Annotated in this window: 53 protein-coding genes and 1 pseudogene (1 of these 54 only partly in view); 19 read left to right on the top strand and 35 right to left on the bottom strand. The window is 61.8% G+C overall.

Translation table 11 applies throughout. The features are described 5' to 3' along the window. Window positions 1-29 carry the 3' end of a DUF6388 family protein gene (locus H097_RS17410; RefSeq protein ID WP_032861313.1) on the top strand. 310 nt of this gene lie to the left of the window's left edge, so only the last 29 of its 339 coding nucleotides appear in the window; the start codon falls outside the window, past its left edge; its stop codon occupies window positions 27-29. A gap of 100 nt (window positions 30-129) precedes the next feature. Here the strand turns inward: H097_RS17410 and H097_RS17415 are convergent, their stop codons facing one another. Further along, window positions 130-1,155, bottom strand: a complete 1,026-nt coding sequence (locus H097_RS17415) for an AraC family transcriptional regulator (RefSeq protein WP_032861314.1) — start codon at window positions 1,153-1,155, stop codon at window positions 130-132. 217 nt (window positions 1,156-1,372) lie between these two features. Between H097_RS17415 and H097_RS17420 the strand changes: the two genes are divergently transcribed. Beyond that, window positions 1,373-2,311: a transporter gene (locus H097_RS17420; protein ID WP_032861316.1), complete on the top strand. Its 939-nt coding sequence runs from the start codon at window positions 1,373-1,375 to the stop codon at window positions 2,309-2,311. A 112-nt stretch (window positions 2,312-2,423) separates the two neighbouring features. Here the strand turns inward: H097_RS17420 and H097_RS17425 are convergent, their stop codons facing one another. The 4 genes from H097_RS17425 to H097_RS17440 all read right to left on the bottom strand — a co-directional run bounded on the left by H097_RS17425 (window position 2,424) and on the right by H097_RS17440 (window position 6,457). Continuing rightward, window positions 2,424-3,635 (bottom strand): DSD1 family PLP-dependent enzyme, encoded by a 1,212-nt coding sequence (locus H097_RS17425; RefSeq protein WP_162237650.1) that lies wholly within the window; start codon window positions 3,633-3,635, stop codon window positions 2,424-2,426. 68 nt (window positions 3,636-3,703) lie between these two features. Beyond that, entirely contained in the window at window positions 3,704-5,032 is a 1,329-nt protein-coding gene (locus H097_RS17430; protein WP_162237651.1) for a D-arabinono-1,4-lactone oxidase, read from the bottom strand. Window positions 5,033-5,109: 77 nt separating this feature from the next. Next, window positions 5,110-5,478 carry a c-type cytochrome gene (locus H097_RS17435; RefSeq protein WP_032861319.1) on the bottom strand — a complete coding sequence of 123 codons (369 nt, stop codon included), beginning with the start codon at window positions 5,476-5,478 and terminating at the stop codon, window positions 5,110-5,112. Window positions 5,479-5,623: 145 nt separating this feature from the next. Then, window positions 5,624-6,457: an arylamine N-acetyltransferase gene (locus H097_RS17440; protein ID WP_032861320.1), complete on the bottom strand. Its 834-nt coding sequence runs from the start codon at window positions 6,455-6,457 to the stop codon at window positions 5,624-5,626. A gap of 161 nt (window positions 6,458-6,618) precedes the next feature. Between H097_RS17440 and H097_RS17445 the strand changes: the two genes are divergently transcribed. Continuing rightward, entirely contained in the window at window positions 6,619-6,861 is a 243-nt protein-coding gene (locus H097_RS17445) for a DUF6555 family protein (protein ID WP_032861322.1), read from the top strand. A 187-nt stretch (window positions 6,862-7,048) separates the two neighbouring features. Beyond that, on the top strand, window positions 7,049-7,570 hold the full coding sequence (locus tag H097_RS17450) for a DUF3087 family protein (protein ID WP_032861323.1): 522 nt from the start codon (window positions 7,049-7,051) through the stop codon (window positions 7,568-7,570). Window positions 7,571-7,608: 38 nt separating this feature from the next. On the opposite strand, the gene H097_RS17455 is transcribed toward H097_RS17450, so the two are convergent. Next, entirely contained in the window at window positions 7,609-8,475 is an 867-nt protein-coding gene (locus H097_RS17455; RefSeq protein WP_032861324.1) for a Dyp-type peroxidase, read from the bottom strand. 140 nt (window positions 8,476-8,615) lie between these two features. Between H097_RS17455 and H097_RS17460 the strand changes: the two genes are divergently transcribed. Continuing rightward, entirely contained in the window at window positions 8,616-10,241 is a 1,626-nt protein-coding gene (locus tag H097_RS17460) for an NADP-dependent glyceraldehyde-3-phosphate dehydrogenase (protein ID WP_032861325.1), read from the top strand. A 103-nt stretch (window positions 10,242-10,344) separates the two neighbouring features. Then, on the top strand, window positions 10,345-11,409 hold the full coding sequence (locus tag H097_RS17465; protein ID WP_032861326.1) for an FUSC family protein: 1,065 nt from the start codon (window positions 10,345-10,347) through the stop codon (window positions 11,407-11,409). Window positions 11,410-11,611: 202 nt separating this feature from the next. Here H097_RS17465 and H097_RS17470 read toward each other — a convergent pair whose 3' ends face one another. Beyond that, window positions 11,612-12,367 carry a TetR/AcrR family transcriptional regulator gene (locus H097_RS17470; protein ID WP_032861327.1) on the bottom strand — a complete coding sequence of 252 codons (756 nt, stop codon included), beginning with the start codon at window positions 12,365-12,367 and terminating at the stop codon, window positions 11,612-11,614. A 353-nt stretch (window positions 12,368-12,720) separates the two neighbouring features. Here H097_RS17470 and H097_RS17475 point away from each other — a divergent pair, with 353 nt between their 5' ends. From H097_RS17475 to H097_RS17490, 4 genes are read left to right on the top strand one after another with little or no spacing between them, the layout of a single operon-like run. Continuing rightward, window positions 12,721-13,428 carry an ABC transporter ATP-binding protein gene (locus H097_RS17475; RefSeq protein WP_032861329.1) on the top strand — a complete coding sequence of 236 codons (708 nt, stop codon included), beginning with the start codon at window positions 12,721-12,723 and terminating at the stop codon, window positions 13,426-13,428. Continuing rightward, window positions 13,425-14,624: an ABC transporter permease gene (locus H097_RS17480; protein WP_032861332.1), complete on the top strand. Its 1,200-nt coding sequence runs from the start codon at window positions 13,425-13,427 to the stop codon at window positions 14,622-14,624. The genes H097_RS17475 and H097_RS17480 overlap by 4 nt, the downstream gene beginning before the upstream one ends. Continuing rightward, the gene (locus H097_RS17485) at window positions 14,617-16,098 is read left to right on the top strand and encodes a TolC family protein (protein ID WP_032861334.1); all 1,482 of its coding nucleotides are present in this window, start codon (window positions 14,617-14,619) and stop codon (window positions 16,096-16,098) included. The genes H097_RS17480 and H097_RS17485 overlap by 8 nt, the downstream gene beginning before the upstream one ends. Beyond that, on the top strand, window positions 16,088-17,356 hold the full coding sequence (locus H097_RS17490; protein ID WP_032861335.1) for an HlyD family efflux transporter periplasmic adaptor subunit: 1,269 nt from the start codon (window positions 16,088-16,090) through the stop codon (window positions 17,354-17,356). The genes H097_RS17485 and H097_RS17490 overlap by 11 nt, the downstream gene beginning before the upstream one ends. On the opposite strand, the gene H097_RS17495 is transcribed toward H097_RS17490, so the two are convergent. Then, window positions 17,353-18,792, bottom strand: a complete 1,440-nt coding sequence (locus H097_RS17495) for an FAD/NAD(P)-binding protein (RefSeq protein WP_032861336.1) — start codon at window positions 18,790-18,792, stop codon at window positions 17,353-17,355. The genes H097_RS17490 and H097_RS17495 overlap by 4 nt on opposite strands. Before the next feature lie 413 nt (window positions 18,793-19,205). Here H097_RS17495 and H097_RS17500 point away from each other — a divergent pair, with 413 nt between their 5' ends. The 5 genes from H097_RS17500 to H097_RS17520 all read left to right on the top strand — a co-directional run bounded on the left by H097_RS17500 (window position 19,206) and on the right by H097_RS17520 (window position 23,427). Continuing rightward, window positions 19,206-20,378, top strand: coding sequence for an L-dopachrome tautomerase-related protein (locus H097_RS17500; RefSeq protein WP_032861339.1), 1,173 nt, complete (start codon window positions 19,206-19,208; stop codon window positions 20,376-20,378). A 35-nt stretch (window positions 20,379-20,413) separates the two neighbouring features. Continuing rightward, window positions 20,414-21,295, top strand: a complete 882-nt coding sequence (locus H097_RS17505; protein WP_032861340.1) for a LysR family transcriptional regulator — start codon at window positions 20,414-20,416, stop codon at window positions 21,293-21,295. Window positions 21,296-21,329: 34 nt separating this feature from the next. Continuing rightward, window positions 21,330-22,223 carry a glycine betaine ABC transporter substrate-binding protein gene (locus tag H097_RS17510; protein WP_082445624.1) on the top strand — a complete coding sequence of 298 codons (894 nt, stop codon included), beginning with the start codon at window positions 21,330-21,332 and terminating at the stop codon, window positions 22,221-22,223. Window positions 22,224-22,350: 127 nt separating this feature from the next. Further along, on the top strand, window positions 22,351-22,662 hold the full coding sequence (locus H097_RS17515) for an antibiotic biosynthesis monooxygenase (RefSeq protein ID WP_032861341.1): 312 nt from the start codon (window positions 22,351-22,353) through the stop codon (window positions 22,660-22,662). A 111-nt stretch (window positions 22,663-22,773) separates the two neighbouring features. Further along, the gene (locus H097_RS17520) at window positions 22,774-23,427 is read left to right on the top strand and encodes an oxygen-insensitive NAD(P)H-dependent nitroreductase NfsB (RefSeq protein WP_032861450.1); all 654 of its coding nucleotides are present in this window, start codon (window positions 22,774-22,776) and stop codon (window positions 23,425-23,427) included. Between the two features lie 43 nt (window positions 23,428-23,470). Here the strand turns inward: H097_RS17520 and H097_RS17525 are convergent, their stop codons facing one another. Next, window positions 23,471-23,896 carry an ester cyclase gene (locus H097_RS17525; protein ID WP_032861343.1) on the bottom strand — a complete coding sequence of 142 codons (426 nt, stop codon included), beginning with the start codon at window positions 23,894-23,896 and terminating at the stop codon, window positions 23,471-23,473. Window positions 23,897-24,027: 131 nt separating this feature from the next. Here H097_RS17525 and H097_RS17530 point away from each other — a divergent pair, with 131 nt between their 5' ends. After that, window positions 24,028-24,921 (top strand): LysR family transcriptional regulator, encoded by an 894-nt coding sequence (locus H097_RS17530; protein WP_032861451.1) that lies wholly within the window; start codon window positions 24,028-24,030, stop codon window positions 24,919-24,921. A 10-nt stretch (window positions 24,922-24,931) separates the two neighbouring features. Here the strand turns inward: H097_RS17530 and H097_RS17535 are convergent, their stop codons facing one another. From H097_RS17535 to H097_RS17545, 3 genes are all read right to left on the bottom strand, one after another. After that, window positions 24,932-25,876, bottom strand: coding sequence for a p-hydroxyphenylacetate 3-hydroxylase reductase component (locus H097_RS17535; RefSeq protein WP_032861345.1), 945 nt, complete (start codon window positions 25,874-25,876; stop codon window positions 24,932-24,934). A gap of 63 nt (window positions 25,877-25,939) precedes the next feature. Next, window positions 25,940-27,109, bottom strand: a complete 1,170-nt coding sequence (locus H097_RS17540; protein ID WP_032861348.1) for a p-hydroxyphenylacetate 3-hydroxylase oxygenase component — start codon at window positions 27,107-27,109, stop codon at window positions 25,940-25,942. A gap of 305 nt (window positions 27,110-27,414) precedes the next feature. Continuing rightward, window positions 27,415-28,506, bottom strand: coding sequence for an NADH:flavin oxidoreductase/NADH oxidase (locus H097_RS17545; RefSeq protein WP_032861349.1), 1,092 nt, complete (start codon window positions 28,504-28,506; stop codon window positions 27,415-27,417). A gap of 58 nt (window positions 28,507-28,564) precedes the next feature. On the opposite strand from H097_RS17545, the gene H097_RS17550 reads away from it, so the two are divergent. Then, window positions 28,565-28,900, top strand: a complete 336-nt coding sequence (locus H097_RS17550; RefSeq protein WP_029291131.1) for a helix-turn-helix domain-containing protein — start codon at window positions 28,565-28,567, stop codon at window positions 28,898-28,900. A gap of 234 nt (window positions 28,901-29,134) precedes the next feature. On the opposite strand, the gene H097_RS17555 is transcribed toward H097_RS17550, so the two are convergent. The 11 genes and pseudogenes from H097_RS17555 to H097_RS17600 all read right to left on the bottom strand — a co-directional run bounded on the left by H097_RS17555 (window position 29,135) and on the right by H097_RS17600 (window position 45,143). Then, window positions 29,135-29,989 (bottom strand): transporter, encoded by an 855-nt coding sequence (locus H097_RS17555; protein ID WP_032861352.1) that lies wholly within the window; start codon window positions 29,987-29,989, stop codon window positions 29,135-29,137. 92 nt (window positions 29,990-30,081) lie between these two features. After that, on the bottom strand, window positions 30,082-32,172 hold the full coding sequence (locus tag H097_RS17560; RefSeq protein ID WP_032861354.1) for a PQQ-dependent dehydrogenase, methanol/ethanol family: 2,091 nt from the start codon (window positions 32,170-32,172) through the stop codon (window positions 30,082-30,084). Between the two features lie 129 nt (window positions 32,173-32,301). After that, window positions 32,302-33,243, bottom strand: coding sequence for a transcriptional regulator FeaR (gene feaR / locus H097_RS17565; RefSeq protein WP_032861355.1), 942 nt, complete (start codon window positions 33,241-33,243; stop codon window positions 32,302-32,304). Window positions 33,244-33,311: 68 nt separating this feature from the next. Beyond that, a complete protein-coding gene (locus tag H097_RS17570) occupies window positions 33,312-35,873 on the bottom strand; it encodes an EAL domain-containing protein (RefSeq protein WP_032861356.1) in 2,562 nt (853 codons plus the stop codon). A 157-nt stretch (window positions 35,874-36,030) separates the two neighbouring features. Further along, window positions 36,031-37,926 (bottom strand): acyl-CoA synthetase, encoded by a 1,896-nt coding sequence (locus H097_RS17575; protein WP_032861358.1) that lies wholly within the window; start codon window positions 37,924-37,926, stop codon window positions 36,031-36,033. 44 nt (window positions 37,927-37,970) lie between these two features. Further along, complete coding sequence (locus H097_RS17580; protein ID WP_032861360.1) at window positions 37,971-39,371, bottom strand: amidase; 1,401 nt, start codon at window positions 39,369-39,371, stop codon at window positions 37,971-37,973. Between the two features lie 29 nt (window positions 39,372-39,400). Next, window positions 39,401-39,511, bottom strand: a pseudogene (locus H097_RS29120) (outer membrane lipoprotein carrier protein LolA); the annotation flags it as partial. Window position 39,512: 1 nt separating this feature from the next. Continuing rightward, a complete protein-coding gene (locus H097_RS17585) occupies window positions 39,513-40,691 on the bottom strand; it encodes an amidohydrolase (protein ID WP_050593392.1) in 1,179 nt (392 codons plus the stop codon). A gap of 36 nt (window positions 40,692-40,727) precedes the next feature. After that, window positions 40,728-42,032, bottom strand: a complete 1,305-nt coding sequence (locus tag H097_RS17590) for an MFS transporter (protein WP_032861362.1) — start codon at window positions 42,030-42,032, stop codon at window positions 40,728-40,730. Between the two features lie 3 nt (window positions 42,033-42,035). Beyond that, the gene (locus H097_RS17595) at window positions 42,036-43,397 is read right to left on the bottom strand and encodes a DUF1329 domain-containing protein (protein WP_032861364.1); all 1,362 of its coding nucleotides are present in this window, start codon (window positions 43,395-43,397) and stop codon (window positions 42,036-42,038) included. Between the two features lie 36 nt (window positions 43,398-43,433). Beyond that, window positions 43,434-45,143, bottom strand: a complete 1,710-nt coding sequence (locus H097_RS17600; RefSeq protein WP_229752272.1) for a DUF1302 domain-containing protein — start codon at window positions 45,141-45,143, stop codon at window positions 43,434-43,436. Here H097_RS17600 and H097_RS28325 point away from each other — a divergent pair. Both H097_RS28325 and H097_RS17605 read left to right on the top strand, forming a co-directional pair. Then, window positions 45,143-45,307: a hypothetical protein gene (locus tag H097_RS28325; RefSeq protein ID WP_162237646.1), complete on the top strand. Its 165-nt coding sequence runs from the start codon at window positions 45,143-45,145 to the stop codon at window positions 45,305-45,307. The genes H097_RS17600 and H097_RS28325 overlap by 1 nt on opposite strands. A 4-nt stretch (window positions 45,308-45,311) precedes the next feature. Then, window positions 45,312-46,298: a LysR family transcriptional regulator gene (locus H097_RS17605; protein WP_050593394.1), complete on the top strand. Its 987-nt coding sequence runs from the start codon at window positions 45,312-45,314 to the stop codon at window positions 46,296-46,298. On the opposite strand, the gene gspN is transcribed toward H097_RS17605, so the two are convergent. From gspN to H097_RS17665, 12 genes are read right to left on the bottom strand one after another with little or no spacing between them, the layout of a single operon-like run. Further along, complete coding sequence (gspN, locus tag H097_RS17610) at window positions 46,251-46,913, bottom strand: type II secretion system protein N (protein ID WP_032861367.1); 663 nt, start codon at window positions 46,911-46,913, stop codon at window positions 46,251-46,253. The genes H097_RS17605 and gspN overlap by 48 nt on opposite strands. Then, window positions 46,910-47,341: a type II secretion system protein GspM gene (gene gspM, locus H097_RS17615; protein ID WP_082445625.1), complete on the bottom strand. Its 432-nt coding sequence runs from the start codon at window positions 47,339-47,341 to the stop codon at window positions 46,910-46,912. The genes gspN and gspM overlap by 4 nt, the downstream gene beginning before the upstream one ends. Continuing rightward, on the bottom strand, window positions 47,338-48,447 hold the full coding sequence (locus H097_RS17620; protein ID WP_032861368.1) for a hypothetical protein: 1,110 nt from the start codon (window positions 48,445-48,447) through the stop codon (window positions 47,338-47,340). Before H097_RS17620 ends, gspM begins: the two co-directional genes overlap by 4 nt. 14 nt (window positions 48,448-48,461) lie before the next feature. Next, window positions 48,462-49,052 carry a prepilin-type N-terminal cleavage/methylation domain-containing protein gene (locus tag H097_RS17625; protein WP_032861369.1) on the bottom strand — a complete coding sequence of 197 codons (591 nt, stop codon included), beginning with the start codon at window positions 49,050-49,052 and terminating at the stop codon, window positions 48,462-48,464. Further along, window positions 49,049-49,414: a type II secretion system protein gene (locus H097_RS17630; protein WP_032861370.1), complete on the bottom strand. Its 366-nt coding sequence runs from the start codon at window positions 49,412-49,414 to the stop codon at window positions 49,049-49,051. Before H097_RS17630 ends, H097_RS17625 begins: the two co-directional genes overlap by 4 nt. Further along, window positions 49,411-49,854, bottom strand: a complete 444-nt coding sequence (gene gspH / locus H097_RS17635; protein WP_032861371.1) for a type II secretion system minor pseudopilin GspH — start codon at window positions 49,852-49,854, stop codon at window positions 49,411-49,413. Before gspH ends, H097_RS17630 begins: the two co-directional genes overlap by 4 nt. Window positions 49,855-49,856: 2 nt before the next feature. After that, window positions 49,857-50,300, bottom strand: coding sequence for a type II secretion system major pseudopilin GspG (gene gspG / locus H097_RS17640; RefSeq protein ID WP_032861457.1), 444 nt, complete (start codon window positions 50,298-50,300; stop codon window positions 49,857-49,859). Between the two features lie 44 nt (window positions 50,301-50,344). After that, window positions 50,345-51,547 (bottom strand): type II secretion system inner membrane protein GspF, encoded by a 1,203-nt coding sequence (gspF, locus tag H097_RS17645; RefSeq protein ID WP_032861373.1) that lies wholly within the window; start codon window positions 51,545-51,547, stop codon window positions 50,345-50,347. Further along, the gene (locus H097_RS17650; RefSeq protein ID WP_082445632.1) at window positions 51,547-52,995 is read right to left on the bottom strand and encodes an ATPase, T2SS/T4P/T4SS family; all 1,449 of its coding nucleotides are present in this window, start codon (window positions 52,993-52,995) and stop codon (window positions 51,547-51,549) included. The genes gspF and H097_RS17650 overlap by 1 nt, the downstream gene beginning before the upstream one ends. Before the next feature lie 5 nt (window positions 52,996-53,000). After that, window positions 53,001-54,950 (bottom strand): type II secretion system secretin GspD, encoded by a 1,950-nt coding sequence (gene gspD, locus H097_RS17655; RefSeq protein ID WP_229752271.1) that lies wholly within the window; start codon window positions 54,948-54,950, stop codon window positions 53,001-53,003. Between the two features lie 6 nt (window positions 54,951-54,956). After that, window positions 54,957-55,409 carry a hypothetical protein gene (locus tag H097_RS17660; protein ID WP_050593396.1) on the bottom strand — a complete coding sequence of 151 codons (453 nt, stop codon included), beginning with the start codon at window positions 55,407-55,409 and terminating at the stop codon, window positions 54,957-54,959. Further along, window positions 55,382-57,034: a lipoprotein UxpA gene (locus H097_RS17665; RefSeq protein WP_156356814.1), complete on the bottom strand. Its 1,653-nt coding sequence runs from the start codon at window positions 57,032-57,034 to the stop codon at window positions 55,382-55,384. Before H097_RS17665 ends, H097_RS17660 begins: the two co-directional genes overlap by 28 nt. Window positions 57,035-57,063 lie beyond the last annotated feature (29 nt).

Raw genomic sequence — 57,063 nt, forward strand, 5'->3', positions numbered from 1 at the left:
TCCATGGCCTGGCTGACGGTTCTCCTTAACCGCCGCGGTCAGTGAACCGGTGTCCCACCACAGAGTGTTCACACTGAATTGCCGCTTGCAACGGGTCAGTAGTGATGGTCCAGGGTTTGACACTGGGCCTCACCCCACACTGCGAAACGCACTGGGACTGAGCCCTGTCCACCGCTTGAACGCCCGGCGAAAGCTGCGTACGTCACTGTAGCCCACCTCTTGGGTAATACGCTCGATGGACAGGCCAGGGTTACTCAACAACCCCATGGTCCGGGCGCGACGAGCCTGTTCCAGCAACGCCTCGAATGTCAGCCCGTGGTCGGTCAGGCGCCGGCGCAGTGTGCGCCCGCTCATGTTCAGGTCACTGGCGACCTTTTCCAATTGACTGCCCTGCAAGTCGCGGGAAATAGCACGCTCTACCGCCTGGATCAGGTCCATTTTCCGGTGTAGCTGGGCACTTTCCAACTCCAGCAGGCCAAGGGCCTGACGCAATGCCAGGGCATGGTGATTCGGCAGGGACACGTCCAGCCAGCGTGCCTCCAGGACCATACGGTTGTGCAGGCAGCCAAAGCGCACATCGTCACCGAACAAACGTTGATACTCGGCGGCATACAACGGCGGCGCGTGCATGAACTCCATGCGCAATGGCTTGAATTCGCTGCCCACCAGTGTGCGGCCGTAGACCATGAGGCTGGCAAAGAACTCCTCGGCGGCAAACACCTGAACCTCGGCATAAGGCAACAGACATTCAACCTCGACCATGACCTCCTGGGTGCTTTCATGGGTCCGTGAGGTGGCGATACCGCCGGAGGTGTGTTGGTGCCGCTCGCCCACGGCAAACGCATCGCGCAGGGTCTTGCACAACGAGATGACATGCCCCAGCAGGCCCAGGGTGCCCAGCACATTCTGATTGCCGACACACAGGCCCAACCCCTGGTCAGGCAGGACCTTGAGTGCGCGCTGGATCATCGCCACGGCCTGGCGATAGGAAATTCGCAGTGCCGGATCGTCCAGGTCCGCCAGGGTAAACCCCAGGCCACGGCACAGATGCTCGGCACTGGCGCCCTTTTGTGCGACGACTTGCCCCAGGGTTTGCAGGAGAAACGGTGACACCAGCGCCAATTCGTAGTGTGGATCAACGGTTTTGCTGTGCATGGATCTGCGATTCCCGACTCTATGCCCGGTTATTGTTTTAGAAACATCCTGATAATCATAGGTGCTTGCAAGCTTCGCCGCACTCTGAATGAACAGTGTCCGGCAAAGCCCCCCTATGTGGCCGCCAATACCCTGCCCTCTGGGGCGCCAAGGGCTTATTTCTATGGGCACGGCTCCAATGAGGGCCGGCCCTCTAACAATAATAATGAGCCCAGACATGAACCCGACCCGCGCGCTTGCCCCCTTCCCCCTTGCCCTGGCCCTTATCAGCCTGTCGACCCTGGCCACAGAAGGCGGCGTGGACAATATCGGTACAGGTACCGACGGCTTCTACATCCTGCCACTGGATGTCGATCACCTGCCGGACCACATGTTCGCCTTCAACCTCTACTACAACCACTATGAAGCCACGAAGCTGGATATCAGCTCGCTCGGGGGCAAGGTGCCACAGGTGAAGATCCGCTCGGACGCGATCATTCCGCGCCTGGACTACCTGAGCCCGTTGCGGGTGTTGGGCGGGCGGCTGGGCGGCTACATCGCCCAGCCGTACCTCAAGCAACAAGTGGCGCTGTTTGGCATGTCTGACCAACGTGAAAGCATGGGTGACACAACTATCGCGCCGATTATCCTGTGGGACATGGGCAAAAACCTGACCTTGGCCGCCGCCGTGGAGATCACGGTGCCTACTGGGGAATACGATGCTTCACGCCTGGCCAACACCAGCAACAACTTCTACACCTACAAGCCGCTGGTTTCGGCAACGTGGCTGCCAAACGAGCGCACGGAACTGTCGATCAAGACCACCTACAGTTTCAACAAGGAAAACCACGCTACGGACTACCGCTCCGGGCAGATTTTCCACTTTGATTATTCGGCCAGCTACAAAGTGACCGACAACGTGAGCCTGGGCATCAATGGCTACTACCTCAAGCAGACGACAGACGATAAGCAGTACGGACGCACCGTCACCACTATCTACGGCGAAGCGGTCGACGACGGGGTACGCGGCCAGGTATTTGCGATTGGACCTGCGGTGTACTTCACCTTTCTCAAGTACGCCAGCGGGGAGATCCGTTGGGCCAAGGAGTTTGATGTCGAGAACCGCCCGGAAGGCGACATGTTGTGGGCCAAGCTGACGATTCCGTTTGCATTGTAGGAGCGGGCTTGCCCGCGATGGCCGTTAACGATGACGTTGGGTACCTGACACCCTGCGGTGTTCTAACGGCTGTCATCGCCAGCAAGCCGGCTCCTGCCTGGGATGCGTGACGTTATCCGGTGTATACCGGCCAGCTTTCGACAATTTTGCCGTCACGCACCGCCAGCAGGTCGCCAAACTGCAGGAGCACCGACTCAGTCTGGGTCGGGCGCAAAAACACCTGGTCGTCGACGTTCAAGCCCACCTGCGGCGAGCCATTGACCATCTCCTGGTTGGAGCTGCGGCCGTACAACCCATTGCTTTGCAGCCCCGAGGGTGACTCGAACTCGGCCATCCAGTTACCGCCATAGATAAAGAACGTGGCGCGCTGGTTGCGATCCCACCAGGACAACAGCCGGGACTTGTCGTCCAGTGCAGGAATATTGACCGCCCCCGTGCTTTTGAGGACCGGCGTAGCGATATAGGCCGCTGGCACATGCTCGCCCAGGGATGGCAAATCGTAATGCGTGGGCTTGAGCATGGCTGTGCCCACCGAGACTTCGCTGCTTAATTGCTCCTGCTCATGCATCCGATAGCTGGGGCTGCCTGCCGTATTGAGTGTCAGGCCGTCATGCCACAGGCCTGCAAACTGCTGGCGGGTGAAGTCGACAAAGGCGTTGTAACGCAGCATGACCTTATCGAACAACGCCTGGGGCGAGCCAAGGATGCCCGGCACGCCCATGCCGACAAACGGGTCATAGCCCATGAAGCCGGCAAACTCCAGGTGCTGCGGGTGCGCCTGGATCAGCCCGAGCATCTGCCCCAGCACCGCGTTATCGCTGATACCGCCGCGATGCAGGCCCACATCCAGCTCGATATTGATCCGCAGCCGTGTCCCCAGCCCCTGGGCCAGCGCCAGGTATTGTTGCAGGCGCTGCGGCGTGTCCAGCAGCCACTGCAATTGCCGGGCAGGATCGAATGGCCCCTGGTGGCGTTGATAGAACAGCTCGGCAGAACGCACCGGCAACGGCTTGCCCAGCAGAATATCGGCGCCTTGAAACACCTGCGCGTCGTGGTTGAGAAAGGGTTGGTGAAAAGACATCAGACGTTGGGTACCCGCACGCTTGGCGATATAGGCCAGCAAGCCCGGTGCGGGCAGGGATTTTTCAACCAGGCGCAGGTGCTTGCCGCCCCGCCGGACCGATTGCATCACGATGTCGATGTTGTGGTCCAGGCGATCCAGGTCGACCAACAGCACCGGGCGCATCGGCCCATGGGCTTTGAGCTGCTGGTTCAACTGGCGAAAATACTCACTGTAGGGCGACCCCCGGTCAGTCGGGCGCAGCAACGCCGCGCCCGCCACCAGCAAGGCACCGGCGCCCAGGGTGCCGGCCATGAAGTTTCTGCGATTCATCAGGCAACTCCCAGGATAGATGACAGGTGTGCATTGAGGAATTTGCCATCGGGATCCAGGGCCTGGCGCACCCGAGTGAACTCATTCCAGCGCGGATACAGGGTCTGCAACGTGCGGGCGTTGAGGGTATGCAATTTGCCCCAGTGTGGCCGCCCGGCGTATTTCCAGAAGATCGGCTCGACGGCGGCAAAAAAATTGTGATGATCCATGGTGTAGTGCTGGTGCACCGAGATAGAGCAACTGTCGCGACCTTCAAACATGCTCAGGGGAATATCGTCAGCCTTGACGTAGCGGTACTCGATGGGAAACCAGGTCCGCAGGTCCTTGTCGCGGATCAGCTTGAGGATTTCCCGCAGGCAGGCCGGGCCGTGCTCAGCAGGCACCGAATACTCCATCTCGTTGAAACGCACATTGCGCACGTTGGCGTAGATTTCGAACGACTCCGCCACACGCTCCTGGAAACTGGCGAAATAACGCAGGCTGTTGAGCAACGTACGGCGCGTTTCGGGAAAGTCGCTGACATATTTGTCGAGGTTTTCAATAATCGATACAAACTCATTGCCACCCTCCTCTGCCGAGTCGATCGGCGGGGTTGGAGCGTCGCTGGTCTCGTTGAGGGCGATGGACAAGGCGTAGTCGGAATGCGTCACCACCAGCATTTCCCAGTGCTGGTTCTCCCGCGTGTTTTTCGCCACATCCTCCAGCAGCTCTTCAGTCTTGGCGATCCATTGGCGCTCCCGCAGGCGGTAAGGCTCGCGGTTTTGCAAACGCACCCGGGTGGTCACCCCGAGCGCGCCCAGTGACACCCGAGCCGCATTGAACAGCTCGCGCTCACGCTCGGCGTCGCAGTCCAGCACCTCGCCCTGGGCCGTGACCAGTTGCAGGCCAGTGACACCGGCGGAATACGAGGTAAACCCAACCCCGGTGCCATGGGTCGAGGTGGCGATGGCACCCGCCAGGGTCTGGTAGTCAATGTCCGCCATGTTTGGCAGCGCCTGGCCGATTGCCTTGAGTGCCGGGCCCATGCGCGACATGGGCGTGCCAGCGGCGAAGGTGGCTTGCAGGGTGCTGGCATCATGGTCGAGCAATCCATTGAAAAAACTCAGCGACAGTAACGTGCCATCTGTCGGCACCAAGGCACTGAACGAATGCCCCGAGCCCACCGGGCGAATCTTGCCCGGAGCCTGGCGAATGACCTGCACCAACTCTCCCAGGTCCTTGGGTGCCAGCCGCTCAAGGGGCAGGCAACTCTGTGCCCCCGACCAGTTGCGCCAGGGTATCAACCGCGGCGCCCGGGCCAACTGGGCCAGTGCTGGGTTACTGCTCATTGCCATGAACGCACCGGCCACGGCCGAGCGCTGTAACAGTTGCCTGCGTGAAAGCACCATCACCTACCCCATTATTCTTATTGGATGTGAACACCAGCCATGAAACTGATCAGCCCCAGGAACTGCTCCTGCGAGCACTGCATGCACAGGCCCATCGGCGGCATACCGTTGTAGCCGTTGAGGGTATGGTCCAGCAGCGTGTCCGCGCCCTGTGCGACACGCGGGCTCCAGGCATGGCTATCACCCGTCAGCGGCGCACCGGAGGCCGGGTTGGCATGACAGAGCTTGCAACTGCTGTCGTAGAGCTGGGCCAGGGCCGGATCGGAAGGCATCGCGTTGCTCACTACCGCACGCTGTGGGGGATGTTGCGATTTGTCGTCACAGGCTGCTAGCAGGCCGAGCAAGGCCAGCAACAGACCAATGCGGCGGGGGGTCGTAGACCACATAGCCACCCTCTCTGTTTTGTGTGTGAAGAGCTGGGTTCACACTAAGTCAGCAGCGGCATGGCGTTGAGGGTATTGGGGGACACAAAGGGGGCTTGGGCGGACAGGATGGGCCCGCCCTTTCATCGACGGTTCTGGAGCCGCTCCATCAGGTATCGGCCAATAATTGCGCCAGTCGCGGGCGTAGTTGTGGGTGTTCGGGCACGCGCAAGCCAAACGATTCTTGCAGCAGTGCCAACAGTTCCTCGACATCCGTGATCGTGCGCTTGTCGCTGTCACGGCCCAAATGATGAACTGCGTAGTTGCCATTGTTTAACGTGCGCCGTAGGCCAGGCCCGATCAGCGCCACTTTCAACTGTTGGATGAACGGTGAGTCGGGATGAGTCGAGACATACCAATTGCCGATTTCATAGTCGAAATGCGACTGCGACTGCAGGTCGAACACGTACAGCCCGCGCCACTCTTGCGCAACCTGGGCCCACAGGGTGTAGCTACCCTCGCTCAAGGTCAGGCGGTAGGGTTCGTGGGTCGTGGCCTGGGGCGCCTGATTGTCCAGTTGCAAGGGGCTGGTCGGCACCATGCCACCAAATGCGACATCGGTGATGTAGCGCACACCTTCAAGGGTCACCAGGCTCAGGCGATGGGTGCGCGCGGTGTGTGCATCAGGCGGCCCGCCTATCACCACCCGGCCGGTGATTCCCCGCGCATCGAAGCCCAGCTCTTGCAACAACGCGAGGAACATCTGGTTCAGTTCATAGCAATAACCGCCCCGCCCCTCGAACAGGACTTTTTCCTCGATCCTGGCCAAATCAAGGGACACCGGCAGCCGCGACAGAACCGAGAGGTTTTCGAAAGCGAAGGTCGTGACATGGCGCAATTGCAACTGCGCCAAGGTCTCCAGCGTGGCCGCTGGCGGGGTGTCATACCCCAGGCGTTGCAGGTACAGGCGGCTGTGGGTCAGGCGAGGAGACTCCTGGGACATGGCGCGATCCTTGGACGCGAGGCGAAGGGGTTCACTAATACCCTTAACCGTGGTCGCTGCCAATACAGATCTGGAGCAACCGAGCGTAGGAATGCGGCACAAACTTTCTGAACCTTTGTGAGCCTGATTGCATCAACTCCATATCAAAACAGGGAGGCGATATGAGCACGGCAACGATCTACACCATCCAATACAGGCTGCATGGCGAACCCAAATCCTTTGTGGTGCGGGCGGAGGTGATGAATAACGCCGAAGCATGGCACTGGGCCAGCTGTGACGCCGGGGTGGCCCACGTCGGGCGTATTGGCCGGCCTGGCCATGAGCGCACCAAGAAAACCACCCGGCCATGGGCGGAAAAGTACGGCATCACCGAGGTTACCTGGATCGCACCCAAGCACCTGTAGGAACCGGCTTGCTGGCGATGACGATCTCGGCGGATACGCCGGGCTCAAGAGCCCCATCGCTGGCAAACCAGCGCCTACGCTGGATGCACGACCACTATCGTTCAACTTTCCCACGCCCAACCACAAACCATGAGAAGATGCCGCCCCGCGCAATACCCCTACTTGGCTCATGGAGACTGCCCCCCGCATGTTTGAGATCAAACCTGTCGATCCGCAAACCTATCGTCAGCAGACCCGCCGCAGCACATTGATCGTCGCAGTCATCTTCATTGCCCTGGCCATGCTGCTGTCGAGCCTGGCCGTGATGCTGTTTGGCGAGCCCGGCGGCGACAACTTTCGCTTTAATGTCGGTGGTGTGGTGGCTGGCGTCGTGCTGACCATTGCCCTGGTGCGTGGCCCGCTCTGGTCAAAGGCCTGGCTGGCGCCGGCGATCTATGGCTGGCAGCTCAAGCGCAACCTGATGCGGGTGACGAACATCATGCACAAGGTGACCGAGCGGGCACAGGCCAACGATCCGACAGCGATGAAGTTGCTGCGGTTCTATCACTTGGGACTGACGCAGATGCACGACCTGGATGCCAATTCCAGCGCACAGGTGCAACTGGTCAGCGAGATCGAACAACATAAGGCGCAGATGAAGGCGCTGGGGATCAAGGCAGAGCAAACGCGCTTGGACCCGGCGTGGCTGGAGGCCATGAAGGACAGTTGATCTTGTAGGAGCCCGCTTGCGGGCTCCTACAGGAGGGATCAGACGGCGGCGATCGCGCTCAGGTCCAGATGCCCATCCTTGAGCGGCGGGCACCAGTAGTAGCCACCGGTCAACGGCGTACTGATGCGGTACAGGCCATCGACAATCCCGTCTTCCAGGCCGCTCATGCGGCGCAATTGGGCCTCAAAGGCGTCGAAAGAGTGACCGAACGCGAGGAACATCAACCCCGCCTGGCCATTTTCCGCCCAAGGCATGGAGCGGCGCACCACAAAGGCTTCGGGGCTGAAGCTCTCCTGGGCGGTGCGCTTGACGTGGGCGGACTCGGGGGCGTCGTCCAGTTCTTCGTTATCGCCATGGCGACGACCGATGATGTGGTCGCGCTCCTGGGCCGGCAAGGCGGCGAAACCGTCCAGGTCGTGCTGCCATTGCTGGATCGCGGCAAAACTGGCGCCGCTGCCTGCGACTGCAGCTTCGACTGCCGCATCGTCGTGGGGGTTTTCGGTGCCATCTTCGTAGTCGGTCAGGTCGAAGCCGGTCTTGTAGCGGAAACCTTCCGTCATCTGCACCAGGCGAAATGCCGGCGCCAGGGCTTTTTCAAAGGCCCGGCTGCGCAGCAGCAACTCACCCCGGTCTTCGCCATGCAGCCAGCACCATAAGGCCTGTTGGGTCGACGGGTTGTTGGCGCCCGGCCCCGAGGTATGCGGGAAGCTGCGCAGCCCTTCGATGTGCACGCCGAGTGCCTTGACCAGCGGCTCACCCAAACCCACCACCACTGCCGAGTCGACCAACTGCACCAATGCGTCGAGCGCTGCCGGCACAGCGTCGATGGACTCGACGGTAAAAAACAGATGGCGTGCCTGCAACGGCACCGGTGCGGCAAGAATGCCCGGCTGGTACTGACTCATATGAACTCCTTCAAGAAAGCCGCGTAGTTTACCCGGCACAGCCCCACTGTGCGTAGGGAAATACGTGTAAGCCTTGCAACAGAGCCCTCGGATGGAGGAATCTCTGACCCAAGCTGTGCAACCACTCCAGGGGTAGCGACATGACCACCAATCACCTGCTTGCCAATCTGTTTCCCACCGCCGATGACATTCCCGAACAATTTCGCCTCGCCGCCCCCATCGAGCAACGCGACTACCTGGTCGACGGCCAATTGCATATCTGGGATGGCCCCTTGGCCCAGGTCCGCAGCCCAGTCCAACTGGCGGGCGCTGACGGCGACACGGCGGTCATTATCGGCAGCACGCCGCTGCTGGATGCCGAGACCGCCCTGCTCGCCCTCGACGCCGCAGTGCGCGCCTATGACCGTGGCCAGGGCCAATGGCCAACCCTGCGCGTGGTCGAGCGTATCCAGCACGTCGAGGCGTTTTTGCGGCGCATGCGCGAACAGCGCGATGCCGTGGTGAAACTGCTGATGTGGGAAATCGGCAAGAACCTCAAGGACTCCCAGAAAGAATTCGACCGCACCTGCGACTACATCACCGACACCATCAATGCCCTCAAGGAACTGGACCGTCGCTCCAGCCGCTTTGAACTGGAGCAGGACACCCTGGGGCAAATCCGCCGCGTGCCCATGGGCGTGGCGCTGTGCATGGGCCCCTACAACTACCCGCTCAATGAAACCTTCACCACGCTGATCCCGGCCCTGATCATGGGCAACACCGTGGTGTTCAAGCCCGCCAAGCTTGGTGTGCTGCTGATCCGTCCATTACTGGAGGCCTTCCGCGACAGCTTCCCAGCCGGTGTCATCAACGTCATCTATGGCAGCGGCCGTGAGACGGTCAGTGCGCTGATGGCCAGCGGCAAGGTGGATATCTTTGCGTTTATCGGCACCAACAAGGCCGCCAGTGATTTGAAAAAACTGCACCCGCGCCCACACCGCCTGCGTGCAGCACTGGGACTGGATGCGAAAAACCCCGGCATTGTACTGCCGGAGGTCGATCTGGATAACGCGGTCAACGAAGCCGTCACCGGCTCGCTGTCCTTCAACGGCCAGCGCTGCACCGCGCTGAAAATCCTGTTTGTGCATGAAGCCGTGGTCGAGCGTTTCATCGAGAAGTTCAACCACAAACTCGCCACCCTCAAACCGGGCATGCCCTGGGAGGACGGTGTATCGCTGACACCGTTGCCGGAGGTGGGCAAGGTCGACTACCTCAACGGCTTGGTGGCCGATGCCGCGCAACACGGGGCCAGGGTGGTGAACACCAATGGCGGTGCCAGCCGTGGCTCGTTCTTCTACCCGGCGGTGCTGTACCCGGTGAACCCACAGATGCGTGTGTATCACGAGGAGCAGTTCGGCCCGGTGGTGCCCATCGTGCCCTACCGCAACCTGGACACGGTGATCGACTACGTCCTGGAGTCGGATTTCGGCCAACAACTGAGTATCTTCGGCACCGACCCGGCACAGGTCGGGCGCCTGGTGGACACCTTCGCCAACCAGGTGGGACGGATCAATATCAACGCCCAATGCCAGCGCGGCCCCGATACGTTCCCGTTCAATGGCCGCAAGAACTCGGCCGAGGGCACACTGTCGGTGCATGACGCCTTGCGGGTGTTTTCAATCCGCACCCTGGTGGCAACCAAGTTCCAGGACAGCAATAAGGCGCTGATCAGCGATATCATTCGTGACCGGGCGTCGAGCTTCCTGACCACCGACTATATTTTCTAACCCCCTGTGGGAGCGGGCTTGCTCGCGATGCAGGCACATCAGTGCAGGTGATGTTATCGCAGGCAGCCAGCTCCCACATCCAGATGAGGCCCTCTTAATCCCGATGAATCTGCCGCCCTTCGCCCGCCGCCTGTTGCGGCCACTGCTCGATCCCTATCGTCGTTATCGTCACGCCAAGCTGATCCACGCCATACGGGTTTCCATCGGCCTGCTCGCAACCATTCTGCTGACCACCGGTATCAACCTGCCCCACGGTGAATGGGCGTCGGTGACCATGCTGGTAGTGATTGGCGGCTTGCAGCATCACGGCAATATCGGCAAGAAAGCCGTGGAGCGGGCCTATGGCACGCTGATCGGTGCCAGCGTTGGCCTGCTGCTGGTGGCGCAGCAGGCTTACCTCGGCCAACCATTGTTGACCTACCTGTTGATGTCAGTGGTATGCGGCTTCTTTTCCTATCACGCCATCGGCAAGGGTGGGTACACCGCGCTGCTGTCAGGGATCACCGTGTTTATCGTCGCCGGCCACGGGGACAACCCACTGTCCGACGGCCTGTGGCGCACCGTCGACATCTTGATCGGCATCGCCCTGGCCCTGGCGTTTTCCTTCGCCCTGCCGCTGTATGCGGTGTATTCCTGGCGCTATAACCTGGCCAGCGCCCTGCGTGATTGCGCCACGCTCTACAGCCGGATCATCAGCGGCCAGTCGGTTACCGATGATGAGCATCTCAAGCTGCTCAATCGCCTGAATGCGGCGATGCTGCAATTGCGTTCGCTGATGCCATCGGTGTCCAAGGAAGTGCGGATCTCCATGACCGAGCTGGACGCGATCCAACGGCATCTGCGCCTGTGCATCAGCACGCTGGAAATTCTTGGCAATACCCGCCCTGATCCACGGGATGAGCAGGCCATGGCGCGCGTGCAGTTGGCGCTCAAGACACAACATCGGCAGATTCGCGTGCAGCTGATCGGGATGGCGCGGGCCCTGCAATCAGGCGCCACACAGCGGTTGGAGCGCCCCGGCCAGGCGGTGCCGGTTACGCAAGCCGCCCTGGAAGCTCCCGTGCACAGCGCGTTGGATGGCTATCGGTTATTGACCGCGCAGTTGGCGGCCAATGTCGACGCGATGCACGCACGATTGGCGAAAAGCGCCAAGGCGTGGAAGATCTGAAGCCTTTTACACAAAAACGTATTCCTACATTTTCTCTTACATTTTTTTCACGATTTATTCACATCCGCAGACGTAGTGTGAAGCCTCATCCGTTACAAACGTTGCACATCAAGCCCGCCGCCCCAGCGGGCTTTTTTTTGCGCGCGATTTGATAAGCCGCACGGGAGCTGTCCTGCTCCCGTACTTGCTTGTGTTGAATGGATCAGCGCGCGGCTTTACTGCTGGCCGGCATGGTGGACTGTTCGCGAATTGCGCGCTGGGTATCGAGTACCCGCGCCAGCGCGGTTTCGGCTTCAGGGCTTTGCTGCGGCACACGAATGGCCGCCGAGACCAGTGTGATCAGCTTGGCCATGACTTCCGCGTCCGTGGCCGGGCGCCCCAGGCTCATGGAGTTCATCAGCAGGCGCAGTTCGGTGCCCGCCATCACCCCGGAAATCGCCTTCAGGGCAAATTGCAGACGCACCCCCAGCTCATTGCGCGGCAGGTCGGGCAACGCCAGGGCGAAGGCTTCGAAGAAGCGCTGGAACACCGGCTGGTAGTGGACCTTGAGGTATTCCTGGATGAACGGCGAAGTATCGCTGTAGACCCGGCCGAGGAAGCGGATGAAGGAGCGCCCTTCACCGCTGGCCGGATCACTGCGCTCCAGGCCCATGGCCGGGGCGAACAGAACACCGAGCAAAGTATCGCAATCGAGCGGGCCGTCAGACTCGGCCTCGCAGCGGGCAAGCAACTCCAGGCGCTGCTCGTTGAGCGGCTCCAGGCGTTGCATCAGTAATGTTTTCATCAGGGAGTCCTTGTCCCCGAAATGATAATTTACCGCGGCGAGGTTGACCTGAGCCTTCTCGGTGATTTGCCGCAACAACACGGCGTCGTAGCCGTACTTGATGAAAAGAGCCTCTGTCGCATCCAGCAGTCGAGTCTTGGTTACATTTGGAGCGCTGAGTTTCTTCGCGACCATATAAGTTCCACGGGGGAAATATGTTTTAAAACAAAATTTGATTTTTTATACCGGGGCGGGTGCGCGAAAGCAAGCAGTGACACTGCACCCTACTATCCAAACGCATTGCTGGTCGCCCTTTAAACGGTTTCCAAAGAGTAGGCCCAGGCGTTTTCCAGCGGTTGGCATCGGCTCTGCCACGGGAAAAACCGCTCTATGTCTGTAGCTGGCGAAGCCGCTGGATCACAGTTACTATTCAAACAATGTTTTTAAAAAAAGAATAAAAACCAGCTGTTGGCAGCCACACCGCAGGCCCTGAAGATGTTACAAATATTTTCAGGATGCGCCGGATTGCCAAAGCGCAAGGCGTAGTCATGATGACAGATACCCCAACGCTCCCAGGCTTTATTTCTCTGCAAGGCATCGGTAAAAGCTATCAATTGGCCGGACAGCACCTGGCCATTCTCAATGATGTCAACCTGTCCATCGCCCGCGGAGAAAGCTGCGGCATCCTCGGCGCCTCCGGTTCCGGCAAAAGTACCCTGCTCAATATCCTCGGCCTGCTGGACCTGCCCGACTGCGGTGCCTATCGCTTCGCCGGCCATGACATTTTCAACGCCACGCCGGATCAACTGGCCGCCATCCGCAACCAGCAGATCGGCTTTGTCTTCCAGAGTTTCAACCTGCTGCCACGCCTCAGCGCCCTGGACAATGTCGCCCTGCCCCTGAGTTATCGCGGCGTATCGCGCCAGGAGTCGGTGGCGCGCGCCCTGCATATGCTGGAGCAGGTAGGCCTGGCCGAACGGGCCCATCATCGCCCCGCCGACCTGTCCGGCGGCCAGCGCCAGCGGGTGGCGATTGCCCGGGCCCTGGTGGGCGCGCCGGCGGTGATCCTGGCTGACGAGCCCACCGGCAACCTCGACAGCCACACCGCCCAGGACATCATGGATCTGCTGCTGGCCCTGAACCACGAGCAAGGCGTCACGTTGATCATCGTCACCCACGACCCGCATATCGCCGAACGCCTGAATCGCCAGATCCTGGTACGCAATGGCGTGGTCCATGAGGCGCAGTGCGTATGAGCCTGAGGGTCGAACAGAGCCTGAGCCAGTTGCTGCACGAAGCGTTTGTCAGCCTGCGAACCCTGGGCAAGCGCTCCATCCTGGCCTTGCTGGGGATCGTCATCGGCAGTTCATCGGTGGTCGCGCTGATCAATATCGGGCATAACGCCGCCGAAGATGCAGCCATGATTTTCAAGGACATGGGCACCGATACCCTGGTGGCGCAGTTCCCGCCCAAGGGCAACAGCACCGTGCCGATGCCAACCAGCCTGGACCTGCAGGCCGTACGCCAGGCTGTGCCAGGCATCGCCCACATCGGTGCGATTTCCTCGTTTAGCGGGCCGGTCGTCTTTCATGGTCGCACCACCAACGCCGGCTTGATTGGCAGCACCCCCGGCCTCAAGGACGCCATGCGCCTGGCGCTGCGCGAAGGTCGCTTCCTGTCCGAGTTCGACAGCGGCGAAACCTACGCGGTGGTCGGCGATCAGATCGCCCAAGCGTTGAGCATGCCCGGTGACCCGTTACGCCTGGGCGATCGGGTACGGGTCAACGACTATCTGTTCCTCATCATCGGTATCCTGCAGAACCAACCGCGCTCGATGCTGATTCCAGTGCAAACCAACGAGTCACTGTTCATCCCCGCAGCGGGAATGCGCCGTATCTATTCCTCGCCGCAGGTCGGCAGTGTGGTCCTGCGCGCGACGCCAGGCCAGGACATGGAGCGCATCGCATCCGATGCCACCAAAGCCTTGAGCGCTCAACTCATGGACCACACCGTCGAGATCCAGATCCCCCAGCAAATGATCGACGGCATGACCCGGCAAAGCCGCACATTCGCCTATCTATTGCTGGCCCTGGGGGCCATCTCCCTGGTGGGCGGCGGGGTCGGCGTGATGAATGTGATGCTGATGAACGTCTCGGAACGCCGCCGGGAAATCGGTATCCGCATGGCCCTGGGTGCTCGCCAGCGGGATATCCGCAACCTGTTCCTGCTCGAAGCCGTCACCCTCACCGCCGTCGGCGCGCTGTGTGGCGCGGTAATGGGCATGGGGGCGGCCTATCTCTACGCCTGGCTATCGGGCTGGCAGTTTTCCCTGGCCGTCTCGGCCCTGCCCCTGGGCGTGGGCAGTACGTTGTTGGTGGGATTGTTTTTCGGTATCTACCCGGCCATTTCGGCGTCACGCTTGCAGCCAGTGGAGGCCCTGCGTGATGAATAAACCCCTGCTGCTGCTGATCGCCCTGGCAAGCCTGCCCTGTGTGGCCGCCGACATCGTGATCCGCCCTTCGGCGCCGACCACCACCCGCAGCGGCTATGAGCGCAGTGCCTCACTCAATGCCCAACTCACCACCCTGACACTGGGCGATGCGGTGTACCTGGGCCTGCGCAACAACCCGGCGATTCGCAGCGCGTACCTGCAACGGGTGGCACAGAAGTTCGACCTGCGGGTGGCCGAAGACGCCTTCAACCCCAAGCTGGTACTCAACAGTGCCTACCGCACCACCCAGGGCAGCGACGACCGCGCCCGGAATGCCAACCTGGCACCCACCACCAGCTTGCTTGGCGAATACGGCACCCGGCTGAGCATGGGCTGGACCCAACAATTGAACAATGCCAACCGCGCCGGGCGCTACCGCAGCGACGGCCTGGACCTGGCCGTCATCCAGCCGCTGATGCGCGGTGCCGGCTGGGACGCCACCACTGCACCGCTACGTTTGTCGCGTCTTTCCGAACAGGCCAACCGCTTGAACCTCAAGGCCAACGTCGCACAGACCATCAGCCAGATCATCGCCACCTACCGTGAATTGCTGCGGGCCCAGGAGCAACTGAGCATCGCCCAGGAAGCGCTCAAGCGTTCCAATACCCTGCTGGAGGTAAACAAGGCGTTGATCAATGCAGGGCGCATGGCCGAGTTCGAAATCGTCCAGACCGAAGCCGACATCGCCTCGCAGCAATTGAGTGTCGAGGAAGCCCAGAACCAGTTGGATATGAGTCGTCTGTCGTTGCTGCGCCTGCTGGCTCTGGACCTGGCGACACCGATCCGTGCCACCGAAGCCCTGGAAGCCTCGCGCATGGACATCGACAAACGCGAAGCCTTCAACCTGGCGCAGAACCAGCAACCTGAATACCTCGCGGCCCTGCTGGGCAGCCAGCAGGCTGATCTCAACCTGGTGATCGCCAAGGATTCCGGGCGCTGGCAGGTCGATCTGGTGGGTGGGGCCAATCAGATCCGCGCCAACACGGATAACGACGCGGGCAGCACCAGCAATCGGCGTTGGGACAGTTATGCCGGTGTCCAGGTGCGTATTCCCATCGGCGATATCAGTACCCGACAGGCTGAAGTCCGCGCACGGGTCGATGTGGAGAACCAGGCCATCCTGATCACCGACGCGCGCCAGGAACTGGAGCGCAGCGTCAATAACGTGGTGCGCGACCTTGGCACCCGCTGGCGCCAGTATGAAATTGCCCAGCGGGCCGTGGAACTGTCCCGGCGCAAGATCGAGATCGAGCGGGAAAAACTTGGCGCCGGGCGCTCCACCAACTTCCAGGTGCTGAGTTTCGAAGCTGACTTGCGCAGTGCCGAAAACTCCCGCCTCAATGCGCTGATTGCTTATTTGAATGCCCAGACCCAGCTCGACCTGACGCTGGGCATGACCTTGGAAAGTTGGGAAATCGCCCTCAATGACTACTAGAAAAGCCCTGCTGGGCGCTGGACTGCTGATACTGCTGGGCGCTGCCGGATTCGCGCTGCTCAGTCGACCAACGCCTGCCGCCGATCAGGCTGGCACAGCCGAGCAATGGCTGGAGGTGAAAAGTGACTCCCTGGTGCACCAGATCGGTCTGGTAGGCAAGATCGAACCGGATACCACCATGACCCTCACGGCCCCCTTCGATGGCAACGTGCAAGCCAACCTGGTGGAACAGGGCCAACGGGTCGAAGCTGGCCAGGTCCTGTTGCGCATGGACCCTGCCACCCTTGAAGTGCAACTGCGCGAAGCCCTCTCCACACAACTCAAAGCCCGGCGTACCGTGCAGGAAATGCAGGACTGGGACGCCGGCCCAACCGTCAGCCGCGCCCGGCGCAGCCTGCGCACCTCGCAAATGAGTGCTGACAACACCCAGCGCAAACTGCTTGAAAGCGAAAACCTGTTCAAGCGCGGCATCATCCCGCGCAATGAATTGGACGACCTCAAGCAACAGGCCCAGCAGCAACAACTGGACCTCAGCGCTGCCCGCAGCGAACTGCAGCAGGCCCTGGACCAGGGCAAGGGCGAGTACCGGCAGATTGCAGACATGGAATTGACCAATGCCACGGTCAAGTACGAGGCCCTGCGCAAACTGCTCGAAGGCCAGGAGGTCAAGGCACCGTTTTCCGGGATCGTCGTGCCCGCGCCAGGCAGCAACAGCCCCCAGGGCGGCGGTAACAGCAACCCACCGGTACAGGCCGGGAGCAAGGTCGGCCAGGGCCAGGTGCTGTTCGGGCTGGCCAATATCGAACGCCTGAAGATCGTCGCCAAAGTCTCGGAACTGGATATCAACCAATTGCATCAGGGCCAGCCGGTGGAGGTCATGGGCGACGGTTTTGATGGCGAGCACCTGAGTGGTTCAGTCAGTGTGGTCAGCGGCCTGGCGATCGCCAATGATAACCAGGGCAGCGCGCAATTCCAGGTGACCCTGTCCATTCCCAAATTGACCGAGAAACAGCTGCAAAGGGTCCGCCTGGGCATGAGCGCCCGCCTGACCATCGTGACCTATAACAATGAGCAGGCGATCATCGTGCCGGCCCAGGCGATCAGCCAGGATGCCGGGACCATGAGCGTGGAGTACCGGGCGGCGATGGACAAGCCGGTGGAACGGGTGACGGTCACCACCGGCCAGTCCACCGCGCAGGGCGTGGAAGTGTTCGGGCTCAAGCCCGGTTTCGTAAAAATGGATGCGCCCCCAAATTAAACGCAGATCCATTTTTGTAGGAGCGTTAACGTTGATGCCAACGCTTTAGCTTGAAGCGCCACATCCGTCACCGCCGTACTCTCCCACCACATGCCGCGCAGCGGTGGGCCCATGGCAAACAACCGCTCACTGACCACGCCCTGCTCGTCCAGCACCGCCCCCGATGCATCCGCCGCAATCCCCAAGGCCAATGGCCCAGGCTTGATCAAGCCGCGTGCCAGCAGTTGCCGGGGCAACGGCCGGGCCACGCGGCGCCAGTCATATTCGATCCCGCTGGAGTTGATCAACGCCGCGCCACTGACGTGGGTGGTGTGTTGTTCGCCACGACGGCGCAGGCGCAGGGTCACTTCGCCGTTTACCGTGGGTTCAAGGCCCTGGAACGATGCCGCCTGGATCCGCAGGCGCCCTTCCTCATGCAGCCGCGCTACCAACTCGGCGCTCAGGGGTGGCGAGCGATGGTGATGGCTCTCCCACCAGGGCCGTACATGGCGTACGAACTGGCGCTTCTGGCGTTCGCTGGCCTGGCTCCATAAACGGCCGATATGGGCACGTACGGTATCCAGTGGCGCTTGCCAGTCGATGCCCTGGGCCAGGGCGCTCTGGCATTGGCGGCGCACTTCGCGCAGTAATTGCAGCGGGCTGCGCAGGCTGTGATCTTCAGCGAGAAAGTCCACCCAGGCCGGTGGTTGCCGGCGCACATGGGGCAGCAGGCCATGGCGCGAAAAAATTTCGATCGGCCCGCGATGGCCAGCCTGCTCCAGTGACACCACGGCATCGACCATAGTCAGGCCGGAGCCGATGATCAGCACAGTCGACTGGGGGTCCAGTTGCGTCATGGCGTGCACATCCCACGGGTCCACTGCCGCCGCATTCAAGCCGCTGGATTGGGTTTGTGGCGTGCGCGCCGCCGGGAACATGCCGGTGGCCAGCACGGCTTGGGCACCGTGCAGTTGTTGGCCGTCATCCAGGGTCAGGCGCACACCGGCCGGCTCCACCTGCACGTCGACGACCTCGGCGCGAATATGCTCCACCGTTGACGCCGATCCCTCCCGGGCCTGGGCCAGACGCTGTTGCGCGTACAGGCCAAAGATCCCCCGGGGTGGGAACAGCTCGCTGACAGGCACATGTTGCCGGTCCGATTCCGGCCAGCCGCCAGCGGCGATGTACTCGGTCAACCAGTGGGTCAAGTCATCGGCATTGTCCGGGTCCACACTCATGCGCGCGGCATTGCCATTGAGGGTGTGCCCCAACTCTACCGCGCTATAGGCCTCGCCGCGCCCAAGTTCTGCGCGCGGCTCGATCAGCAGAATCTGCCGGGCGCCCGGCAAACGCAGCAACTGCACGGCCAGCATCGTGCCGCTCAGGCCACCACCGATGATCAGCACATCGGCCTTGCGAATGGCCCCAGTCGCCTGTCCGCGTTCGGTTTCACTCATGAAAATACGCCCTTACCGTTTACCCGGATAAATAGCATGCCAGTTGCCCCGCGCCCAGTATCTGACACCTGCGGTGGTTCCGCTGGCTGAAAAATTTGCATCGACACTGAGCGATTGGGGGCCGGTTTCTTTCGTTAAATAGCCAGGCCTGGTCCATTGCAGGAGTTACGCCAAGGTTGAAAAGCCCAATAACGCCTCAGCTTCAGATAGCCGCGTGAACACTCCACACATCCATAAACCAGCAAACTGTTGATTGAGTGTTGGCTGGCCAACAGTTGCAAATCAAGGCACAAACGCCCTGCATTTTATCGTTTTCAATGAAACTGTTAGCGGCATTAGTGGCTTTTTTCGCCTACCGGGAACGCACACCATGGATTGCATCACGCATTCATACCTGATGCCCGGAGCCTGCCATGCACCTCAAACACCCTTTCAGTTGGTCTGCCCTTGCCTTGACGATTGCCATCGGCAGCCAGGCCGCCCAGGCCGCCACCCCGACGAACTTGCCCAGCGAGCAGAACCTGGGCGTCATCGAGCAGGTGTTCGCCTTCCACGACGCCATGCCCACCGGCGTCAGCGTTGCCGAAAACGGGCGCATTTTTGTCAACTTTCCACGTTGGGGCGACGCAGTCCCGTTCACCGTCGGTGAACTGCGCGATGGCAAGGTCGTGCCCTACCCTGACCTGGCAATGAACCAGGCCGACCCAAAGGACCCGGCCAAGGGTTTTATCAGTGTGCAAAGTGTGGTGGCTGATGGGCGCGGGCGCATCTGGATCCTGGACACCGCCGCCCCCGGCTTCTCGACGCCGACACCTGGCGGCGCCAAGCTGGTCGCCGTCGACCTGGCCACCAATCAAGTGGTCAAGACCCTGGTCTTCCCGAAAAACGTCATGCTGCCCAGCACCTACGTCAACGACATGCGCTTTGATTTTCGGGTGGGCGACGAGGGGGTGATCTACATCACCGACTCGTCCCTCTCCGGCCCCGGGGCGATCATTGTCATGGATATCGCCAGCGGTACGGCCATACGCCGGCTCAGTGGTGCCGTCTCGACGTCGGTCGACCCACACTTCGTGCCCAAGGTCGAAGGCCAGGTCCTCAAGGTGAGCGGTGCCGACGGCAGCACCCGACCTTTCTCGGTGGCATCCGATGGCATCGCACTGTCGGCTGACGGCCAGACCTTATATTTCTGCCCACTGTCGAGCCGCCACCTGTATGCCGTGCCGACCGCGCTGCTGCGTGATCCCTCGGTCAGCGAAACGCGGCTCGACATGGCGGTCCAGGACCTTGGGGAAAAAGGCGCCTCCGATGGACTTGAGGCCGATGCGGCCGGTGCCCTCTATGCCGGCGACTACGAACACAACAGCGTGCGCAAACGCCTGGCGGATGGGCAGTGGCAGACCATCGTCCACGACCCGCGTGTGCTCTGGCCCGACACCTTGTCGATCGGACCCGACGGTTATCTGTATTTCATGGCCAACCAGTTGCATCGCCAGGGCATCTTTCACGCCGGCAAGGATTTGCGCCAGAAACCCTACAGCCTGTTGCGGGTGAAGATCGATGCCGCACCCGCGCCCACGCGCTAGACATCGTTTCAGTCACCCCCTGACGAGGCTGCACGATGAACATCGAAGCGCTGAAACTGTTCATGCGTTCAACGGAGCTGGGCAACATCACCGCCGCCGGCAGGGAGCTGGGGCTGGCACCCTCGGTGGCCAGCCATAAACTGGCCAAGCTTGAAGAAAACCTGGGCATGCGCCTGCTGCACCGCACCACCCGGCAGGTCAGCCTGACCGAAGACGGCGCGGTGTTCCTGCCCCATGCGATCCGGGTGCTGGCAGCCGTGGACGAAGCCTATTTCGTGGCGGTCAAGGGCGAGGATGTGCCCAAGCGGATACTGCGCGTCTCGGCCCCCGGCTCCTTCACACGCATGTGCCTGATGCCGGCGATTACTCGGTTCCTGCACGCCAATCCAAAACTGAAGATCGACCTGATCCTCTCCGATGAACTACAGGACCTGACCGAGATTGGCATTGATGTGGCGATCCGCATCGCGGCCCTCAAGGACTCATCCCAGGTGGCCCGCAGGATCGGCTGCGACCAGCGTGTGTTATGTGCAGCGCCGGCTTACCTCAAGGCCCATGGCGAGCCCGTGGTGCCCGCCGACCTGATCAATCACGCCTGCATCCTGCTGGGCGATGAGGATCACTGGCGCTTCATCGGCGCGCCGTCCACCGATGCCCCGGCGATCAGCGGCTCGCTGCGGGTCAATTGCGGCGAAAGCGCACGACTTGCCGCTGTCGATGGCCTGGGCATCGCCTCCATTTCCCTGTGGAACGCCAGGGCTGCGCTGGACAGCGGCGCACTGGTGCACATCATGCCGTCCCACACCCTGGAACAGACGCGCGATATCTGGGCGATTTACCCCAGCGCCCGCCTGATTTCCTCCAAGGCCCGCGCCTTTGTCGAGTTCATGAGCGCCGAATTCCAGGGCGACGCCTGACCCTCCCCGTTCAATCACTGTGAAGGAAAAAAACATGGGTAAAACCACACCAAGGCGTCCGGGCAAAAAAGTCTCTGTGACCCATCAAGACTTCACCCGGACCAACATCGCCAGCGGTTCGCGCGTTGTGCGGCTGGGCGTCACTGACCTGTCGTTCCACCGTGCAACCGCTGCGGTAGTCGCCCAGGTCATGCAACACATGGGCCTGACCGTGGAGCGCCAATATGCCCTGCACGAAGACAACTTCAAGCGCTTGCGCGAAGGCACGATCGACATGCTTGCTTCGGCCTGGATTCCGTTCAGCCACGGGATCTACAAGCAAACGGTCGACGCGGTGACGCCCACTCGCGAGCTGGGCCTGCATTACCAACCGTATGCATTGTGGGGGGTGCCCGACTACGTGAGCGAGCATGCAGTGGCCTCCATCGAGGACCTGCTCAAGCCCGAAGTCCGCGCCCGGATGAACCCGCTGATCCAGGGGATCGGGCCGGGTGCCGGGATTACCCGGTTCTCGCTGAAGATCATGGACGAGTACGGTTTGAGCCGCGCCGGGTATCAGTTCCGCACAGGCACCCAGGATGACTGCATTGACGCCTTTGAAGCCCTGTATCGCCAACAGCATTGGGGCGTCGTGCCACTGTGGCATCCGCAGTTCCTGCATCACCGCTACCGCATTCGTGACCTCAAGGACCCCAAGGGTTTGCTCGGTAGCATCGACCGCGCGGTGCTACTGGCTCGCGAGGATCGCCTGGCGCTGCTGACGGCGGCCGAGATCCAGGTACTGGACAACATTCGCCTGTCCAACGCCATCGTTGCCGAGCTCGACGACGCCTTCAATCGCGGCGAACAGTCGGCCGACGAAGCGGCGAGTGACTGGCTGGCAAGACACCCGCAAACGTTGCGGGCCTGGTTAGCGCCGCTGGCCTGAACAGGCGTGTCTTTCGATGCACTTGACGAATTCTGAATTCGCCACGGGCTGGCTACAAGCCGGTGTTCCTGGGGATTAACTTGGCATTGCAGGCTTTCTGCAATGACCCACCAATGAGGATTCCACCATGCTTTATCTAGTGTTCAGCGGCACCATCAAAGCAGGCAAACAGGCCGAATTCTTTCGTGATGTCGCCGCCGTTTCGCAAAAGCTCACACGCCAGCATGACAAGGCCGTGGTTTATCAGTGGCACCAGGACGAAGAGAACCCCGACAAGTTTTTCCTCAACGAACAATGGGAAAGCGTCGAGGACCTGCACGCGCATTTTGAAACCCTCTACAAGGCCTTCGGCCCGGCCAAGCCTACCGAGCGCCTGCCGGCGAAGATCCTCGCCTACCTGGATGAGGCGCAAGTGAATTTCTACAAGGCTATTGCCTAAATAACCCCGTCCCCCCCTGTGTTAAAGGGGCTGGACGGGGTACCTCATCTGCAAACCCGCGAAAACACACCGGAGACTGTCATGACTTTTCCCTGCTCCACAGCCTCAAAGATCGACCTGATCACGCTTTCCAAACGTCGTTATACAACCAAGCTCTTCGATGCTTCACGCAGGATTCCCAAGGCAACTCTGGAGCTGTTGCTGGAACAACTGCGCAACAGTCCTTCGTCGGTCAACTCGCAACCCTGGCATTTTGTGGTCGCAGAAAGTGAGCACGGTAAAGCACGCATTGCCAAAAGTGTGGAAGGTGCCTTTGCCTTCAACCAGGCGAAAGTTCTCGACGCCTCCCATGTGCTGGTGCTGTGTACCCGCACCCAGATGTCCGAGGAGTACCTGCAGGCCTTGCTCAGTCAAGAGGCGAGCGATGGGCGCTTTCACGACGCGCAAGCCAAGGCCGGCCAGGACCGGGGACGGCGCAGCTTTGTCAACCTGCATCGCTATGATCTCAAGGACGTTCAGCACTGGATGGAAAAACAGACGTATCTGGCCCTGGGCACCCTGTTGCTGGGCGCTGCGGCACTGGACCTTGATGCAACCCCCATGGAGGGTTTCGACAGCAAGGTGCTGGATACCGAACTGGGGCTGCGTGAGCGCGGCTTTACCAGTTCAGTCGTGGTGAGCCTGGGTTATCGCAGCAACGAGGACTTCAACGCCCGCTTGTCAAAGTCCCGGTTGCCGGCCCAGGGGCTGTTCGACTTTATCTGATTGCAGTGACTTGCGCGGGCCTCCAGGAGCCCCGCGCAAGGCGCTAGATGCCGTCAGTAAAAATGCCGAGCTGCCTGGCCATGAACAGCTCATTGCGCTCGACGATTTCCTCGACCACCTTGCCCTGGGCATTGAACCGGAAATAGGTCAATGCGCTCCAGGCCAGGTCCTTGCCACTGACATCGTAGCCATGCCAGGTATTGGAGCCCTTGGCGTGATGCATCAGCGCAACCACCACCACATCACCGGCCACCACTTCCTTCTGGAAGGTGGTCTCGATCGAGTCGTAGCGTTCGGTGACGTTCAGGCGCAAGGCCTGCTTGAAAGGTTCGACACCGACGATAGGCGCCGGACAATCGGGGCGATGAACCACCACATCGTCGGCAAAAAACTCCGCTACGCGCTCAACATCCTTACCGTCGACGCAATACTTGAAGTACTTTTTCACTGTATCCAGATTCTTGCTCATTTCGACTCCGATCAAGTTTTTCCCTGCACCCAACGGCTAGACTGGCAGGGGCAGAAAAAGGTTAACCGGCGGCACAAACCTGAAAAAGTCTGTAGATGGAAAACACACTTGCGCGCAGCGGAGCAATGCTGATGGATCGCTGGACCGAATATGAGTTGTTTGTAAAGGTCGTGGAACTGGGCAGCGTAACCAAGGCCGCAGAGGCCCTGGACCTCTCCAGTGCGGCCGCCAGCCGGCACCTTGCGGCGCTGGAGAATCGCCTCGGCGTCAGGCTGATCGAGCGCAGCACCCGGCGCTTGTTCGTCACCGAAGTCGGCAAGGTGTTCTACGCCAGCACCAAGGCGGCCCTCACGACGATGCAAGGCGCTACCGAGGCGGTCAGTGCGAGCAAAAATCATCCAGCCGGGGTGTTGCGTGTGACCGCATCCTTATCCCTGTGCCTGCAACATATCTTGCCGCTAGTCCCCAGGTTCAAGGTGCTGTACCCGGATGTGCGCCTGGATGTCGTGGCCGAGAATCGCTACCACGACATCATCGATGACAACATCGACGTGGCCCTGCGTACCCGTGACAGCGAGCCGGACTCCAGCCTGGTCATCCGCCGCCTGACCGATACGAGGCGCATACTGGCCGCCTCGCCGGACTACCTCGAACGCAACGGTCACCCCGAACATCCGCAGGCGCTGGCTGAGCATCAGTTGTTGCTCTACAGCTACGCCACGGATCCCTATGAGCTGACTTTCCAGCGCGAGCACGAGACCCTCACGGTACCCGTCACCCCTGCGTTCGAGTCCAACGACGGTTATCTGCTCAGGGCCATCGCGCTGCAAGGGATGGGTATCCTTGCGCAACCAACGTATGTGATACACGACGATATCGCCGCCGGGCGATTGACTCCCGTGCTGACCGACTGGGACCTGCCCCGCCTGGAAATCAACCTCGTCTACCCTTCGCGGCAACACCTGCCGGCCAAGACCCGCGTGTTTATCGACTTTATCGTCAAGTCGTTCCAGCACCTGGATTGAGTGACCGTATTCAGTGCTGGATCACCGCTTTCAACACGGTCTTGAAGGTCTCCAGCTGCGCTTCGCTGAATTGGCTGAAAACCTTGTCCTGCTGCTCGCGGGCGATGGTCCACAGCGACTCGGTTTCGTCGATGCCCTTGGGGGTGAGTTTTACCCGTTCCTGATCATCGCGCACCAACGCCTTGCGCTTGAGATTGTTCACCGCCTCTTCGATCTCGCGCGCCGGCATTGCCACTTCGCGCTGTAAATCGGCCAGGCTCAGGCCAGCGTCGTTTTCCAGCACCATCAGCATCCGTGCTTCACTGGTGCGCAGGCCGGTGGACAGTTGGCGTGGTTGGTAGCTGGCCTGATAGGCCCGCAGCGCCTGGGTCATCAGGTAGTAGAGGTTATGGCTCAGGCGGCCCTGGAAATGGCTGCTCGGTGGCTGGCCGTCCTCGCGTTTGGTCATGCGGGTGTGCGGCAACACCATGGAATACGCGCCCTGGTGATACAGCAACGGCGAGCGGCCGCAGTCGTCGAATGCAACCACTTTGCCAATCATGATCCAGTGATCACCGCCGTCTACCTGCTGGTACTTCTCGCACTCAAAACGTGCCGAGCAGTCAGCCAGCACCGGAGCCCCGCCCTCACCGACCTGGTACTCGACTTCGGCAAACCGGTCTTCCTTGGGGCGGGCAAAGTTGTTGGACAGGTCGATCTGATCGGCGGCCAGCACATTCACCGCAAAGTGGCTGGCGGCCTCGAACACTGCGTGGCTGGTCGAGCGTTTGTCGATGCTCCACAGGATCAGCGGCGGGTCCAGGGACACCGAGTTGAAGCTGTTGGCAGTCACGCCAACCTTGCGCCCTGTGGCGTCAGCCGCCGTCACCACGGTGACGCCGGTGGCGAAATTGCCCAGTGCGCGACGAAACGCGCGGGTATCGATGCCAGCAGCCGTTGTATTTTCAGTAGACATGCAAGACTCCCGGGCAGGCCGATGGCCCTGCCCTGATTGTTCTTATAGGTAAAGAGTGGTGGGTCAAACCATCGCTGGGTCTGGCTCCAGGCCCATCAGTTCACGCCCCAGGATCTGTGCGCAAACATCGTAGTCGGTGTACGCATGCGCCCCGGTGAGGTGCGCATCGCGAAACAGCCGTTGCAGTTCGTTGGATTCAAACCACGCACCGCCGCCAGCGGCCTCCATCAAGCGGTCTACCGCCTGGATGCACATCTTGGTCGCGTAACCCTGGTTGGTCCGCCAGAACGCCAGGGTGCCACGGCTTGGATATTCATGGCGCTCGCTGTGCTCGGCGATCTCGCTCCAGCTCTTTTCCAGCAAGGCCCGCGCGGCGGCCACCTGATGCGTGGACTCGGCCAGGCGTATCAGCGCCGGTGTCGCTGCGCCGACTGCCGCACCGGTGTAGGCCCGCACCCGGTTTTTGGTCTTTTCGCGGAACACGTCGAGCATGCGCTCGGCGATCCCCAGGCTCACGGTGGAGAAGCCGCTGGCAAAATACGGACGGTACGGGGCGAAGAAAATCTTGCTGTGCGGATACAGGCCAAAACCCGCCGACTTGCCCTCCATCATGTCCTTGGCCTTCTGGATGCGGTGCTCGGGCACGAAGGCCTGATCGACGATCAAGGTCTTGCTGCCACTGCCACGCATGCCCACGGCAAACCAGTCGTCACGAATCGTGTAGTCACTGCGCGGCAGCACGGCGAAGCAATAGTCCTGGGTGCCTTCGGCGTTTTTGCGACGAAAGCCCATGATCGCCCACTCGGCATGGTCACAGCCTGAACTCCAGCCCATCTCGCCGCTGAAGGTCACGCCACCCGGCACTTCTTCGGTACGCCCGAACGGTGCGATGCTGCTGCTGGCGGTCGCGTCGGGGTCAGTCCCCCAGACCTCGTCCTGCAGCTTTGACGGGAACATAGCCATCTGATGGCTATGCGTACACAGCAGGCTCATCGCCCAGGCAGTGCTCGCGCAAGAGCCGGCCAACAGCGCGATGCATTGGGCAAAATCCGGCAGGGAGATTTCCATGCCACCGTACTTTTTCGGCAGGAACGCCCGATGCATGCCGATGCCCTTGAGCAACGCGATGTTCTCGGCAGGCACGCTACGGTCGTTCTCGGCGGCGAAGGCATTGGCAGCGATAGTGGGCAAGACCGACTTCAGGTCTTCCAGCAGAGGGTTTGGCTTTTTCATGGGTCGTCTCTTTATTATTGGATATCCCCATTCCTGGTGCGCCTGCGTCCTGCTCAAGCGAAAGACAGGGTAAAACCACCGGGAACGTTCGTAATGACACGACCAGTATGTGACCCAGGGTCGCAGCGCAAAATGCACGTTCCAGATGGAAGATTGTACTTTCCATGGCCCACAAAAAAGCCGCCGCAGAAACTGCGACGGCTCAGCAAAGGCACAGCCTTATGTAGGCGCTGGCTTGCCAGCGAAAACCGCCCAGGCGCCGCATTCATCCAGGTGCCCGGTATCGTTAGCCGACTCCTACAGGGTTAGCGATAGCGCTCAAGCCAATGCGCGTAAGGCGCCGGCAGGGTCCAGGAGGCCTTGTCTACTCCCAGTTCCTTGGCGGCGAAGTACGCCCAGTGTGGGTCGGCCAGGTGTGCACGGCCTACGGAAACCAGGTCCAGATGACCGGCCTGCAACGCGCCTTCGGCCAGTTGCGGCGTGCCGAACCCCCAGGCTGAAGTGACCGGCAGACCGGCTTCGCGGCGCACGCGCTCGGCAATCGGGCCCATGAACGCCGGGCCCCAAGGGATATTAGTGTCAGGGATAGTGAAGCCGACGCTGACGCTCAGCAGGTCCAGGCCGCCCGCTTTGAAACGGCGAGCCAGTTCGATGGATTCTTCCAGGGTCTGTTCGTCGCGCCCGTCGTACTCGATTACGCCAAAACGTGCGGTCAGTGGCAGGTTTTCCGGCCAGACTTCACGCACGGCGGCCAGGGTTTCAAGCATGAAGCGGCTGCGGTTGTCCAAGCTGCCACCGTAGGCATCGGTGCGCTGGTTGGAGTGCTCGGAGAAAAAGCTCTGCCCCAGGTAACCGTGGGCGAAATGCAGTTCGATCCATTCAAAGCCAGCATCGCGGGCTCGGCGGGCGGCATCGACGTAATTCTGTTGGACGCGGGCAATGTCTTCCAGTGTCATCGCACGCGGGACGTTCGGCAGGTTCGCGCCAAACGCGATGGCCGATGGCGCGAGGGTTTGCCAGCCACGGGCGTCGCCTGCGGGGATATGGTCATCGCCTTCCCACGGACGGTTGGCACTGGCCTTGCGCCCGGCGTGGGCAATCTGGATGCCGGGCACCGAGCCTGCAGCCTTGATCGCCTGGACCATAGGCACGAAGGCTTGTGCATGGGCGTCGCTCCAAATGCCGGCGCAGCCAGGGGTGATACGACCTTCAGGTGCAACGGCGGTTGCCTCGACCACCACCAGGCCAGCGCCACCACGGGCCAGACCGGCAAGGTGGACGTGATGCCAGTCGTTGACCAGGCCATCTTCAGCCATGTATTGGCACATCGGCGGAATGGCGATGCGATTGCGCAACGTAACGTCTTTGAGTGTGAAGGGTTCGAACAATGCAGCCATGGGAATGCTCCTGAAACGAGGGTAACGTTTGATTCGATAGTTCGATCTTAATCGAACTATGGTAATCAATGCTAGCCCTGTTATCATTCGTTTCATGCGAGCCTTTAAACACCCCTCCTCTGAAGAATTGACCCTCGAACGCCTGCTCTATGCGTTGAGCGACCCTGTGCGCCTGGACATCGTGCGCTGCCTGGCCGGCGTTGAAGAAGCCAGCTGCGGCGAGCTCGATGGCGGGCGCCCCAAGTCCAGCATGTCCCATCACTTTAGGGTGTTGCGCGATGCCGGGCTGGTGCATACGCGCAGCGTCGGCACGACCCATATGAACTCGTTGCGGGCCGATGTGTTGGCGGTGCGGTTTCCTGGATTGCTGGAGTGCATTCTGTCCCAGCAGTGAAGCACTTGGGCTAACGCCAGTCAGTTAAGCCTTTTTGTAGGAGCGAGGGGGACGCCTAGTTCTTGCTCGCGAAGAACTTGAGAGCGCCGCGTTTACCTAGCAAACACGCGTTATCGTTGACGTCCTTCGCGAGCAAGAACTAGGCGTCCCCCTCGCTCCTACAGAAAGCAGAATCCGCTTAACTGACTGGCATTAGGCACTTGGGCGCCCTTTCGGGCGCCATCGCCTGTGAGGTCAGTAGAAATACGCCAGGCGAAACTGCAGCGAATTATCGATCTTCACCCCTTCGCGCACTGATGTGTCATGCATCAGTTGCCCCAGCACCTGTACCTGCTTGCCCAACATCGTGGCCACGGTAAAGCCGACCGTGCCATTGCTGCGGCTGGTGGCCAGGGTTTCATGGTCCAGCGTCTCGCGGGCGCCCCAATTGTGGCGATAGGAGATGGCCGCGTAAGTCTCTGGGGTGAAGTTGTAGCGCAGGTGGTTGTGCAGTTGCAGCAGCGGGTCTTTCTTGGCATCGGTGGCGCGCTGTTCGCCGTAGAACTCGGTTTCGGCGATCACATCCCAGGTGATTTTGTCGGTCAGCCCCTTGATATACCCCACCTGGAAGTCCAGGGCCCAGCGATTGTTGCTCAGGGCAAAGCTCTGGTTCTTGTCCGCGCCCGTGGGCGCGGTGACAAATACTGACCAGCCCAGGTGCTCGTTGTTGGCCAGGTCCGCAAGGGTCCACACGGTGCCGCCAAAGGTGATGTCGCCCAACCCCGAGTTCTTGCTGTCGCTGACGCCGGTCTTCTGGTAACCGAAAGGAATGACTATCTGCGGGTCCCAGGTCAGGCCGGTGTTGAAGAACTCGGTGAAGTGGATCAGGCGCAACACGCCTACGCTCATGTCCAGGTCCAGGTTGTCGGCGACTTTCTTGCCGCCAGAGTAAACCTTGTCGCCCCGCGGGTTCTGCTGGTACAGCACCACCACATCAGTGCCCTGGGGCAAGGCGGTGTAGTCGCCGGGGTCGGGCTTGACGTCGGCATGGGCCAATGCTGCCAGGCTGGCGAAAAGTGTGCCGAGGGTCAGCGTACTAAGTGTTTTCATGGCGAGTCCGTCTTATTGTTATTGGAATTGGAGGCAAAGCTTCGCCATGACGACTCCACAGGAAGTCGCCAGGCGCAGATTTCAACGAGGGGTCAGTGGAGCGTCTTGAGATCGGCCTGCAAGTCCTGGGTCCGCTTGACCAGGTATTGGCGGATCAACTCCATGTCTTCGCGTTGCAGAATGTCGGAGAAGTTGGGCATGCCCCGGTTGATCAGCGCCCCGCTGACAAAAGCCGGGAATGCCGCGTGCTTGTTGTCATCCAGGTAACGCAGGTCCGGCACCACCCCGCCGCTGATGGCATTCAGGCCATGGCAACCGGCGCACAGGCCGTTGAACAGGTCACGCGCCTGGGCCAGTTGCCCGGGTGTCGCGGTGAGTACCTGGCGGGTGGCCGGCAGCACGGGCGCGGCCTTGGGCGGTGGCAACTCGCCTGTAGCACCGAGTTTGAAGGCAATGACCCGCGACTCGGCCCGCACCTTGCCCTTGTTGGTCAGCGGGCCGGTCAACAGCGGCAGGATCCCGCCCCAGCCCACCGAGAACGCCACGTACTGCTCACCATTGACCGTGTACGTGACCGGTCCCGCCATCACCCCGGAATTGGCCCGGTGCTCCCACAGCGGCTTGCCAGTATCGGCACGGTAGGCCACCACCCGACCGTCGGCGGTGCCCTGGAACACCAGGTTGCCCGCCGTAACCAGCGTGCCGCCGTTGCCGGCACTGATGTAGGGCTGTTTCCAGGCGGCCTGCTGCTTGACCGGATCCCAGGCGATCAACTCACCGCTCCAGGCGTCACGGATCTGGCTGAGCACTTTCGGGTCTTCCGGCAGGTCCGGCACATCCAGGCCAAAGTTGACCACCGATTTGTTCGGCAGAAATTGCGGGGCCTTGGCCGCCTTCAACTCCGCCAGGGTGTACTGCGCCGGAATGTACACGTAGCCGGTCTTCGGGCTGTAGGACATGGGGTGCCAGTTGTGCCCGCCGAGGAAACTGGGCTGCACCACCTTCGGTTCCTTGGAATAGTCCGCCGCGCCGGTGAGGATCGGGCGCCCGGTCTGCAGGTCGATGCCACTGGCCCAATTCACCGGCACGAAATTCTTCGCTGACAGCAGTTTGCCGTTGCTGCGATCGAGGACATAGAAAAAGCCGTTTTTCGGTGCCTGCATGATCACCTTGCGCACGCTGCCTGCAATGTTGATATCGGCGAGGATCATGTGCTGGGTCGCGGTGAAGTCCCACTGGTCCTGCGGCGTGACCTGGTAGTGCCAGACGTACTCGCCGGTGTCCGGGCGCAAGGCCAGGATCGACGACACATACAAGTTGTCGCCCTTGCCATTGCTACGGAACTGGTAGTTCCACGGCGAACCATTGCCAGTGCCCACGTAGAGCAGGTCCAGTTGCGGATCGTAGGCCATGGAGTCCCACACTGTGCCGCCGCCGCCCCACTTGACCCAGCCGTCGCCATCCCAGGTTTTCATGGCCTTGCTCATCGCCGCGTTTTCCGCGGGCAGCTTGGGATCACCCGGCACGGTGTAGAAGCGCCACACTTGCTTGCCGCTATCGGCGTCATAGGCCGTGACGTAACCGCGCACGCCGAATTCGGCACCGCCATTGCCAATCAGCACCTTGCCCTTGACGATGCGTGGCGCGCCGGTGATCGAGTAGCTCTTGCTGCGATCAATGAGGGTGTCGACGCTCCACACCGGCTGGCCAGTGCCCGCATCCAGGGCAATCAAGCGCCCATCGAAACTGCCCACGTAGACTTTGCCCTGCCACACCGCCACGCCCCGGTTGACCGGGCCACAGCAACCCTGGCTGAGGTTTTCGGCGGGCACTTTCGGGTCGTATTTCCACAGCAGCTCGCCGGTGGCGGCATTCATCGCATAGACGATGCTGAAGGCACCCGTGGTGTACATCACCCCATCGACCACCAGCGGCGTGGCTTCGGTGCCGCTGTCGATATCCAGCTTGGTGGTCCAGGCCATCCCCAACTGGCCGACGTTGCCGGCATTCACCCCGTCGAGCGGGCTGTAGCGCTGCTCATCGTAGGTGCGACCGTGGCTCATCCAGTTTCCCGGCTCCTGGTCGGCGGCAATGATGCGCGGCCCATCGACCTGGGCAGGGCCTGCGAATGCAAGCGAGGCCATCAGCAAAGGGCTGCCTATCAGCAGGCTGCGTATTCTCATTGTTATTGTTCTCCAACATTGATCGGCTCGGTATCAACCCAGCCCAGGCCAGGCTATTAGAGAGCCTGTCACGCCATGACACTTGACTGAGGCTGCCAACGCGCTTGGCATTCCCTGCCAAACCGTGGCTTACGCAGGGTGCTGGCGAAAATCCCGAGGTGCATGCTGGAAATGGCGCTTGAAGGCCCGGCTGAAGTGCGCGGCGTCGACAAATCCCCACTTGAAGGCGATCTGGGTGATCGACTCATGGCGCAGCTCACGGGCGCGCAGATCCTGGGCCACCCGCTCCAGGCGGCGTTGCTGGATATAGCGCGCGATACTTTCATGGCGCTGCTCGAACAAGCGATACAACTGACGCACCGAGACATTCAGGTGCCGCGCCAGGTATTCAGGGCCCAGCTCACTCTCTTGCAGGGAAGCTTCCACCAGGCGGGTGGCCAACCCATAAATATCGTCATGCCCTACACAGGCAAATCCGGGCTGGCCTTCGGCACCCTCGTCCAGGCCGGCAATCGCCAGCCCAATCAGCGCCTGCTCCAGCGCCGGGCCATCGTTCTTGCCGCCATGACCTTCACTCAACTCGGCGTCGCCCAGCGAGCGGACCAAGGCGCGGATCATATGGGTCGAGACACTGTTGCGCGCCAGCTTGCCAAACAGGCGTTGCTGGGCGAACTGCCGGCTGACGGCTTCGCGTGACAGATGCACCGAGATATTTTGCACCAGGCCTTGCGGCTCGATCTCAAAGGGCCGGGCTGAATCCACCAGGGCAATATCATCCGGCCCCAGTTCGATCACTCGGTCTTTTTGTCGGATAAGCTGATGACCGCTGCTTTGCAGGATCAGAAAACAGTGACGATCATCATCCCCATCGCCACGGGTGTGCTGCCGACTGATCAAGCCCGCGTTGGTGCGGATATGCGCCAACTCCAGGCCACACACATCCTGGCCATGGACACTGCCGATAAACAGGCTGTGGCGCTCAGAAAGCGCGGTACTGAAATTGCCGCACACCGCACGCAAGTCACGGTTCCAGTCGGCAAACTCGGTGCGGGTGTGCAACAAGGCAGGCATAGCCCCTCCCACAGATAATTTATAGTTATATCGTTAACATATTATCTATGTAGGCACACCTGCAAGCCCTAATCCATGCGTCGCGTAATCAGTTCGCTGATCGCCTGGGCATTCATCGGCATGCTGAGGTAGAAGCCTTGCGCTTCATCGCACTGCACGATTTTCAAGGCCTTGAGCTGGTCAAGGGTCTCCACGCCTTCTGCAGTCACCGTCAGCGATAGCGCCCGGCCCAGGCCGACGATGGCCTGGATGATCGACTGGTCGCCGCCGCTGGCGGTCAGGCCACCGACAAAACTGCGGTCGATCTTCAGCCCATCAAACGGAAATGAGCGCAGGTAGCTCAGTGATGAATAGCCGGTGCCAAAATCATCCATCAGCAAGCGTACACCCAGGGCCTTGAGGCCCAGCATGATGCTCAAGGCAATTTTCTCATCGTTGAGCATCACGCTTTCGGTCAGTTCCAGTTCCAGCCGCGCCGGGTTCAAACCCGTCTCGGCCAGCACCGATTTGACCCGCGCCACCAAGTGCCCGCGCTGGAACTCGGTAGAAGACAGGTTGACCGAAATCATCACGTCCTCAGGCCAGCCCGCTGCGGCCTGACACGCCGCGTGCAAGACCCAATTGCTCAGTGGCAGGATCAGCCCGGTTTCCTCGGCAATCGGGATAAACACGTCCGGCCCCAGCAGCCCACGCAACGGGTGCTCCCAACGCACCAAGGCCTCGGCACCGGCCAGGCGCTTGCCTTCGATGCGGTAGCGCGGCTGGAAATCCAGGCGCAGCTCGTCATTCTTGATCGCATGGCGCAAGTCGCTTTCGAGCTGGCGTCGCTCGATGATGCGGGCATTCATGTCGCCGGCATAAAAACGCCAGGTATTGCGGCCACCGTCCTTGGCCTCATACAACGCAATGTCGGCGTAGCGTAGAAGCTCTTCGGCCAGGGTCGCATCCGCCGGCGCCATGGCAATCCCGATGCTGGCGCTGATAAACACTTCATGCTCGCAGATGTAGAACGGCTGCTCGATGCAGTCGATCAGGCGTCGGCACAGGCTCTCCACTTCCAGCGGCGAGCTCATGTCCGCCACCACCAGCACAAACTCATCGCCGCCGATGCGCGCCACCAGGTCGTCACCCCGCAGGCAATCCTGCAGCCGACGGGAGACCTGGTTGAGCACCTCGTCACCCGCCGCATGCCCCAGCAGGTCGTTCACCGGTTTGAAGCGGTCCAGGTCGATGCTGAGCATCACCAGCGGTTTTTCCAGGGTCGGCGAGGCCTTGAGCTTGCCCTCCAGAAACTCCTGCATGCGTGTGCGGTTGGCCAGCCCGGTCAAGGCATCGTGTTGCGACAAGTATTCAATGCGCCGCCGGGCGGCGACCTCTTCGGTAATGTCGCTGGCAGTGCCCCGATACCCCTGCCCCGGGATCTCGCGTACCGACAACCGGCAGATACGCACCTCGCCCTCGCCAGACAGGTAGTTGCACTGCACGATGGCATTGGCGCGCCGTGCGTGCTCCTTGAACCAGATCGACAGCGAACCCTGATCGGAGGTCAGCAGCTCATCGAGCGCAAGCCCCAGGCACTCGCGGCGCACAAGCCCGGTGATCGCCTCGAAGCGGTCCGACAGGTAGGTAAACCGCAGGTGGCTATCCACCTCCCAGATCCAGTCGGATGCCGCTTCCGCTACATCACGAAAGCGCTCCTCGCTGACCGCCAGGGCCGCGCGGCTGGCTTGCAGGGTGGCGTAGTTGCTGTCCATGATCCGTGCTGCAGCGGTAGTCCGGCGCAGGATGAACCAGGCCATCAGGCCGAAAATCAGGCCGGCGACCGTGACCAGGGGCACGATGATGACCAACAGCTGATGCCCCGGGTCCTCCGAGGACCACTGCACGACGCCGGCATTATCCTTGAGCTGCAAGGTTGGAGTGCTGGCCGAGCCCGCATCCGACGAGGCGACTTGCAAACCCTGCACACCAAAATCCCGGCCCAGAGCTTCGAGCCTTGCCGGTTCCAATTTGGCCACGAAGATCAGTACCGATTGGGGACCGTCATCGGCCGTTACGTCCGGATCGGTTCCGGGCGTGAGTGCCGCTGCCGCCAGTACAGCGGGTGTGCCGCCTGCGTTGATAAGCCGGCTGACAGACTGGCTGTTGACTGCAGCCGCGCGGGCCTGGGCCAGCAGCGTATCAATCGGCGCGTGCAGCCAATCCTGCACGGCAACCGTCTGCAACTGGCCGTCAATCACCGAGTACACCGTACGGCCCGCAGGGTCGACAATAAAGACGCCCTGGAAGCCCAAGTCCGTGAATAACGTAGCGCCAAGGTTCTGCCGGACAAACGCCCATTCCACGTCAATCGCCTGGTGCAGGTGCTGATAGGCATCCCCCCAGAATGCGTAGTCCTTAACCGTAGAACCGGCGATTTTTTCAACCGATAGCAAGGCGTTTTCGATATCGAGCCGGCTATGTTCCCCGGCATCGTGGTTCAGGTGATGGGCAATGGAGGTCAGCAACAACCCCACCAGCAGAAACATCGCCAATAACAGCGTCGAGCACGCGACTAAAGAGCCGCGTGCCATCGAAAGATTGGAGGTTCCTTGCCGTGTGGCCTTGGGGTCAACGTTGAGCTTTTCCATAGCGCTCCAGGCGTCATGACGCCCCAGGAACCCGCATCGAAAATCACATTGCGCACCGCAAAGTGCGCGACTGCCTGCCCATAGACGATAGACACTTTTTCAGGATTCCTCGGGTTTCCTGAAAAAAATCAACGGCTGGCCGATGTTATCAGCCCCCTCAATACACCACATACCGCACGGCATAACCGCCAAGGCGCTGATGCAACTGCTCACGCTGCGCAGCCGTCAGGCCAGGCACGTGAATATCCACCCGCTGCCCATGGCGCTCGTCACTCAGCGCCTGGACCTGGCTGCTGGCAGCAATCTGCCCCACTTCGTGTTCGAACACTCGACGCACCGCATCCAGGCGCAAGGCCGGCTTGAAGGTCTTGCCCACGGCGGTCAACGGGATCTGCTCCACCAGCCAGATATCCTTGGGCACCGCCGCACGCTCGTGAATGTGCTGCATGGCGTGTTCCATCAGTTGGGCTGCGCTGGCCTGCTCACCGGCCTTGAGCTGGATGTACACCACCGGTAGCTCTCCGGCCTTGATATCGGGTTTGCCCACCGCCGCCGCCAGCGCCACGGCGGGATGGCGATGTAATGCCTCTTCGATCATCTGCGGGTCAATGTTGTGACCGCCACGGATAATCAGGTCCTTGCTGCGACCGGTCAGCCAGATGTAACCATCGGTATCGATCCGCCCCAGGTCACCGGTATTGAACCAGTCGCCATCGAGCCAGATGCCTGCGTTCTTGTCCGCCTGCAAATACCCCTTGAACACCGTCGGACCGCGCAGGCACAGGGTGCCAGGTTCATCCGTGGCGGCATCACACGAGTAGTTGCCATCGCTGTCGAGCACCGCGATCTTGACCTCGCAATACGGCAGGCGCAGGCCGATGGAGCCGGGCCGGCGCTCGCCCTCGTAAGGGTTGCAGGCGGTGGCGCAGGTGCCTTCGGTCAGGCCATAACCTTCAATGATGCGCAGCCCGGTGCGGGCTTCGAACTGGCGGATCAGCTCCACCGGCATCGGCGCCGCACCGCAGAGCGCAAAACGCAGGGTGGAGACGTCAATACCGGCGTTGGGAACCTGCAGCAGTGCCGCATAGATGGTGGGTACACCGCTGAAACTGCTGACGCGGTAGCGCTCTACCAGTCTCCAGAAGTCCTTGATCAACGTCGGGTTGCGGTAACCCTGTGGCCCGGGAAGCAAGACCTGGGCCCCCCGGTGAAAGGCCGCAAGCCCGGTGACCATCACCCCGTTGACGTGGAACAGCGGCAAACCACACAACAGCACATCGTCCGGCACATATCGCCCGTGCAGGCCAATGATCTCAGCCATTGCCACTTCGTTGAAATGGGTGTGGGGCGCCAGCTTCGGCGTGCCGGTGGTGCCGCCGGTGTGGAAGTAGGATGCGATGTCATGCGGCTGGATGACGCGCCCGCTCTCCAGATAATCGGCCGGGGCAGCGGCGAGCAGTTCATCGAAATCCAGTACGCCTGCGGGCATCGGTGATCGTTGAGCCTTCACGGCACTGCGTTGCGGTTCTGCCAGCAGGTTGGCCAGATCAACCGTCACCACCGTGGGCATCTGCGGCAACAGGTCGGCCAATGCGGTCACCTTCTGCCACAGGTCCGTGCCGGGGAACGGTGCCAACGTGACCAGCACCGAGGTGTCGGAAGCGCGGATCAGCTCGGCAATGTGCTCAGGCTCCAGCAACGGGTTGATGGCATTGACGATCCCCGCAGCCTCACCGCCCCAAATCACAAAGTGGGTATGCGGCAAGTTGGGCAACAGGAAGGATACCGACTGCCCTGGTCGCAATCCCAGGCGGTGCAAGGCATTCGCGGTTTGCGTGACCTTGGCGAACAGTTCGGCATAACTGATGCGCCAGGGCTGGTCGTCGATGCTGCCCGTGGGCAGGAAACACAGGGCGGGCAGGTCACCGAAGCGCTCGGCCGAACGCTGTAGCAACTCATAGGTACTGGCGGGAAGATTACGCTCCGCCAGCGGGTACTGCTGTTCAAGAGCTTGGATATCACTCAGCCGAGCGAGGGAAACAGGTGCAGTCATGGTCTTGGGGTCCTTGCTTGGACAACGGTTCGCAGGCGCGATTTTCAGTTTTTCACTATAGGCGCCAGCGGATGGGTCGTGGGAAACGCCTGTTCATAGGCGCGACACACCCGCAGTACCTGGTCATCGGCAAATCTGGCGCCAACCACCTGCAAGCCAATCGGCAAGCCTTCGCTGGAAAAACCACACGGCAAGGACGCGGCAGGTTGCTGGGTCAGGTTGAAGGGATAGCTCAACGGTGACCATTTCATCCAGTCCTCCAGCCCCGAGCCAGGTGGCACATCGTGCCCTGCCTCGAATGCGGTAATGGGCATCATTGGGCAAACCAGCAGGTCATAGCGGCTGTGGAACTGATTCATCCGCGCCACCAGCGCAGCCCGTGCCTCCTGGGCCGCGGTGAAATGTGCCAGGGTGGTGTGCTGGCACTGCTCGGTAAACCGCCGCAGGCCCGGATCCAGCAAATCCTTCTGCTCACTGCTCAGTTGCCTTGCCAAATCCACGGCCCCAGCGTAGACCACGGTTTTGAACAACTCCAACGGGTCACTGAAGCCAGGGTCCACGGCCTCCACCTGCGCACCCAACTGCGCCAGGCGCTCAACCGCCTGGGCCACCGCGCGGGCCACTTGAGGGTCAACTTGCACATAGCCAAAATCCGCGCTGTAGGCAATGCGCAGCCCACGCAGGTCGGTGTCCTGCGGCAACCAGGGCGTATGCCGTGGCGCCCCCAGCAATCCATCCCGGGGATCAGGCCGCGCGACGGTTTGCAGAAACAACACGGCATCGTCCACCGTGCGCGTCATGGGCCCCAGGTGTGAAACCAGGGTAGTAGCGCTGGCCGGCCACTGGGGAATGTAGCCAAAGGTGGGCTTGAAGCCGAAGGTCCCGGTGAAACTGCTGGGGATGCGAATCGAACCGCCGGCATCGCTGCCCTGGTGCAACACCCCCAGGTTGAGCGAGGCCGCCACTGCCGCGCCGCCAGACGACCCGCCAGAGGTCATGCGCGTGTCCCAGGGGTTGCGGGTGATGCCGTAGAGCGGGCTGTCCGTCACACCTTTCCAGCCGAACTCAGGGCTGGTGGTCTTGCCCAGGATAACGGCGCCCGCGTCGCGCAAAAACGTGGTGATCGGCGCGTCGACCTCCCACGGCCCCTCTGCGGGAATCACCCGCGAGGCTTTACGGGTCGGCATCCCGCGGGTCGCTGTCAGTTCCTTGATCGAGGTTGGCAAGCCGTCCAGCGCACCACAAGGCTGGCCCTTGAACCAGCGCTGCTCAGCCGCACGGGCTGTGTCCAGCGCACCTTGCGGGTCGGTATAGCAATAAGCGTTGACCTGCGGGTTGAAGCGCTCGATACGGGCCAATGCATCCTCGGTGACTTCCACCGGCGACAGCCTTCTGGCGCGGAAATGTTCGAGCAGTTCGACGGCACTCATCTGCGCAATAGTCATGACAAAGTCCTGGTAATGGCGATATTCCCTGTAGGAGCGAGCTTGCTCGCGAAAAACCCGAGAACGCCGCGCTTAACCGGCAAGCCCGCGTTATCGTTGACGACCTTCGCGAGCAAGCTCGCTCCTACAGGGGGCGTGATCTCAGCGCAGGTAGTCTTCCACCAGCGCCACCCAGCAGGCCGCGCCCAGTGGGATCAGTTCATCATTGAAGTCGTAGTGATCGTTATGCACTGAGCAACCGTTGAACTCACCCATGCCATTGCCCAAGCCGAAATAGCACCCCGGCACCTCATGCAGCATCCAGGCAAAATCTTCGCTGCCCATGGCCTTTAGCGACACTTGCTCCAGGACATTGGCGGTGCCCAGCGCCCGCTTGGCCGCCTCCAGCATGTGCTGGGTCTCGGCCGGGGTATTGACCAGCACAGGCGCCAGCAGTTGATAGTCGATATGGGCCGTGACGCCAAATGACGCGGCCTGCCCCAGGACGATCCCACGGATTCTTTGCTCGACGAACTCACGCACCTGCGGGTCGAGGGTACGCACGCTCAACTCCAGCATGGCCGTTTCCGGGATGATGTTGACGGCAGTCCCGGCATGCACCTTGCCAATGCTGATGACCGCCGAATCGTTGACCCCGATATTGCGCGACACCACGGTTTGCAGCGCGCTGATGATGCTCGCCAATGCCGGGATCGGATCAATGCTGCGCTCCGGCATCGCCCCATGCCCGCCACGCCCCGTGAGCGTGATGCACACCCGCTCGGACGAGGCCATGACCCCGCCACTCTTGATGATCGCGTGGCCCACCGGGAACCCCGGCATATTGTGAAAGGCGTACACCGCATCGCACGGAAAGCGCCGGAACAGACCATCGTCCATCATCGCCTTGGCGCCGGTCAGGCCCTCTTCATCCGGCTGGAAAATCACGTTCACCGTACCGTCGAACTCAGCATGCAACGCCAGTTGTTCAGCTGCCGCGAGCAAGGTTGCCGTATGCCCGTCGTGACCACAGGCATGCATCAATCCTTCACGACGGCTGGCCCAGGGCAAACCGTTTTTCTCAACGATGGGCAGCGCATCCATATCGGCCCGCAGCCCCAGGGTTTTTGAGCCGCTGCCACGCCGCAGCACCCCGACCACACCACAACCGCCGACGCCGGTGTGTACTTCGTAGCCCCAGCCTTCGAGCAAGCCAATGACCAAAGCTGCCGTTTCCCGGGTGTTCTGCCCAAGCTCAGGTTCGGCGTGGATATTGCGGCGGATCGTGACAAAACGCTCGGTACTGTCTTGCAGGCGCGTGTGTAGAGGGCTGTAGTTCACGGTAGATTCCTTATTCTTGGGTTCAGGTCAGAAAATTCAGGGACGCCCAGGGTGCTCAGGGTAGAAACGCAGTGCAGCGCCACTTAAAACGATGGCCCCACACAAGTACCAGGCCGGTACCAGCGGGCTGCCGGTCAGGGCAATCAGCCACGTCACGATCAACGGTGAAAAACCGCCGAACAGCGTCACGCCAAAGCTGTAGATGATCGACAGCCCCGTCACCCGGTCATCACGGGAAAAGGCTTCCATCAACAATGCCAGCCCCGCTCCACCGTTGATGGCCATGGGCAGAATCAGCAACGAGACCGCCACCAGGCACAGCAGCGTGCTTTGCTGGTCGAGCATCACAAACGCGGGATAGGTCAGCACCGCTTGCAAGCCGCACAACCAATACAACAGGGGTTTGCGCCGGGGCATGCGATCGGCGAAACGCGAGGCAAAAGGCGGCACCACGGCCAGCAACACACAGGCAAAGGCCACCAGGCCAAAGGCAAAGCTGCTGGGGTAATGCAGCGTGCGGGTCAGGTAGGTGGGCATGTAGAACACCACCATGTACGAACTCACGGTGGAGCTGGCCATCAGCAGGATGCCCAACCCCAGGGTGCGTGCGTGATTGCGCACGAAGTCGCGAAATGGCGTGGGTTTGTCGATGTTTTCGTGGGTTTCATCCAGGTGCTGGCGGATGTACCAGCCCACCGGGCCGATCAGCAATCCGATGATGAACGGCACACGCCAGCCCCAGCTGTGCAACGCCTCCTGCGACAGCATCGTGGTCAGCACCAGCCCCGACAGCGCGCCCAACAGCGCGGCGGCGCCTTGGCTTGCGCCCTGCCAGCAGACCATGAAGCAACGGTTATCGGTACGCCCGGACTCCATCAAGAACGCTGAGGCCGCACCCACCTCGCCGCCAGCCGAAAAGCCCTGGAGCAGACGGCCAAAGACCAGCAGCACGGTGGCAAAGATGCCGATGCTCGAATAGGTCGGAGTGAAGGCGATAATGCCGGTGCCCACGGTCATCAAGGCGATGGTCAGGGTCAACGCCTGCTTGCGCCCATAACGGTCGGCGAACCGGCCAATCAACACCGCGCCCAGGGGCCGGATCAAAAAGCCCAGGGCGAAGGTCACCAGCGACATCATCAACGACGCCAGCGCTGAGTCAGCCGGGAAAAACAGCTGGCCGATAATCACCGCAAAAAAGCTGTAGACCGTGAAGTCGTACATTTCCAGGCCGTTGCCCAGGGACGAGGCCACTACCACGCGGCGCGTCCTGGCGCGCGACGGCACCGCCGGCACAGGGGCTACATAGTCAAACGAGGATGAAGGAGCCGAGGTCGTCTTCATGGTTTAGCGCACCCCGGACTGACGCAGGGCATTGGGCGTGAACTCACCTTCCAGTGCTTTCACATCAAACTGATAGTTGCGTTTTTCTTCGTTCTTCAGGCCCAGCACCAGGTACCGCCCGCTGATCATGTCATTCAGGGTTTCGGCGGTGTAGAACGGCACCTGATGGTTGTAGTAGGACTGCTGGTGGGCTTCAGCCACGCGCCACAAGGTATTGCGCCCGTCGTAGTGGTCAATCACAGCCGCTTGCCAGGAGTCCTCGTCGATGTAGAAATCGCGCTTGGCATACACATGCCGCTGGCCCGGTTTCAACGTCGCAACCACATGCCAGACCCGGTGCAACTCATAACGTGCCAAGCCTTGGTCGATATGGCCGGCCTTGGTGATATCCGCGTACTTGAGCGTGGGCGAATCGAGTTTGTAGCTGTTGTAGGGAATGTACAGTTCCTGCTTGCCGACCAACTGCCAGTCGTAGCGATCCGGCGCGCCATTGAACATGTCGTAGTTATCCACCACCCGCTGGCCATCCGTACTGGCGGCCGGGCCGTCATAGGCCACCTGCGGCGCCCGACGCACTCGCCGTTGGCCTGCGTTGTAGATCCAGGCCTGGCGTGGCTCCTTGACCTGATCGAGGGTCTCATGCACCAACTCGACGTTACCGGCCAGACGCGCCGGGGCAATCACTGTCTGCTTGTTGTAGAACAGCACATTGCTCGGTTTGGCCGGATCGTAATCGGCCAGGCTTTCGCGCAACACATACTGGTGGTCATAAGTCACTGGCGTGCCCACGCCGCGTACATCCGGCACGATCTGCACCATCTGGCGCTTCATGCTGTCGCCCCGATAACGGGTGATGTGGTTCCAGATCACCTCCAGGCCGTCCTTGGGAATGGGGAACGGATAAGCCTTGGTAAAGTTTTCCAGACCGTTGCCACCCGCGACCAGCCGGGTGTTCAGGGCATTTTTGCGCGCGGCCTCGACAATCGCCGGCGGCACGTTGACGCTGCGGTGCGTGGGATAAACATGCATGGTGTAGTCGGGGTAACGCTTGAACATGCCGACCTGGCCTGGAGACAGGCGGCCCTTGTACTGCTCGACGTTCTGCGCAGTGATGGTGAACAACGCTCGTTCATTGGCGAAGGGGTCGGCCAGGAACCCGGCACTGTCGACCGCACCGGCATCCTTGGGCAACCCACCGGTCCAGGCCGGGATCGAGCCGTCGGCGTTGCCGGCTTTTTCGCCGCCCAGTGGCGTCAACGTGGTGCCCAGCCGAGCCGCTTCCTCAGGTGAAACTGCGGCCATCGCCGAACTGCAGAGCAGCAGCGCCAACGTGCTGCCATATATAACCGGTGTCGAAAAATTCATCAGGCTCAATCCTTTTCTTGTTATCGGATGGCAGGTTCAGAAGCTCACGCCCATGCTCAGGGAAACGAAGTCACGATCAGTCGCCGTGTTGTAGTCACCCCCAAAGAAATCGGTGTAGGACAGGCTCGCCGTGTAGGTATTTTTCAAGTCCGCATCCAGGCCAAGACTGATGGCCTTGCTGCCTTCGTTGAAGTTGGGGCCGTAACCTTCCACGTCATGGGACCAGGACAGGCTGGGCTTGAGATTCACCCCGGCAAACACGTTCTGATAGTCAAGCATCGCCCGCGCCCGGTAACCCCAGGAGTTGCGGGTGTAGAACCCTTTGCTATTGCAGTTTTGCGGGTTGACCGGGTTGGCCATGGTCGGGCAATTGCGGTTATCCGGCAGCTCGCCATTGCCGAAGATGCTGTCGCGGCCAAAGCGCAGGGCACTGCTGTTGAGGTCGCCAAGATGGTTGTAACCCACCTCGGAAATCAGCGTCAGGCGTTCGGCCGACCACACCTGGTCGATAAAGTGGGTGAACGTGACCTGCGCCTGGCTCACCGGTTTGCGCACATAACCGTGGAAATCTTCGCCGGGCACCGGCCGGGCGAACCCACTGGCGAAAATCGGGCTGCCCAGGCCCGCCGCCATCGAGCCGGCCAGGGCGGAAATCGTCACATCACTGCCGTTGAGGGACAGCGGCATGTTGGGTCGATAGCTCAGCTCACCGGAGACGGCGGTGGTGCCCAGAGTGGTGGAAAAACTCAGGCCATAGAGGCGGATATCTTCCGGGTATTCGACAAAGTACTCGGCGCTCGACGCCTGGGTGCCGGGCTTGACCGCAAATGGGCTGTCCCCTACCCGGCCGCCGACAAAAGGTGCGCGGCTGTGATAGTTCATGGCATACAGCCCGAACTCGGTATTGTTCAGAGCCTCAGCCTGCCAGCGCAGCGCCACCCCGAACTGGCCGCTGTCACGCGCATCACGATCGGCGCCGCGCGTGAAATGATACTGCCCGCTGGGATCCCACGGCGGCGAAAACCCCATGCGCGTGCTACAGCCGTCGGCCATCACGTCCGAGCCGAAAAAAGTGCCGCAGTTATCCAGAACCGTCTGGTCCCACTCCAACTGGTAGAACACCTCGGCAGACACGCTGTCGGTCAAGCCCTGGGATAGAAACAGCATGTTCACCGGGATCAGCCCTTCCTTGATCTCTGCCCCTGGCCGGCGGAAAGCGGCCACATCGGTGGGGTTGATCACGTTGATCCCGTTACCGATAAACGTACTCTCGCCCCAACTGACCACCTGTTTGCCCACCCGCGCATTGCCGGGTTGGCCGTCGATGAAATAGTTGTGATAGATGAATGCATCGAGGATTTGCGCACCGGATGACTGGGCCGCTTCCTTGCGATTGCTATCGCTGATGGGCAGGTAGCGGCGGCTCTCGTCCTTGAGCTCGAAGTCGTACCAATATTTGCCGCGCACAAAGACACCGGTATCGCCGTAGCTCAGTTGCAAGTCGTGCACGCCCTTGAAGATCTTCGAAAAGGTCTCGCCTTTACGAAAATTCATGCGTCCGTCATCGGCACTCTGGCTGGAAGCGTGCCCGCCGTTCCAGGTGCCCACATAAGCCGGGTCTGCGTTACGCAACGCCCAACTGCTGCCAATGGACAACGACGAGTCGAACTGCCCCTCGATTTCTCCGACATTGAAGCTGATGGCCTGGGCCTGGATGCTGGTGCCGAGTGCGAGGACGGCGGTCAATGCACAGGGCCGCACTCGATCAAACTGAAAGTGGTTTGCCACAGAACTTCCCCATCGTTTTTATTATTGAAGGCAGTGCACGTGGCCTGCCGGGCGATGTTGGCGCTGGAGAATCTTCGGGGAGCGTGTTAAAGGTGTCCAATGCAAATATGAAGGAAGATTAATGCAGTGGACGACTCAATCGACTTGAAGCGGGTTCGCCACCTGGTCTATTTGAGCGAGGAGTTGCACTTTTCCCGTGCGGCAGCTCGCGCCCACCTCTCACAGACTGCATTCAGCCGCAGCATTCAATCGCTGGAGAGCGACCTGGGGGTGCGCTTGTTCGACCGGGACACACGCTCCGTCACGCTGACCGAGGCCGGAAAACAACTGATCGGACGCGCCCATGAGCTGCTCAGTTGTGCCAAGAGAATGCAGGCCCAGGCCAATGACCTGGCCGGGACCGAAGGCGGTGAATTGCGGTTTGGCGTAACGCCGATGGCCGCCAACCTCAACACCACAGACGTGCTGGTCAAGCTGCGTAAAAGCATTCCCCGGCTGGTGCTCAATGTTCAGGTCAACTTCTGGGAACACCTGTCCCATCAACTGGAAACCGACCAGCTGGAATTTGTCGTGGCCACATTGCGGGCCGACCAGCAATTCGATCCACGCTTTTCCATCACCCACCTGCCGCCGCAACCGGCGTCGATCTTTTGCCGCAGCGATCACCCCCTGGCACGGCAGGCACAACCGATTTCACGGGAGCAGATTCTCGATTACCCCTGGAGCGGCGTCGTGCCGTCAAACGAGGCGTCGCTATATGCCTTGTTCGACCTGACGCCCGGAACGCTGTTGCCCTGGACCCTGAGCTCCAACGATCTGAACCTGCTGCGTGAAACCACCTTGACCAGCGACTCGCTGCTCTTGACCTGGTGCTCCTGGCTTGCGCAGGACCTGCGTGAGGGTTTGCTGGTGGACCTGATGCCGTTCATCCAACCGGGCTGGCCAGCCGACTTGCTGACCATCAGAAACGCCGTGGTGTGCCAGGCCGGGCGCACGCTGTCACCGATTGCCCAGCAGGCGGTGGACTCGATCATTGCCAATGCCCGTAGCCCGCTCCCGCAGGAGTCAGGGCCTACCCAGCACCTTGCTGAAGCTTTGCGCCGCCGGTTGTAACCAGCGTGCCTGGACCAGCAGCGGGGTCACGGCGGCACCCGGTTCGATCTGCCCGTCCACCTGCAAGCGCCGTGGCTGCGCTTCGATCTGGAAATGATGCTCGCCAGCCAGTTGCAGGTCGGCCAACAGCCGCAGCCCATCCCGGCACTGTAGCGCTATCCGGGTGTTTCCCAGTTTGACCAGCCATGGACTCAACACGGCAAGGTCGTGCCCCAGCAACTCCCCTTCGGCTTTACGGCACCCCGCTCCAGCGCCATCGACCTGCAATCGCCCTTCCCAACGGCCGTCCAGCACGAACATCGGCGCCGGCAAGGCGCTGACCGCACGCGGTGCCAACTGCGCCTGCCAATTCCACGGCCAGCCCTGGACCGACAACGCCCAGATGCGTTGCTGAAAGCCCAGGTTCATCTGCGCCTTCCATGGCCTGATGTGCCACTCCACCGGGCCCAGGGCACCGGCACGTGCCGCGCGGCCATTCCACACACTGCCCGTGACACCGCTGGGCTGCCAGCCCGTCGGCCACGACACCTGGCGAGCAACAAAGGCCGCGGGTAGCTCCAGCAGCAAGGTCAGGGCAAATACCCCAATGCCCCAGAGGATGACGGCGCGACTCATGGCCTGGCCGCCACTTCCAGACTGAAGGCATAGCCCTGGCCGATACCTTGCGTAAGGCTCCACTGCAAGGGCCGTCCGCCCTGTTCCTGCACGGTGCGCAGCAGGTATTGCAGGGCCTGGGGGCCGGGCAGTTCGCCTTGCAATTGCCAGCGATCGCCCTGTTGCTCGACCCGGGTCAACACCCATTGACGCGACACGGCCAGCGCCTGCCATTGCTCGTTGGAAAACGCTGCCGGCGGGACCAGCGCGCCGGCCTGTTGCGCCAACGCCTGCCACTGGCGCGCCTCCTGCCAGGCCGCCAGCAGCGGCCGTGCCAGCAACACCAGCAATAACAGCACGACCGTTGACCAACCGGCCAGCAGGCCATAACGACGCTTGGGCGGCAGTTGGTTGAAGTGGGTCAGGTACGCTTGCATCCGGGCTTTCATGGTTGTTCTCCCAAATCAAAACTCAGGAGCAGTTGCCCGCCAGCTCCTTGCGCCTCATCCATCCATTGGGCGCCAGCGACCTGGGCAATCGCCTGCCACTGCGCCGGCGCAGGCCGAGGGCCATTGCCGCGCAGGCCCAGGCGCCAATGCTTGCCGTCAAACGCCATGCTCATCACCGACCAGCCCGGTTGCTGTTGCAACCAGGCCGAGAGCGCCTGTTCCAGGGCGACGATTTTCTGCTGGCGCACCTGCCAGTCGATCGCCTCGCCCTGCACACGCGCCAACGCCACACGGGCCTGTTGCGGGTGCTTCGCAGGCCCGGCCAGCGCCGTGACCTGGGCTTTCCAGACGTCGATCTGGCGCAGGCTCTGCAGCAGATACACCGCGCCCCAACAGGCCGCCAACACCACACACCCCACCAGCAAGTGTCGCTGCAAGCGGTTCATCAACGGGGCCCGTTGCGCGCGGGCACGCGTCGGCCGTGTGCCCTCCAGCACACTGGGCAGTTGCTCCAGGCGCGCCAGGCGCGACGGCCAGTCGCCCTCAAGCGTCTGCGCGGGCAGTTCGCGCCAGGCCTGGGGCAAGCGCTCCCCCAACACCTGCGGCCAGACCAACCATTGCCGCGAGTGCGCCTTGAGGCACAGCGACAGTTCACACTGCCAACGCACGACATGCCCAGGCTCGGGCTGCGGCAATAACTGCAATTCGGCCCAACCGTGGGTGATCTGTACCCCCAGTAGCCCGCACTCGGCCAGCCAGTGCTGCACCTGTTCCCGTTGCATCACCAGCAACTCAAGTTGGCCGGCCTCCCGGGACAGGCAACTGACCAGCAGCTCTTCAGCCGGTTGCTGCGCATACTCTTCAAACAGCTGCGGCCACTCATGACGCTTGAGCCCTGGCGGCGCCGGCAGGCAGAAATGGCTGCAATCGAGCGCAGGAATAATCAACGCCCCCGGCAATTGCAGCAATGCAGGCGGTGGCGGCCAGGCGCCGCTGGCACACGCCTGTTGCGCGCGGTAGTGCAGCCACTGCCAACGGCCCTCGGCAGTGGCTGGCGGGCGCATCAGCAACCATTCCCGCGGCTTGGCCCGCAGACGCTCAAACATGCCGACGCTCCGACTCACGGCTGGGTATCGGGCAAGGTGAAGGTACAGACATAAGGGGCTCCATGATGCTCGAACTCGATCCGCACACCGCGATTGGGCTGGGCGGCAACAGTAGAAGGAAAGGCCAGCCAGCGCGTGCCCTGGTAAAAACTGAACGTGGCCCGCTCGACCGGCGCCAATGACTCCTTGCGCGCCCAGCGTGGCTTGTCGGCGGCGTACAGGTCGGCCGACACCCACAGCTCCAGACGCTGCTGGCGGGCATCGAACAGCAGGCGCTGGCGTTGTACCCGCGACGCACCGTCAGCCGGTGGCCATGCGGCCAGGGCCACCCACTGCAACTGCCCAAGAGCTGGCTGCCACTCCAGCCACGCCAGATCCAGGGGCAAGCGCTGTTCATACAATTGGCGCAGCACCAGGGCGTCGAAGCGACGCTCCAGGGCCATGCAGAATTCCAGGACCTGAGGTTCGCCACCGGGCTCCTCCAGACGCTCACGCACTTTGACCCAGCCATTGACCAAGGCCGCCAGCAACACCCCGACCACCGCCGTGAGGGCCATCGCCACCAACAATTCGATCAGGGTCAAGCCGCGCTGCGCGGCCTTCATGGGCGCACCAGAAACAGGCTGAACTGACCCAGCGGCTGGCGCTGCTCGGGATCGGCAAACAGCGTCAATTCACCACGACGCAAGCGATTGACCCCGGTATTGCCCAGGGTCAGTTGCCAATGACAGGTGGCGAGCCCCTGACGCAACTGACCACTCACCACATTGATCTGCGGCCAGTACTGCTCTACGCCAAAGCGCGTCTCCAGCTCCCGCGCACACAAACTGCCCAGGCGATGTTGCGCGACGGCCTGGTGGGTCGCGATGCGCTGGCGCAACAACTGGCTGACCATCACCGCCATCAGCGCGGCAATTCCCAGGGCAACCATGACTTCGAGCAAGGTAAAACCTCGTTGGCGCTTCATGGCAGGGTCGCAATATGCAGGGTGTTGTCGGCCTGCCATTGCCAGCGCTGACGGCCCTCGGCCCAACGCCAGGTCAGTGACACCGGACGTGCCAGACCCGAGGGCGTGAACATCACCTGAGGCTCGCTGGTCACCGGCCAATCAGGTTGCAAACCGACCGGCCAGGGCGCGCCGCGTGACGGTTCGACCTGCCACGCAGGCGCACCGGTCTGCCAGCGTACGAACTCCGGCTGCCGACCATTCCAGCGCAAGCCCAGTAGTTGCCCGGCATGCCGGGCCTGGGCGGCCTGGCTGCGTGCCTCGTTGGCCAACTGTGCCAGGGCCTGGCGCATCGGCGCCTGGCCGGCATCCAGGAAGGCCACGCCCAGGGCACTGAACAGACCAACGATCAACAAGACCACCAGCATTTCCAGGAGCGAAAACCCGCGACTGCGCTGCATGCCTAGAGGTCCCAGTTACCGATATCGGCGTCGGTGCCTTCGCCACCTTCCTGGCCATCGGCGCCCAGGGAAAAGATATCCACCCGACCGTGCTGCCCAGGGGTGCGGTAGCCATAGGCATTGCCCCACGGGTCCTGTGGCAGGCGCCGGATATAACCGTCGGCACGCCAACTGCGCGGCAGCGGTTCCAGGCTCGGCTTGCTGACCAGCGCCTGCAAGCCTTGCTCGGAGGTGGGGAAACGCAGGTTGTCGAGGCGGTACATATCCAGCGCTTGTTCCAGGGTCGCCAGGTCGGCCAGGGCCTTCTGGCGCATGGCTTTGTCCTGGCTGCCGAGCACGCTGGGGGCGACTACGGCGATCAACAGGCCAATGATAAAAATCACCACCATGATTTCCATCAGGGTGAAACCGCGCTCACGACGCTTGACGGCACGATGACCAGGCATGGCGTGCTTTTCCATTTCAAGTTCTCCATTTTCAGGTTGTCTGTTCAAAGGCTCAGGCCCTGGTTGAGCTGCATGATCGGCAACAGCACTGCCAGCACGATGAACAGCACCACCGCGCCCATCAGCAGAATCATCAGGGGTTCGAATAACGCCAGCAGCAGGTCGACCTGGCGCGCAAAACCACGTTCCTGGTTGTCGGCAACCCGCTCCAGCATGTCGGGCAAGGTGCCGCTGGCCTCACCGCTGGCGACCATGTTCAACAGCATCGGTGGGAAGTGACCGCTGGCACTGAGGGCGCGGAACAGGGTCACGCCGCCTTCGACCTGCTCACGCACGGTTTCCAGGGATTGATGAATCTGCCGGTTGCCGACCGTGGCGGTGGCGACCTCCAGGGATTCAAGCAACGGCACACCACTGCCGAGCAAAATCGCCAGGCTGCGTGACACCCGCGCGCTTTCCAGCACCGACAACAGCACGCCAATGCGTGGCAGGCGCAAGGCCAGGGCGTCACGCCGCAAGCGCCACAGAGGCCGGCGCAGTAAAACCCGCGCACCAAGCCCCAGCAGCAAGGCCAGCCCCAGCAGCCACGGGCCGAGCATCACCAGGCCCTCACTGGCGCCGATCAGCACCCGGGTAATCAGCGGCAGGCTTTGCCCGGTGTGGTTGAACTGCTCGGTGAGCTTGGGCACGACAAAGGTCATCAGGCCGATCACCACGGCCAGCGACACCAGGATCAGCACCGCCGGGTAAATCAATGCGGTGCGTGCCTTGTGCCGTTGTTTCTGCACTTGCTCAAGGTGTTCGGCCAGCCGCTCCAGCACCGGCGCCAGCTTGCCGGAGCGCTCCCCGGCCTCGACCAGCGCGCAATACAGCGTGTTGAACTGCCCGCCCTGGCGGCGCAGGCTCTGGGCCAGGCTCAAGCCTTCGCCAAGAGCTCCGCGCACCGCCACCAGCAAGTTGCGGATCGCCGGTTCCGCCAGCTGGCGCTCCAGGGTAGCCAGGGCATCCACCAACGGGATACCGGCACTCAAGAGCGTGGCCAACTGGCGGGTCAATTCGCACAACTGTCCATGGTTCAAACGTTGCCCGCGCGGGCTCGACAGACTCGCGCCCTGCACCTGCAGCTCACGGGCAAACAGGCCCTGCTCGCGCAGCAGTTGCCGGGCATGGCGCTCGCTTTCGGCCTGGATACTGGCTTTGCGGCAATTACCGCGCAGGTCCAGCGCCTGGTAGCGATAGGTCGGCATCAGTCACGCACCGCACGCAGGACCTGCTCCAGGCTGGTTTCGCCACGGCGCAGGCAGTCGGTGGCCATGGCGGTCAGGCTCTGGCGCTTGTCAGCTAGGTATTCGTGCATGGCCGCTTCGCTGGCGCCGTCATACAGCAGGCTGATCAAGCCGGCATCCAGGGTGATGAATTCGTAGAGCCCGATCCGCCCGTTGTAGCCACTGCCCTGGCAGTCATCGCAGCCCTGGGGGTGAAAGCTCTGTTCGAGGGTTGCCAGCTCCGGCCACAGTTGACGCTCGGCGGCCTGCAATGGCGCAGGCGTTGCGCAATGGCACAAACGGCGCACCAGGCGCTGGGCCATGACGCCCTTGAGGCTGGAGGCGATCAGAAAGGGTTCGATGCCCATGTCACGCAAGCGGGTGACCGCGCCCACCGCACTGTTGGTGTGCAACGTCGACAACACCAAGTGCCCGGTGAGGCTGGCTTGCACGGCGATCTGCGCGGTCTCCTGATCGCGGATTTCGCCGAGCATGATCACGTCCGGGTCCTGGCGCAGGATTGCCCGCAGGCCGCTGGCAAAGGTCATGCCGGCACGGGGATTGATCGCGGTCTGGCCGATGCCGGTAATCGCGTATTCCACCGGGTCTTCGACGGTAAGGATGTTGCACGAGCCATCGTTGAGTGCATTGAGGCTGGCATACAGCGTGGTGGTCTTGCCCGAGCCGGTGGGCCCGGTGCTCAGCAGAATCCCGTTGGGCCGTGACAGGCAGGCACGCAGGGCTTGCTCGACCTCGGCGGGCATGCCCAGGTTGGCCAGGTCCAATAGGTTTGCCTGCTTGTCGAGCACCCGCATCACCACGCGCTCGCCATGGATGCCGGGCAAGGTCGAGACGCGGATATCCACCTCGCGACCACCTGAACGCAGGGTGATCCGCCCATCCTGGGGCTGGCGTTTTTCGGCGATATCCAGGCGCGCCATGACCTTGATCCGCGACACCAGCATGGCCGACAAGGCCCGCGGCGGGCGCAGGATCTCGCGCAGATGGCCATCGACCCGCAAGCGCACCACCAGGCTCTGTTCGAAGGTTTCGATATGGATATCCGAGGCGCGCAGGCGCAGGCCTTCGGCGAACAAGCCGTTGATCAGGCGGATCACCGGCGCCTCGTTGTCACTCTCCAGCAAGTCTTCAATACGTGGCAGTTCGTTGATCAGGCTATCAAGATCGACCTGCTCGCCAATGCCCTCGATCAACGCCGCCGTGGCCGACTCGCCGGCCTGGTACAAGGCGCCCAGGCGCAGTTCGTATTGCGTCGGGTCAAGGTGCTCGACCGCCGTCGGCAGGCCGTGCACGCGCAAGACTTCCTGCAAGGCGTCGGTGTCGACATCCTCACGCAGGCACAAGGTCCAGCCCTGCGGGCCCGGCGCCCGTGCCAAACCCGCCTGGCGCGCCAGTCGATAAGGCAACAACGTACTCACCACACGCCCTCGTCCAGGCGTTCGCGGCTGGCCGGGAACAGGCGCAGCAAGGCGTTGTTATCGGAGATTGCGGGCAATGCCAGGTTGGAGTTGACCTTGAGGTTGCGGTACTTCTCGCTGCTCAGTTGGGCCAGGGTCTCGCCGTCGCGCATGATCCGCGGGCGGATAAATACCATCAGGTTCTGCTTGGTGCGCTGGCTGGCGTTGGAGCGGAACAGCCGCCCTACCCCCGGAATGTCGCCGAGCCACGGCACACGCTGGTCACTGTTCTTGGCCTCGTCGCCGATCAGCCCACCGAGCACCACCAGACCGTTGTCTTCGACCATAACCTTGGTCTTGATCTCGCGCTTGTTGGTGATCACATCGCTGGCGCCGGTGCTGTCGGCAATCGACGAGACTTCTTGCACGATGTCCAGGCGCACGGTGTTGTCGATATTGATCTGCGGCTTGATCCGCAGCTTGATCCCCACCTCCTTGCGCTCGATGGTCTGGTAGGGGTTGGTGTTGTTCTGCGTCACCGAGCCCGTTACAAAAGGCACTTCCTGGCCCACCAGGATCGACGCTTCGGCGTTGTCCAGGGTCAGCAGGGTTGGGGTCGAAAGCAGGTTGAAGCCGCTTTCGCTTTTCAGTGCGTTGAGCAGCGCAAGGAAGTTCAGCCCGCCGCCGTTGAGCTTGCCGAAGCCTGCGGTCGCCCCTGGCACATTGGCCAACAGCTTGCCCAGGCCAGCCGTGTCGCCACTGGCAGCGGCCCCCGCCAGGCCGGCGATGCTCGTCCCGCCATTGGTAAAGTTCACCGCGCCGCCACCAAACGAGTCGCCCAAAAACAGCCATTGCACCCCCAGTTCCTGGGCGCGGGTATCGGAGACCTCGGCGATGATTGCCTCGACCACCACTTGGGCGCGGCGGATATCCAGTTGCTCGACGATGGTGCGGTAGGCGGCGATTTCGCTGTCCGGGCCGACCATCACCACCGCGTTGGTGCCCTCCTCCGATTCCATGCGAATCGCCGAGGCGCTGGCTGCGACCTGCTTCGGCGCACCCTCCACCGGTACCCCTTCGCCGCCGGCGCCGGGCGTGTCCTGGCTCAAGCCGCGCAATACCTTGACCACCTCAGCCGCATTGGCATGCCGTAGGTACATCACCACGGTGTTCGAAGGACGCAAGGCATTTTGCGGCTGATCCAATTGCTTGAGCAGCGCGCGCACCCGCTGGCGACTGTCGGCGCTACCACGCACCAGCAACGCATTGCTGCGAGGATCGGCGATCACCTGGGCGCTGTCGGCACCTTGCTCGCGGGCCAGCAGGCGGGTCACCAATTGCGCAGTGTCGTTGGCACTGGCGTTGGTCAGGGGCAGCACTTCCAGGGGTTCCTGGCTGACCTGATCGAGTTGCGACAACAGGCTGTCAATGCGGTCCAGGTTGCTGCGCCAGTCGGTGATCACCAGCAGGTTGGCTGCCGGGTATGGGCTGATCACCCCCACGCGCGGGTCGATCAGCGGCTTGATGATATTGAGTATCTGCTCACTGCCGGCATTGCGCACACTGAACACCCGGGTAGCCATGCCATCGTTGCCTTGCCCGGCCTGGCGCGTCGATTCCACCGGCACCGGCTCCAGGCGCGCAGCCTGGTCCGGCACGATCTTCACGCTGCCATTGGGCAGGTTGACGGCGGCGAAACCCTGGGCGCGCAACTGGGCAAGGAAGATGTCGTAGATCGCTTCGCTGCCAAGCATGTCGAGGCTGCGTACCGTGACCTTGCCCTTGACCCGAGGGTCGATAATGAAGGTGGTGTTGGTGATGCGCGATACGCTGTCGATAAAGTCCGTGAGTTCGGTGTCGATGAAGTTCACTTCATACAAGGCCGGCGCTTCTTCGGCGCGGGCCTGGGTCACGCTCAAGGCCAGGCACAACGCAGTCAGGCCCAGGCATTTATTGATCATGTGCATCTCGGTTCATTCCTTGCGCTTGAGGCCGATCACCGGTCGCTCAGTCGGCCATGGCAAGCGCTCGCGCTGCCCTTGATTGTCAAAAATCAGCCCGCGTTCATCGATGTCGTGCAAGACGATGCCCGGGGCCAGGCGCTGACCCAGGGTCAGCGTGCGTTCTTGTTGCTGGTAGCGCAGCACCAGCACTGTGGCGCGCAGCGGGCTGGCCTTGAGGCTGCCCAGATAATCGACCTTGAGCGTGGTCAATGGCAGGTCGTCGCTGGGCGCCTGGCGTGGTGTCCAGTGGCTGCTCAAGAGGTCGGCCACCGGCGCCGATGCCGGGTATGGCACGACCGGCTGCGCCAGCCCATGCCACAGTTGCAGTACGCATTGCGCCGCCAACCAGGCACACAGCGTGACCAGCAGAAGGTTGAACAGGCTGCCTGCCCGGCTCAACTGACCACACTCCGTGGATGCCATCCCGGATGCCCCTGCACGTAGCGCACTTCGGGCAGCTGCAAGGGCGCCAGTTGCCAATCCGCCGGCTGCTCGCGCAACCAGCCTTCAAGGTGTTGCCACAGCGGTTGCCCGGCATCGGCGGCAAAGCCCAGGCCAAAGGTGCGGCAGGTGCCGACCGGCTCGGCAAACTCACTGACCCGTTTGCCGCCAGGGCTATAGGTGACCTGCCAGGGCTGGCCGAGCCAGCGCGGCAAGTCCTGGCTGTTATCCAGCAGCAATGGCTCGCCAAACAGTTGCTCGGCGCCGTTCTCCAGGACCTGGCGCACTTGCTGTGCTGGAACATCGACTACCGGCGCCGGGTAACTGGCGCTGAGGCTGATCAAGTGTTCGCGGGTGATCATCTGGCCGCGCGCCAGGGGACTGTCGTAGCGCAGGCCCGGTAGCAACACCGCGCTCTTGGGCTCGCGGGCCAGGGCCTGGTGCAACAGGCGATCCCAACTGCCGGCGCGCACATCACGGCGCCAGAGGTTTTCCGGAGCCTTGGCCAGGGGTTGGTCGAGCCAGGCGGCATGCGCTGCGCGCTGTTGTTGCAGGCGTGGTTGCAGGCGCTGGGCGTGGGCCTGGGCGGTAGCGTCCAACGCGCTGGCCTGAGCCGGAAAAAAGCGCGCATCAAAACGCCACTGCCCCGCCTGGGCCTGACAGCGGATGCGGAAGGCGCCGCTGGCCCGGGTCCCGCCCAGCACCACCGGCACCCGCTTGCCGGAGCTTTGCAGGATTTCCACCGGTTGCGGCCACAAATCCTGGCCACGGGCACACAGCACCAGATCCACCTGGCTCAGGCGTTCAGCCAGCCAGAACCCCGGCCCGGTACCAACATCGGCCAGGGCCACCACCAGGTCGGCTTCTTCGCGGGCCTGAGTGAGCACCGGTTGCAGGCTGTGCAACCATTGCTTCAAGGACGCTTGCTGGTCCCGTGCATAAGGGTCGGTAATGCCGACCACAGCAATGCGCACGCCACCACGGCGGAACACCTGCATACCCGGAGTGGCCAGGCGTTGCGCACTGTTGCTGGCCAGCCCGGCGCCGAGCACCGGATGGCCGAATTGCTGGTACAGGCCCTGGCATTGTTCGGGCCACAACACGCGCTCATCGCTGCTGACCCGCACTTCACTGCCGAGCAACTGGCTGCCCTGGACCCCGGACAGGCCACGGGTCAGGTAGGCCAGGCCGCTGCCGTTCCAGCACTGGCCGTTTTCCAGAGTCAGGCTATTCTCATGTCCCGCTTCATCGCGCAGGCGTTGCAGCACGGCACCGAGTACCGCATAGCCACCGGTTTGCACGCTGTCACTTAAGGAAGCATCCAGCAGGCCATCCAACTGGCTGCCATCGGCTTGGCGAAATCGCGCATTGGCCCCGGTGATCCACGGCGCCTGGCCGATGCGTGTGGCTGGCCCCAGGCGCGTGGCGGGCACCACCGGGCGGCCCGGCTGGCGTGCATCGAGGGTGTCGGCGATATACAGCAGGTCGACCGGCTGACTGTCGGCCGGCCCCGCCTTGCTCAAACTGGAGCAACCGGCCAGCCAAGGCGCACATGCACCCAGTGTCATCCATCCCAATACATCGCGCCGCACCATTGAAAGCATTATTCCCTCACCCTGAAGCACACTCTTATAGG

The organism is Pseudomonas sp. FH4, assembly GCF_000510915.2.
Lineage (GTDB): Bacteria > Pseudomonadota > Gammaproteobacteria > Pseudomonadales > Pseudomonadaceae > Aquipseudomonas > Aquipseudomonas brenneri.

Coding starts and splice junctions, on each gene's coding strand:
- H097_RS17470 (WP_032861327.1), bottom strand. CDS start 12,367: ATGGTCGCGAAGAAACTCAGCGCTCCAAATGTAACCAAGACTCGACTG.
- H097_RS17660 (WP_050593396.1), bottom strand. CDS start 55,409: ATGGCATCCACGGAGTGTGGTCAGTTGAGCCGGGCAGGCAGCCTGTTC.
- gspG (WP_032861457.1), bottom strand. CDS start 50,300: ATGCCTGGTCATCGTGCCGTCAAGCGTCGTGAGCGCGGTTTCACCCTG.
- H097_RS17625 (WP_032861369.1), bottom strand. CDS start 49,052: ATGAAGGCCGCGCAGCGCGGCTTGACCCTGATCGAATTGTTGGTGGCG.
- H097_RS17550 (WP_029291131.1), top strand. CDS start 28,565: ATGGTAATCAATGCTAGCCCTGTTATCATTCGTTTCATGCGAGCCTTT.
- H097_RS17420 (WP_032861316.1), top strand. CDS start 1,373: ATGAACCCGACCCGCGCGCTTGCCCCCTTCCCCCTTGCCCTGGCCCTT.
- H097_RS17500 (WP_032861339.1), top strand. CDS start 19,206: ATGCACCTCAAACACCCTTTCAGTTGGTCTGCCCTTGCCTTGACGATT.
- H097_RS17485 (WP_032861334.1), top strand. CDS start 14,617: ATGAATAAACCCCTGCTGCTGCTGATCGCCCTGGCAAGCCTGCCCTGT.
- gspM (WP_082445625.1), bottom strand. CDS start 47,341: ATGAAAGCCCGGATGCAAGCGTACCTGACCCACTTCAACCAACTGCCG.
- H097_RS17575 (WP_032861358.1), bottom strand. CDS start 37,926: ATGACTGCACCTGTTTCCCTCGCTCGGCTGAGTGATATCCAAGCTCTT.
- gspN (WP_032861367.1), bottom strand. CDS start 46,913: ATGAGTCGCGCCGTCATCCTCTGGGGCATTGGGGTATTTGCCCTGACC.
- H097_RS17620 (WP_032861368.1), bottom strand. CDS start 48,447: ATGTTTGAGCGTCTGCGGGCCAAGCCGCGGGAATGGTTGCTGATGCGC.
- feaR (WP_032861355.1), bottom strand. CDS start 33,243: ATGCCTGCCTTGTTGCACACCCGCACCGAGTTTGCCGACTGGAACCGT.
- H097_RS17630 (WP_032861370.1), bottom strand. CDS start 49,414: ATGAAGCGCCAACGAGGTTTTACCTTGCTCGAAGTCATGGTTGCCCTG.
- H097_RS17515 (WP_032861341.1), top strand. CDS start 22,351: ATGCTTTATCTAGTGTTCAGCGGCACCATCAAAGCAGGCAAACAGGCC.
- H097_RS17480 (WP_032861332.1), top strand. CDS start 13,425: ATGAGCCTGAGGGTCGAACAGAGCCTGAGCCAGTTGCTGCACGAAGCG.
- H097_RS17490 (WP_032861335.1), top strand. CDS start 16,088: ATGACTACTAGAAAAGCCCTGCTGGGCGCTGGACTGCTGATACTGCTG.
- H097_RS17535 (WP_032861345.1), bottom strand. CDS start 25,876: ATGTCTACTGAAAATACAACGGCTGCTGGCATCGATACCCGCGCGTTT.
- H097_RS17545 (WP_032861349.1), bottom strand. CDS start 28,506: ATGGCTGCATTGTTCGAACCCTTCACACTCAAAGACGTTACGTTGCGC.
- H097_RS17525 (WP_032861343.1), bottom strand. CDS start 23,896: ATGAGCAAGAATCTGGATACAGTGAAAAAGTACTTCAAGTATTGCGTC.
- gspD (WP_229752271.1), bottom strand. CDS start 54,950: ATGCACATGATCAATAAATGCCTGGGCCTGACTGCGTTGTGCCTGGCC.
- H097_RS17415 (WP_032861314.1), bottom strand. CDS start 1,155: ATGCACAGCAAAACCGTTGATCCACACTACGAATTGGCGCTGGTGTCA.
- H097_RS17530 (WP_032861451.1), top strand. CDS start 24,028: ATGGATCGCTGGACCGAATATGAGTTGTTTGTAAAGGTCGTGGAACTG.
- H097_RS17540 (WP_032861348.1), bottom strand. CDS start 27,109: ATGAAAAAGCCAAACCCTCTGCTGGAAGACCTGAAGTCGGTCTTGCCC.
- H097_RS28325 (WP_162237646.1), top strand. CDS start 45,143: ATGCACAGGGCCGCACTCGATCAAACTGAAAGTGGTTTGCCACAGAAC.
- H097_RS17555 (WP_032861352.1), bottom strand. CDS start 29,989: ATGAAAACACTTAGTACGCTGACCCTCGGCACACTTTTCGCCAGCCTG.
- H097_RS17475 (WP_032861329.1), top strand. CDS start 12,721: ATGATGACAGATACCCCAACGCTCCCAGGCTTTATTTCTCTGCAAGGC.
- H097_RS17450 (WP_032861323.1), top strand. CDS start 7,049: ATGTTTGAGATCAAACCTGTCGATCCGCAAACCTATCGTCAGCAGACC.
- H097_RS17495 (WP_032861336.1), bottom strand. CDS start 18,792: ATGAGTGAAACCGAACGCGGACAGGCGACTGGGGCCATTCGCAAGGCC.
- gspH (WP_032861371.1), bottom strand. CDS start 49,854: ATGCAGCGCAGTCGCGGGTTTTCGCTCCTGGAAATGCTGGTGGTCTTG.
- gspF (WP_032861373.1), bottom strand. CDS start 51,547: ATGCCGACCTATCGCTACCAGGCGCTGGACCTGCGCGGTAATTGCCGC.
- H097_RS17445 (WP_032861322.1), top strand. CDS start 6,619: ATGAGCACGGCAACGATCTACACCATCCAATACAGGCTGCATGGCGAA.
- H097_RS17465 (WP_032861326.1), top strand. CDS start 10,345: ATGAATCTGCCGCCCTTCGCCCGCCGCCTGTTGCGGCCACTGCTCGAT.
- H097_RS17580 (WP_032861360.1), bottom strand. CDS start 39,371: ATGACTATTGCGCAGATGAGTGCCGTCGAACTGCTCGAACATTTCCGC.
- H097_RS17460 (WP_032861325.1), top strand. CDS start 8,616: ATGACCACCAATCACCTGCTTGCCAATCTGTTTCCCACCGCCGATGAC.
- H097_RS17570 (WP_032861356.1), bottom strand. CDS start 35,873: ATGGAAAAGCTCAACGTTGACCCCAAGGCCACACGGCAAGGAACCTCC.
- H097_RS17440 (WP_032861320.1), bottom strand. CDS start 6,457: ATGTCCCAGGAGTCTCCTCGCCTGACCCACAGCCGCCTGTACCTGCAA.
- H097_RS17455 (WP_032861324.1), bottom strand. CDS start 8,475: ATGAGTCAGTACCAGCCGGGCATTCTTGCCGCACCGGTGCCGTTGCAG.
- H097_RS17510 (WP_082445624.1), top strand. CDS start 21,330: ATGGGTAAAACCACACCAAGGCGTCCGGGCAAAAAAGTCTCTGTGACC.
- H097_RS17435 (WP_032861319.1), bottom strand. CDS start 5,478: ATGTGGTCTACGACCCCCCGCCGCATTGGTCTGTTGCTGGCCTTGCTC.
- H097_RS17430 (WP_162237651.1), bottom strand. CDS start 5,032: ATGAGCAGTAACCCAGCACTGGCCCAGTTGGCCCGGGCGCCGCGGTTG.
- H097_RS17505 (WP_032861340.1), top strand. CDS start 20,414: ATGAACATCGAAGCGCTGAAACTGTTCATGCGTTCAACGGAGCTGGGC.
- H097_RS17560 (WP_032861354.1), bottom strand. CDS start 32,172: ATGAGAATACGCAGCCTGCTGATAGGCAGCCCTTTGCTGATGGCCTCG.
- H097_RS17590 (WP_032861362.1), bottom strand. CDS start 42,032: ATGAAGACGACCTCGGCTCCTTCATCCTCGTTTGACTATGTAGCCCCT.
- H097_RS17595 (WP_032861364.1), bottom strand. CDS start 43,397: ATGAATTTTTCGACACCGGTTATATATGGCAGCACGTTGGCGCTGCTG.